Here is a 55,694-nt window from a genome sequence, read left to right as displayed (position 1 = left end):
GTCGAACACACTGCCCCGCTCGGAGTGGACGGCGCCGGGCCGGGCCTCGGCGTACGCCGTGAGGCGCCCCCTGCGCTCCTCCTTGATCTCCTTCAGCAGGTCCAGGTCGAGGCCGTTCTCGTCGACGATGTAGCCGGAGGAGTCCGAGCACGCGACGGCCTTGCCGCCCAGCGCGTGGATCTTCTCGATCGCGTACAGCGCGACATTGCCCGACCCGGAGACGACGACACCGCGCCCCTCCAGGGACAGCCCGCGCGTGGCCAGCATCTCCTGGAGGAAGTGGACGACGCCGTAGCCGGTCGCCTCCGTGCGGGCGTGCGAGCCTCCCCAGCCGACGCCCTTGCCCGTCAGCACCCCCGCTTCGAAGCGGTTGGTGAGCCGCTTGTACTGCCCGAAGAGATAGCCGATCTCCCGGCCGCCGACGCCGATGTCCCCGGCCGGAACGTCGGTCTTCTCACCGAGGTGGCGGTGGAGCTCGGTCATGAAGGACTGGCAGAAGCGCATCACCTCGGCGTCGGACCGGCCCTTGGGGTCGAAGTCACTGCCGCCCTTGCCGCCGCCCAGGCCCAGCCCTGTCAGCGCGTTCTTGAATATCTGCTCGAAGCCGAGGAACTTCACGACGCCGGAGGTGACGCTCGGGTGGAAGCGCAGCCCGCCCTTGTACGGCCCGAGCGCGCTGCTGAACTCCACCCGGAACCCGCGATTGACCTGCACCGTTCCCGTGTCGTCGACCCATGGCACGCGGAAGATGACCTGCCGTTCGGGCTCGCAGAGCCGCTCGACGATGCGCGCCTCCAGCAGATCGGGGCGCGTGGCCAGGACCGGCTTGAGCGCGTGCAGCACCTCCTGGGTCGCTTGGTGGAACTCCGGCTCGCCGGGATTGCGGCGTACGAGGTCGGCCTGGAGCGCGTCGAGATGGGCGGCGACGTTCACGCGTGCTTCTTCCGTTCAGGATCATGTCTTATCTAGCAGCACCCTAGACGTGACCCCGCCGCCGAGGTGTGGCCCCCGTCTCACGTCCGCTCACGTCCGCTCCGTCCGTCTCACGCGGGCTGCCACACCTGGGCCAGCGTCTCCGTGGTGAGAACCCGCTCGGGCGGGCCCTGGCCCACCAGTTTTCCGTCGCGCAGCAGGAGACAGGAGTCCGCCGAGCGGGCGGCCTTGAGGTCGTGCGTGGCCTGGACGACGGTCACACCGTCGGCGACCAGCTCGGTCAGCAGCACCGCTATCCGCTCCCTGGCCTCCGGGTCGAGCCCCGTGGTGGGCTCGTCCAGCAGCAGGAGGTCCGACTCCTGGGCCAGCCCCTGCGCGATCAGCGCGCGCTGGCGCTGCCCGCCGGACAGCTCTCCGAGCTGGCGTCCGGCGAGGTCGGTGATGTGCAGCCGCTCCATCGCCGCCTCCACCGTCGCGCGGTCCCGCCGCGTCAGCCGGTGCCACAGGCCGCGCTCGCCCCAGCGCCCCATCTCGACGGTCTGCCGGACCGTCAACGGCAGCGCGTCGCCGACGGCCCCGCGCTGCGGCACGAAGGCGGGCGCCCTGCGACCGCCGAACCGCAGCTCTCCCGATGTCACGCCGATCACACGGGCCATGACCGCGAGCAGTGTCGACTTCCCGCTCCCGTTCGGGCCGACGAGCGCCGTCATGGTCAACGGTGCGATGTCCGCGGTGAGTTGGTGCAGTACGGGACGCCCTGGATAGCCCGCGCACAGCCCGGTGAAGCGGACGCGTGCCTCCCCGTCCTCGGCGATCTTCGACAGGGGCCCCGGTGTAGTGAACATGGTTTTCATTATAGTGTGTTTGCATGGAGTGGTTGACGGGCCCCTTTGAGGTCACCTTTGTGCAGCGGGCCCTATGGGGCGGAATGCTGGTGTCGGCGATCTGCGCGCTGGCCGGAACCTGGGTGGTGCTCAGGGGGATGGCCTTCCTCGGCGACGCCATGTCCCACGGCCTGCTGCCCGGGGTCGCGCTCGCCGCGCTGCTCGGCGGCAACCTGCTCGTGGGCGCCGTGGCGAGCGCGGCCGTCATGACGGCCGGTGTCACCGCGCTCGGGCGCACACCGAGGCTGTCCCAGGACACCGGGATCGGTCTGCTCTTCGTGGGCATGCTCTCGCTCGGCGTCATCATCGTGTCGCGTTCGCAGTCCTTCGCCGTGGACCTGACCGGCTTCCTCTTCGGCGACGTGCTCGCCGTCAGGGAACAGGACCTGGTGCTGCTGGGAGTGGCGCTGCTGCTGGCGCTCGCCGTCTCGGCACTCGGCCACCGGGCCTTCCTGGCCCTCGCGTTCGACCCGCGCAAGGCACGGACGCTCGGCCTGCGCCCGCGCCTGGCGCATGGCGTGCTGCTCGGACTGCTGGCCCTGGCCATCGTGGCCTCGTTCCACATCGTGGGAACGCTTCTGGTCCTCGGCCTGCTCATCGCTCCGCCCGCTGCGGCCCTGCCGTGGGCGCGCAGCGTGCGAGGGGTCATGGTGCTGGCCGCGCTCCTCGGGGCCGCCGCCACATTCGGCGGTCTGCTCCTGTCCTGGCATCTGAGCACCGCAGCCGGTGCGACAGTCTCGGCTCTCGCGGTGAGCCTGTTCTTCCTCTCCCATGTGGCATCCGGCCTCCGTCACTGCGGTCCGCGACGTGTGGCAGTGCCTTCCCCCACCCCCGACAGTTCGCTGAAGAGGACCTGATGAGGCGATCCCCCCGACCGACCGTCCGAAGAAGAATTTCCCCCACGAAACCGGCCGTACCGGCCGTACTCGTGCTCGCCGCGCTGCTGGTCACGAGCTGTGCGGGCGGGGAGGACAAGGAGTCCGCCCCGGCCGCGAACCCCTCGTCGTCCGCTCCCCACGGGTATGTCGAGGGCGCGAAGGAGGCGGCCGAGCAGCAGTCGCGACTGCTGCTCAGTGACCCCGAGACCGGCGACACCCGGGTGCTCGACCTGATCACGGGGAAGGAGCACAAGGTCCCGAGGGTCGCGGGCGGCGCCGAGCTGACCACGGACGGCCGGTTCGGCTACTTTCACACCTCTCGTAGTACCCAGGTCCTCGACAGCGGCGCCTGGATGGTCGACCACGGCGATCACGTGCACTACTACCGCGCGGCGATACGCGAGGTCGGAAAGCTCCCCGGAGGCACGGGCTCGCAGGTCCGCAGCGACATCGCCGTGACCGCGCTGACCGGCGAGGATGGCCGGGTCCGGCTCTACCGCAGGGCCGGACTGGAGGACGGGAAGATCCCGTCGCCCCGCACGCTGCCGGGAACGTACGCCGGTGCGGTCGTGCCGCACGAGGAGCATCTGCTCGCCTTCTCCGAGGAGGACGGGAAGACGAAGCCCGTGGTGCTCGACCGCAAGGGCAAGCGTGTCGCGTCGCTCGACGAGAAGTGCGAGGAGCCGCGAGGCGACGCCGTCACCCGGCGCGGAGTGGTGCTCGGATGCGCCGACGGCGCACTGCTCGTCGACGAGTCCGATGGCACGTTCACGGCCGAGCGCATTCCGTACGACGAGGACGTGCCCGAGAAGGAGCGGGCCACGGAGTTCCGGCACCGCTCCGGCAGCGACACCCTCACGGCGCTGGCCGGGGACAGCGCGGTCTGGGTCCTGGACGTGAAGAAGCGCGAGTGGACACGGGTGGAGACCGGGCCCGTCGTCGCGGCCAACACCGCGGGCGAGGGCTCCCCGTTGCTGGCTCTCCGCGACGACGGGACGCTGCGGGGCTACGACATCGGCACCGGGAAGGAAGTGGCGAAGACCAAGCCTCTCCTGACAGGTAGTCAGAAAAAGGGTGCCGACGGTGACGGAGACGGTGGCCCGGTCATCGAGGTGGACCGCAGCCGGGCGTACGTCAACGACCCGGCGGGCAAGCGCGTCCACGAGATCGACTACAACGACGACCTGCGCATCGCGCGCTCCTTCGACGTCGGCATCGCGCCCGGCCTCATGGTGGAGACCGGCCGATGAGCCCCGCGACGGCACCGTCCGCACTCTCGGCACCGTCCGCGCCGTCAGCGCCCCCGGCACGGCCACGCTGGCAACGCGCCCTGCTGCTGGCCCTGCTCACCCTGCTCCCCGCCGGTGCGGTGACCGCCTGCACGAGTGGTGACGAGCGGCCCAAGGTGGTCGTGACGACCAACATCCTGGGCGACATCACCCGGCAGGTCGTCGGCGACGAGGCCGAGGTCACCGTCCTGATGAAGCCGAACGCGGACCCCCACTCCTTCGGCCTCTCGGCCGTGCAGGCCGCCGAACTGGAGCGGGCCGATCTGGTGGTCTACAACGGGCTCGGCCTGGAGGAGAACGTGCTGCGGCACGTCGACAACGCCCGGCAGTCCGGGGTCGCCACCTTCGAGGCCGGGAAGGCGGTGGACCCGCTCACCTTCCAGGGGAAGGGGGACGGAGGGCCCGAGGAGGAGGCCGGGCAGCCCGACCCGCACTTCTGGACCGACCCCGATCGTGTACGCAAGGCCGCCGACCTGATCGCCCGGCAGGTGACCGAGCACGTGGCGGGCGTGGACGACGCCGCGGTCCGCGCCCGGGCAGCCCGCTACGACAAGCGCCTGGCCGGTCTCACCACCTGGATGGAGAAGTCCTTCGACCGCATACCCGAGGAGCGGCGCGCGCTGGTGACCAACCACCACGTCTTCGGCTACCTCGCCGAGCGCTTCGGCTTCCGGGTGGTCGGCGCGGTGATCCCGAGCGGTACGACCCTGGCCTCGCCCAGCTCCTCCGACCTGCGCTCCCTCACCGAGGCCATGCGGAAGGCGGGGGTGCGGACCGTCTTCGCCGACGCCTCCCGGCCCAAGCGCCTGGCCGAGGTGCTGCGCAAGGAGATGGGCGGCGGGGTGCGGGTCGTCGAGCTGTACTCCGAGTCGCTGACCGCGCGGGGAAAGGGCGCGGGCACCTACCTCCAGATGATGCGCGCCAACACCACCGCCATGACGGAGGGACTGGCCGAGGACTCGTCGGGCGACTGACGCCGCCCGCCACTCGGCCTTACCTCACACCTCACCTCGAAACCTCACACCTCACCTCGAAACCTCACACCTCACCTCGAACGCCGCGCTCGCGCGGCCCAGAAAGGAACACACCGGTGAACAAGCCGATACGCAGCAGAGCCCTCACGGGGACCGCGCTCGTCCTGGCGGTCTCCGCCGTCCTGACCGCCTGCGGGGGAGGGGACACCTCCTCGTCCGACACCAAGGCCAAGGACGAACAGGGAGCCAAGGCGGCCGACCTCAAGGACCCGCTGGTCGCCACGTACGACGGCGGCCTCTACGTGCTGGACGGCAAGAGCCTCGAGCTCGCCGAGACGATCAAGCTGCCGGGCTTCAACCGCGTCAGCCCCGTCGGCGACGACTCCCACGTCATGATCTCCACCGACAGCGGCTTCCGCCTCATGAACGCCGCCACCCAGAGCCTCACCGACATCGAGTACAAGGGCGCCAAGCCCGGACACGTCGTACGGCACGCCGGCAAGACGGTGCTCTTCACCGACGGTACCGGCCAGGTCAACGTCTTCGACCCGGACGACCTCAGCAGCGGCAAGAAGCCGGAGGGGCGCACCTACGACTCCGCGAAGCCGCACCACGGTGTCGCCGTCGAACTGCGCAACGGCGAACTGCTCAGCACCCTGGGCGACGAGGAGAAGCGCACCGGCGTCCTGGTCCTGGACAAGGACAACAAGGAGATCAAGCGCAACGAGAAATGCCCCGGCGTGCACGGCGAAGCGGCGGCGCAGGACGAGGCCATCGCCGTCGGCTGCGAGGACGGCGTCCTCATCTACAAGGACGGCGACTTCACCAAGGTGAAGGCCCCCGACGACTACGGCCGCATCGGCAACCAGGCGGGCAGTGACGAGTCGCCGGTCGTCCTGGGCGACTACAAGACCGATCCGGAAGCCGAACTGGAGCGTCCGGAGCGCGTCTCGCTGATCAACACCGAGACCGGGAAGCTGCGCCTGGTCGACCTGGGCACCAGCTACTCGTTCCGCTCCCTCGCGCGCGGACCGCACGGTGAGGCGTTCGTCCTCGGGACCGACGGCGCCATCCACGTCATCGACCCGGAGAAGGGCACCGTGGAGAAGAAGATCCCCGCGGTGGGGAAGTGGCAGGAGCCGCTGGACTGGCAGCAGCCCAGGCCCACGCTCTTCGTCCGGGACCACACCGCGTACGTCTCCGACCCCAGCGAGCGCAAGCTGGTCGCCATCGACATCGACTCGGGCGAGAAGCTCACCTCCGTGACCCTCCCGAAGGGCACGAACGAGCTGTCGGGCGTCGTCGCGGGCCACTGACCCGGCAGCCCCTCGGCAGCACCCCGGCAGCGCCACCGACCCGGCGACGCGGGCCCGTCGACTCGTCGACGGGCCCGGCCTCCGATGTCCGTTGACAAAGCGGAACGCCGCTCCGTATCGTAAGCGGAGCGGCGTTCCGCTTGTTGTGCGGACGGAGCCGGACGCTTCCGGCTGCCGCGCCGCCGTCGGCCCGGACGGCCCGGCGGCAGGGGTCTTCGAAAGGGAAATACGCAGCATGAGCGCATCGACGTACGCGGCCGGAGCCCTCGGCCCGGCCACGCCGGTCCTGTCGGTCAGCCCGGTGGTGCTGTCGGCTCCCGGCCGGGCGGTGGATCTGGAGGTGCGGGTCTCCGCGCCCGTGACCGGGGGCGATCTGCCGGTCATCCTCCTCTCGCACGGTCAGGGCTACTCGAACCACCTCTCCTCGCTGAACGGCTACGCGCCCCTCGTCAACTTCTGGGCGGCGCACGGCTTCGCCGTGATCCAGCCCACCCATCTGAGCTCGCTGTCGCTGAACCTGGACCCCGGAACCCCCGGGGCGCCGATGTTCTGGCGGTCGCGGGCCGAGGACATGAAGCGCGTTCTCGACCAGCTCGACGTGATCGAGGCCGCCGTGCCGACGCTCGCCGGGCGCCTCGACCACGGCAGGGTCGCCGTGGCGGGGCACTCGATGGGCGGGCACACCGCGGGTCTGCTGCTCGGCGCCCGGCTCACCGATCCGGAGGACGGAACGGAGGTGGACCTGACCGAACCCCGGATCACGGCGGGAGTTCTGCTCGCCGCGCCGGGCAGGGGCGACACCCTGAACGAGTTCGCGGCCGAGAACTTCTCCTTCATGCGGACGGCGGACTTCTCCAGGATGGCGACGCCCACGCTGGTGGTCGCGGGCGACAAGGACGTCTCCGGCCATCTGACGGTCGCGGGCCCGGACTGGCACGCCGACCCGTACCACCTCGCCCCCGGCCCCAAGTCCCTGCTCACCCTGTTCGAAGCGGAGCACGGGCTCGGCGGTATCTCCGGTTACGACGTCGCCGAGACCACGGACGAGAACCTGGAGCGCGTGTCCGCCGTCCAGCACCTCACCTCGGTCTATCTCCACAGTGCGCTGCGCCCCGGTGACGGCGGCTGGCAGGCGGCGTGCGACGCCCTGGCGGCCGACCCCGGCGCGCTCGGACGCGTCGAGTCCAAGTCCGAACCCGAGCCCAAGTCTGGGTCCGAGTCCGAGTCCGAGTCCGAGTAGCCCCGAAGAGCCGCTCTCTTCCGCCCGGTACGCGATACGGGGCGGGGGAGAGCGGCTATTGGGGCCGTGCCGCGGCCGTGAGATAGCGGGTGAGCATGGCGACGAGTTCGTTCTCCAGCCGGACGGCGTCCACGGGATCGGGCTCGGCGATGAGCAGATGGACGGCGGGCCCGACCGCGGAGATGACGAGCTGGGCGGCCACCTGTGTGTCCGCCACGTGGACCTCCGGGTGGTTCTTGAGCAACTCCTCCACGTCGGCGACGAGTTCCCGCTGGTGCTGGGAGACCTTCTCCGCCAGCTCGGGGGACCGGGGTGACTGCTCGAACATGACGCGTAGCAGATGCGGATCGTGGCGGTGGTTCTCGACCGCGGTGCGTACATGGCCGCGCAGGAAGTCCTCGAGGGAGCCGGAGATCCCCTCGCTCCAGCGGCGCTTGGTGGCTGCCGTCCCGGCGTCGAGGTGCCGGGTCACCAGCTCGACGAGGATCGCGTCCTTGTTCGGGTAGTACTGGTACAGCGAGCCGATCGAGATCCGCGCCTGTTCGGCGATCCGGTTGGTGGTCCCGGCGGCATAGCCGTGCTCGGCGAAAACGTGAGCAGCGGCGGTGAGGATGCGCTGCCGGGTCAGCTCGGCGCGGACCTGACGTGGCTGTTTACGTGGCTGAAGCCGGCGGTGTTCCGACGTCATGGCACCTCCTGGGCAGGGCCTCGAAAGCGAGTAGCGCGCGGCTGAATAATTGCTCACAATAGTGCAATGACCTGCGACGGAGCGGTGATAGCCGCCGTCGATGCCGTCGACGCAGGGCGCTGGCGGGTGAGCGACGGTCTCCCCGTCGCGCATCGCACCACGCCGCGTCCCGTCGCTTCCCGCCCCCCGCCGTCTCCCGAAGGAGCCTTCGTGACGCATGCCAGCACGCGCCCCCGGCCGGTGCCGCCGGACGAGGTCATCGCCCGCCTCGGGAAACCGGACGCCATGACCGAGGCGAAGGTGTTTGACCACATCGACGAGCAGTTCCGCCGCTTCATCGCGCATTCCCCCTTCCTGACGATGGCGACGGCGGACTCGGCGGGACGCGCCGACTGCTCACCCCGTGGTGACTACCCGGGCTTCGTGAAGGTCCTCGACGCACACACACTCGCGATCCCCGACCGGCCCGGCAACAAGATCGCCGACTCCTTCCGCAACCTCGCCGAGAACGACGGGATCGGGCTGCTCTTCCTCGTCCCCGGCATGCGCGAGACGCTGCGGATCAACGGCCGCGCGTATCCCACCGACGAACCCGATGTCCTCGCCCGGATGCGGACCGAGGCCAAGGCACCGGAGCTGGCGCTCGTCGTCGAGGTGGCGGAGGCGTACTTCCACTGTGGCCGCGCGCTCATCCGCTCCCGGCTGTGGGACCCCGCGAGCCAGGCACTCGCCGACGAACTCCCGTCGGCCGGTGAGATCTTCACCGCGCAGTTCGGGCTCGACGTCGACCCGGACGCGATCAACCGTGATCTCGAAGACGGCTACCGGAAGCTCTACTGACCAGGCCACAGGTGAAGCACCGATGCAACAGACCCTCATCGACCACATCGGCCAGGTTGCCGAGGACGTCGTCTCCCTCGTCCTGCGCGGCGCCGGAGGGCCGCTGGCCCCCTGGGAGCCGGGAGCCCATATCGACCTGGCGCTGCCGAACTGGCTGACCCGGCAGTACTCGCTGTGCGGAGACCCGGCGGACCGCGAGTCCTACCGCGTCGCCGTACGGTACGACCCGCTCAGCCGGGGCGGTTCGGAGTACGTGCACCGCTTCCTGCGCCAGGGCCGCACACTCGATGTGTCGCTGCCCCGCAACCACTTCCCGCTCCTGCCCGCGCCGGAGTACCTCTTCCTCGCCGGCGGAATCGGCATCACCCCCCTCCTCCCGATGCTGCGCGCTGCGGCCGGTGCCGGCGTCCCGTCGACGCTCGTCTACGCGGGGCAGTCGCTCGCGACCATGCCGTTCGTCGACGAGCTGCGCTCCACCTACGGCGAGCGGGTGCGGATCGTCGCCACACGTCAGCAGGGCAGACCGGACCTCGCCGCGCTCGCCTCCGCACTGGCGCCCGGTGCCCGGGTCTACTGCTGCGGCCCGGCGCCGATGCTCGCCGCCGCCGAGGAGGTGTTCCCCGCCGACCGGTTCCACGCGGAGCGGTTCCACCCGAAGGACAGGGTGTTCGCCCCCAACGCGCCGTTCGAAGCGGTGTGCGCCCGGTCCGGGCAGACGGTCCAGGTGGCCCCGGACGAGTCGCTGCTCGACGCGCTGTCCCACGCGGGGCACCCCGTGGCTTCCGGCTGCCGCGAAGGCGTCTGCGGTAGCTGCGAGGTCACCGTCCTCGACGGCGAGCCCGAGCACCGCGACGACATCGGCGCGCCCACGGGCCGCATGTACCCCTGTGTGTCCCGCGCACTGTCCCCGAGGCTCGTCGTGGACCTCTGAGCCGGCCGGCCTCGCCGCGTCGGCACAGGTAAAACTGCCAGGCTCGCGCCGCAGGGCCGGGTGCCACTCGACCGGCTGTCACCCAGGGTGCTCGACGGGTGCTCGATCGGGCGTATGTGGGGGGCGCGGTGGCGCCACGGTGTGTCGGGGCGAGGTGCGGGAGCAGTATGGGTGCAGAGGGACGGCGACGCGGTCACAGCCGGTTGCCGAAGGACCACCGGAGACGAGCGAGCCATGAGCACTGCACACACCACCCACCCGAACCACGTCCACCAGCACGGCGAGGGCTGCGGACATGTCGCCGTGCCGCACCAGGACCACGTGGACTACGCCCACGACGGCCACCTCCACCGTGTCCACGGCGACCACGTGGACGAGTGCGAGCCCGCCGGACACACGGCCCACGACGACCACGGGCACCGGCACGGCGAGGGCTGCGGACACGTCGCCGTGCCGCACGGTGACCACGTCGACTACGTGCACGACGGCCACCGCCACGCCAGTCACGACGGACACTGGGACGATCACTGATACACGGCGCCTCGCTCCGGGGCGTCGACGGGTGTGACGGGCGACGGGTGCCCCTCCGGGTGAGGGGCACCCGTTCCGCTGTCTGAGGACATGTCACCTCCGGTCGTCGGATAAGTGAACGCCGCGTTCAACCAGCGTCCCCTTCACGGAAGTTCGCACGGGCCCGTAGCCGTGTCAAGAGGTGGATTCCGCCTCGGCGAGCGCTCTACGTGCATCTCTTGACACGAAGCGCAGCCGCTCTGAATATGAACGTGACGTTCGCATGATGAACGTCAGTGCCTCGCGGTCTCCGTCGCCGCGAGAAGGCTCCCGGCTCCCGCTTCTGCTCTGGAGGGCAGCATGAGCAACCGGCCACTGAAGTTCTTCGCCTTCGACATCTGCGCCCCCGCCCACCTGACCGCCGGTTCCTGGCGCGACCCACTCGACGAGGGGTGGCGCTACACGGACCTGTCCTACTGGACCGACACCGCCCGCATGCTGGAAGAAGCCTGCTTCGACGGCATCTTCTTCGCCGACACCGTCGGCTATCACGATGTCTACGGCGGTTCCCCCGACGCCGCGATGCGCGACGCCGCCCAGTTCCCGGTCAACGAACCCGCCCTGGTCGTCCCGGCGATGGCCGCCGTGACCCGGCACCTCGGCTTCGGGGTCACCGCGTCCCTGACGTACGAACAGCCCTACGCGCTGGCACGGAAGTTCAGCACTCTGGACCATCTGACGGCCGGTCGCGTCGGCTGGAACATCGTCACGTCCTACAACGAGTCGGCAGCGCGCAACCTCGGACTCGGCACACAGATACCGCACGACGCGCGCTACGATATGGCGGACGAGTACCTGGAGGTCTGCTACAAGCTGTGGGAGAGCTCGTGGCAGGAGGACGCCGTCCTCCGCGACCGCGGCACCGGCGCCTACCTCGACCCGCGCCGGATCCGCCCCGTCCAGCATCAGGGCGCCCACTTCGACGTCCCCGGCATCCACCTGTGCGAGCCGTCGCCCCAGCGCACCCCCGTGCTCTTCCAGGCCGGTGCCTCCTCGCGAGGCAGGACCTTCGCCGCGAGGAACGCCGAGGCGGTCTTCGTGAACACGATGACCCCCGAACTCACCCGGCGGGACGTCGACAGGATCCGCACCGCGGTCGGCGGAACGGGCCGGGACCCGAGGAGCGTGCGCGTCCTCGCCCTCATCACCGTCATCGTCGCGCCCACCGACGCCGAGGCATGGGAGAAGTACGAGCGGCACCTGCGCCACGCCGGATACGAGGGCGCGCTCGCACGCTTCGCGGGCTGGACGGGGATCGACCTGAGCACCGTCGATCCCGAGACACCGCTGGAGCACACCGAGGTGGAGGGCTCGCGCTCGGTGGCGGAGATGTTCTCGAAGGCCGACCCGTCCCGCACCTGGACCGCCCGGCAGATCGCCGAGTTCATCGGCATCGGTGGCACGGGCGCGGTCATCGTCGGCTCACCGCGAACGGTGGCGGCCGAACTGCGCACATGGCGGGAGGTGGCCGACGTCGACGGCTTCAACCTCAGCTACGCCACCAAGCCCGGCGGCTGGCGGGACTTCATCGAACTCGCGCTCCCCGAGCTGCGCCGTCAGGGGCTGGCACGCGAGCGCTACGACGAGGGTGCGGCCACACTCCGCGAGAGTTTCTACGGTGCCGGGCAACGCCACACACTGCCCGACCACCCCGCCTCCATGGCCCGCAGTGCCCACACCCCGCACCTGGGCGCGGACACGTTCCCCGCGGGCGGCCAGGTGCCCGTCACCGTGTCCCGCTGACCGGAGAGCGGGAGAGCGGGAGAGCCGGAGCAGGAGAGGGAGCAGGGGAGAGGGAGGAGCGCAATGACGGAGCACGCTGACGTCGTCATCGTCGGTGGCGGTGTGGCCGGGCTGATCGCCGCGCGCGAGCTGGGGAACACCGGCCGCGAGGTCGTGGTGCTGGAAGCCCGCGACCGGCTCGGCGGCCGGGTGTGGACCGACCACCGCCTCGGCCGTGACCTGGAGATGGGCGGAACCTGGGTGCACTGGACCCAGCCGCACATCTGGTCCGAGATCACGCGGTACGGACTGAAGGTGACACGTGGCCCCCGTCCCGAAGAGGCGTACTGGCTGGCCGGACAGGAGGTGCGGTCGGGTTCGCTCCAGGACTTCATGGATCTCGTCGACCCGGGCATGCGCCGACTGCTCGCGGGCACGATGGACTGGATCCCGCGCCCTGACGACCCCACCGGCAACCCGGACCTCGTGGCAGCCGACACCTGGAGCGTGCAGGACAAGCTGGACGAACTGCGGCTGCCGGCCGAGGAATACCACGCCAACGAGGCGGCGTGGGTGGGGCACTTCAACGCACCGCCGCACGAGGGCGCGTTCACCAGCGCGCTGCGCTGGACCGCCGCTGCCGCCGGACACTGGCACCTCATGCACGAGGCGTCGGCGGTCTTCCGGCTCAGCGCGGGAACGCGCGCCCTGGTCGCGGCGATCGCGGCCGGGGCCCGCGCCGACATCCGTACGAACGCGCCCGTACGCGCCATCGAGCACGACGCGCACCGCGCACGGATACGGCTCGCCGACGGCAGGGAGCTCACCGCCGACTCCGTGGTGATCACCCTCCCGCAGAACCTCCTCGGCACCCTCGACGTCTCGCCGCCGCTGTGCGACGAGAAGCGGGCCGCGGCGCGGGAGAAGACGGCGTCGCGGGGCGTGAAGCTCTGGATCCGGGTGCGCGGGCCGGTCCGCCCGTTCTTCGCCTACTCCACGGCACACCACCCGCTGTCGGTGGTGCGCACGGAATACACGGGTACGCACGACGCCGTCCTCGTCGCCTTCGGCGCGGACGCCACGCGCATCGGTCCGCACGACACCGAGGCCGTGCGGAAGGCACTGACGGTGTGGCGGGACGACCTGGAGGTGCTGGAGGCCACCGGACACGACTGGATGGCCGACCCGCACTCGGCTGAGACCTGGATGATCCACCGTCCGGGACAGCTCACCTCCTACCTGCGCGGGATGCAGCGCTCCGAGGGCGTCCTGCACTTCGCCAGCAGCGACAACGCCGACCTGTGGGCGGGCTTCATCGACGGAGCCGTCGAACGCGGCCTGCGTGTCGCACGGGACATCGCCGTCAAGCACTGACCACGTGGCACCGGCCACGCGAGATACGCACCGTTCTCCCCCGAAGCTACGCACCGTTCTCACCCGAGCACCCGAGCCGTACACAGGAACCGGAGGGACCGCCACCATGAGCACGCACGTCACCGGGCACCAGATCGACCAGACGGACTTCCGCCACGTCATGTCCCAGCTTCCCACCGGGGTGGTGGCGGTGACGGGCGTCGAAGCGTCCACCGGCGCACCCGCGGGCCTGATCGTGGGGACCTTCCAGTCCCTCTCCCTCGCCCCGCCCCTGGTCGCCTTCAGCGTCGCCCGCACCTCCGGCAGCTGGCCCAGGGTCCGCACCGGCGGCCGGTTCAGCGCCAGCGTCCTGGCCGAGGGCCAGCATCACGTGTGCCGGGCCCTGTCCCGTAGGACGGGCGACAAGTTCGCCGGAGTGGAGTGGCACCCCTCCCCGGACGGCGCTCCCCGCATCGGCGGCGCCGTCGCCTGGATCGACTGCGGTCCGGAGCAGGAACTCGACGGCGGTGACCACGTCATCGTCGTCGCCCGGGTCCTGCGCATGGCCACGAACCCCGGCGAGCCCCTGGTCTTCCACCGGGGCAGGCTCGGCGGCTACCGTGCCCCGGCCGTGGCCTGAGCTCCCGGCCCCGCCCCCGCCCCCGGCCTGAGCCCTCGGCCGGGAATGTCACCCCTCGGCCTGCTGCCCTTCCCACCCCGGCCACATGAGCCGCACGAGCTTTTCCGTCGTGGCGTGCATCTGCTGCAATGTCCCGGGAATCCTGTCCCTCCCGAACCGGTACCGTGGCGCGTCGACGGTGAGGATGGCCACCAGGCTCCCCGCGGAATCACGGATCGGACGGGACAGCGACAGCAGCCCCTCCTCCAGTTCATTGTCCAGGATCGCGTAACCCTGTTCTCTGACCTCTTGCAGTTCCTTGAGGAGCGTTTTCCGGTCGCTGATCGTGTCGGCGGTGAATTTCTCCAGCTTCTCCGGAAGGCTCTCCCGCAGCTTCGCGGAACTCATATCGGCCAGCAGGATCTTCCCGGTGGAGCTGGCGTGCAAGGGCCACTGCTGACCGATCAGCGAACTCACCGAGACGCCCACGACATGAGAACCGGCGGCCGCCGCGATCAGGTCCAGCTCCCCGCCCGGGGTGGGAACGGCGAGGGTCACCGTCTCCTTCGCGGATTCCGCGAGTTCTTCGAGAATCGGCTGAATACGGCCCACAAGGCTCCGGTACGGATCGGCGCGCCGTGCGAGGCGGGAAAACTCCCAGCCGAGCGTGTATTTCGCATCATTCCGGTCGACGAACCCCGTCTGTTCAAGGCTGTTCAGGATGCGAAAGGCCGTCGGCCGGGAGAGGCCGACGGCAGCAGCGAGTTCCGTCACGGTCGCACCGGACTCATGCCGAGCGAGTTCCCGCAGGAGCATCGCGCCCTTGAGGACCGATTTATTGGCAAGTTCCTGCGATTCGGACATCGAGCCCATCACGCCTTTCCGGTTGACCATGAAGCCGGTGCACGATCCTACGTCCCGTCGCATCGGCGCCGAGTGGTAGCCGGGCACGCCGGGGGAGCGGGGCAACTGCCCGAAAGTGCAACGGAACGTGTGCGATGCCTTGACGTGTTCCTGTCGCAGTGCGTTCATGGGAGCGCTCCCATGTCTGTTCCTTCCGATGCTCAGCTTTCTTGGCGCTCACTCCTTGGAGTCCCAGTGAGAACAGCGAGAAGCACGACACGTAAGAGAACCGTCACCGCCCTGCTGGCCCCCTTGGTCGCACTCCTCGTCCTCGTCGGACTCGGCTCCCTCGGCCCGGCCGCCGCGCAGGCACCGCCGCCCGGTGCCCAGGCCGCCGGCCTTCACATCAGCGACGGCCGCCTGGTCGAGAGCAACGGCAACGACTTCGTCATGCGCGGCGTCAACCACGCCCACACCTGGTACCCGAGCGAGACGCAGTCGCTCGCCGACGTGAAGGCGCTGGGCTCCAACACCGTCCGCGTCGTTCTCTCCAACGGCCACCGCTGGTCGGAGAACAGCGCCGCTGACGTGGCCAACGTCGTCGACCAGTGCAAGGCCAACCGGCTCATCTGCGTGCTGGAGGTGCACGACACCACCGGCTACGGCGAGGAGGCCGCAGCGGCCACCCTCGACCAGGCGGCCGACTACTGGATCGGCCTGAAGGAGGTGCTCGCCGGTGAGGAGGACTACGTCATCATCAACATCGGCAACGAGCCCTGGGGCAACACCGACCCCGCCGGATGGACCGCACCCACCATCGCCGCCGTGCAGAAGCTGCGCAACGCCGGGTACGAGCACACCATCATGGTGGACGCACCCAACTGGGGCCAGGACTGGCAGGGCGTCATGCGCGCCAACGCCCAGTCCGTCTACGACGCCGACCCCACAGGCAACCTGATCTTCTCGATCCACATGTACAGCGTCTACAACACCGCGGAGAAGGTCACCGACTATCTCAACGCCTTCGTCGACGCCGGACTGCCCCTGCTCATCGGGGAGTTCGGGGGCCCGCCAGACCAGTACGGCGACCCGGACGAGGACACCATGATGGCCGCCGCGCAGCAGCTCAGGCTCGGCTATCTGGCCTGGTCCTGGAGCGGCAACACCGACCCGATCCTCGACCTGGCGATCGACTTCGACCCCGGCCGGCTCAGTTCGTGGGGCCAGCGCATCTTCCACGGTGTCGACGGCATCGCGCAGACGTCGAAGGAAGCCACCGTCTTCGGCGGTGGCACCGGCGACACCCAGGCACCGACAGCGCCCGGCACCCCGACCGCCTCCGTCGTGACAGCCACCTCCGCCACTCTCTCCTGGCCGTCCGCCACGGACAACGTGGGTGTCACCGGCTACGACGTCGTCCGCGTCGGCGGAGACTCCGAGACGACGGTGGCCTCGTCCGCCACCACCACGGTCACCGTGACCGGTCTCGCCGCCGAGACGCGGTACACCTTCGCCGTCTACGCGCGCGACGCGGCCGGGAACCGCTCGCCACGCTCTGCCACGGTGAGTGTCACCACCGACGAGGACGGCGGCACACCCGGTGTCTCCTGCTCCGTCGGATACCGCGTCGTCCACGAGTGGCCCGGCGGCTTCCAGGGCGAACTCTCCGTCCGCAACACCGGCACCACCGCGCTGAACGGCTGGACGCTGGGCTTCTCCTTCGCCGACGGGCAGACCGTCAGCAACATGTGGGGCGGCACCGCCACCCAGGAGGGCGCCGCGGTGAGTGTCGCCTCCGCGCCCTACACCGCCTCCCTCCCGGCCGGTGGTTCGGTGACCATCGGCTTCACGGCGACCAAGAGCAGCGCCAACTCCACCCCGTCGAATTTCCGCCTCAACGGCACCGCCTGCGCCACCGCCTGACACGTACGGCCGCGCTGACCGGTGGGGGAGCCCGTCCCCGCCGGTCAGCGCATTCGTGCCTGGAGAGGGCTCCCGCAGCGGCACGCTTTTTATGCCGTCATAAACGATCAGGTGGCGTGAATGCGTTGATCTCCATAATCGGAACACAACTCGCGGGTTGACGTAAAAGTTGAGGCCCTTCTAGGGTTCGCGATGGAGCACGACCAGAGCCAAAACGCGCCCAGGTTCGCATTAATGATCGACTGCGCATTAAAGATCGACGCGCGGCTGCGCGGTGTGAATGTTCACCGAACGACACCGTCGAGCGAAGGGTACGGAAATGCGGAAGGTGCTCCTCACCACGGCCCCCAAAGAGGCGCTGGTCGAGCCGAACGGGATCGGCGGAAACTGGTACGACCGGACCGATACGTACATGGCGTGGACGTGTGCCGTGGACATCGAGGACCGGCTGTCCGTGACCTGCCCGCCGACCGGTCTCCGCTTCCTCAAGTACAACGTCCCTGACGTCGAGATCCTCGAATATCCGACGTGGCAGGAATACCACGCCGCGCTGAATTCCGAGAAGTGGGACATGGTGGGCGTCAGCTTCTACACCTGGTCCACGCCCGTCGCGATCGAGATGGCCGAGGCCGCGCGCGAGGCCGGAGTGCCCGAGATCTGGGGTGGCAACTACGGCGTCCTCTCACCCGGTATCGACCGCTACTTCACCAGACTGGTGAAGGGTGCGGGGGAGTTCCCGCTCCATCAGTACGTCTACGGCGAGCCGCTTCCCCGGGTGCGGCACCCGGCGATGCTGGGCGAGAGCGGATTCCGCGGGCTCAGCTCCCCCGTCGGATATCTCTACTCCAAGCGTGGCTGCAACATCGGCTGCACCTTCTGCTCGACGCCGATCTTCAACCCCAAAGAAGAAGCCATCTTCATGGAGGACATGTACGCGGCGCTCGACGCGTACAGGGAGGCACAAGTCGCCCACGTCATCATCTACGACGAGAGCTTCTTCCTCACCAACCACCTGGCCGAACAGGTCGTGGACGCCCTGGCCGAGCGCGAACTGCCATGGATCTGTCTGACGCGCGCCGATCTGATACGAGGCCGCATTCCCGAGCTGACCGACCGCTACATGGACGGCGCGATCGTCGGCATCGAGTCCTACCGCGACAAGAACGTCGCCGACGTGAAAAAGCGCGACGACGTCTACAACGTCCGCCAGACCGTGCGTGAACTGCTCAGCAACGGGCGCCGGGCGCTCGGCACGTTCATGGTCGGATTCGCCGAGGACAGCATCGAGGACATGCAGTTCGACATCGAGCAGCTCAACGAGGAGGGGCTGTTCGCCTGCCAGCTCACACTGCTGACGCCGTTCCACGGCACCCGTCTCTACCGGCAGATGGAGCACATGATCGACGAGCCGGATCTGAGCAAGCACGACCTCTACAACCTGGTGTGGAAACACCCGAAGATGAACCGCAGCGAGGCACGTGACCTGCTCGCATGGGCCCAGCGCAGGGTCAACGACCCCACCCGCATCGCCGCCAGGCTCAAGCAGGAGATGAAGGAGAAGGTGCGCAAGCAGCTCGCGCACCGGCACATCGCATAGGAGAGCCGGCCGGGAGGAGGAGTACGCTCATGAAGAGCCTCAACATTCTCTGCGTCCAGCTCGGGTTCCACGATGCCTACCCCGATGCGTCGACGCTTGCGACCACCTACAACGACGGCATCTACTACGTCGCCTCGTTCATCCAGCAGGAGTATCCGGACGCGCGCGTCGAGATGTGCCAGATGTTCTGGGGCGAGAAGCCCGAGGACTTCCCTCTCGCCGAATACGACTACATCCTGATCTCGGCGCTCGCCACCCACTTCTGGTCCAACATCTCGGCACTGGAACTCATCCAGCGCGCCAAGCGGCCGGGCTGCGTCGTCATCATGGGCGGGCCCCACGCCGCGTTCGCGCCCTACGAGGCGCTGCGCTACGCCGACTACGCGGTGATAGCCGAGGGAGAGATCCCCTCCGTCCAGCTCATCAGGGCACTGGAGTCCGGCGAACCCGTCACCGAGGTCGACAACCTGGCCTATATCGACGCCGACGGCGAACTGAAGCTGAACCAGATCGCCCGCTACGGCAACATCCTCAACGCGATCAATCCGAAATTCCTCGCGCGGGCCCCGAAACTCCACTGGGCGACGGTCTCCATGTCGCGCGGCTGCCCGTTCGCCTGCTCCTTCTGCTACGCCATCCGGCTGCTCGGACGACGGTTCCGCACCAAGACGGCGGAAGACGTACGCGGCGAACTGGACGCCCTCTACGAGCAGACCGGATGCAACCGGTTCTACGTCACGGATCTCAACTTCACGACGCGCAAGGACTACTGCCGTGAGATCGCCGCGACCTTCCGCGACCGCGACTACAAGTTCATCGCGATGAGCCGCGTAAGCCACGCCGACGACATGGACCTGGTGCTCGATCTCAAGCGCTCGGGATTCGAGGAATACTGCCTCGGAGTCGAGTCGGAGGACCCGAGCGTCCTCCAGGCGTTCAACAAGCGCGTCGATCCCTCGGAACAGACCCGGCGGCTGCTGCGCTTCGCCGAGAACGACATCGCCATTCACTCCGCCATTATCTTCGGACTCGACGTCCAGGACCGCCCGGCCATCGAGGCGACGGCCCGGTGGTGCGCCGAAGCACGCATCATGCACCCGGTCTTCGTATGCCTCGCGGAATACCCCTTCCAGGACCTTCTCTACGGCGCCCGACAGGACGTCGAGGACCACCGGATCATCATGGAAGTGCCCACCTACCAGCACTATTCGTTCGTGGGCATCTTCCCGCGCGAAATGCGCCCCAGCGAACTACAGCGCGGAATCCTCGACAGCTACACCATCTTCTTCCAGCGGGCCTTCGAGATCGAACGGCGGCCACAGCGCCGGGCCCGGCTCAAGTCGTACGCGCGCAGCGTCGAACGCGGACGGGCCGGTATGGAGCAGCACATCCGTTTCCTGGAGGAACTGGAAAAGCCTTACTACACCGCTTCCGGAACCCTCAAGGAGCCGCTGCTGAAGGCCGACTTCGACGCACGCCACGGCGCGTTGCGCGACTGGCTGGCCCGGTCCTCCAAGCGCTCCGACCTGGAGTTCGTGAAGGGGTACGCCCGATGACCCAGGCGCCTCGCGCTGAGACCGTCATCGACGCTCTGCTCGACAGCGCGCGGCACACGCCCGACCGGCCGGCCTTTCGCGTGATCGAGAGGTCCGAGGAGGAGTTCGCCCTCAGTTACGCGGACGTGCAACGCCTCGTCGGACAGGCCGTCGCCGGTCTCGCGGCACACCGTATCGGTGCCGCGGACCGTGTCATCCTCGTCCTGCCCACCTCACGCGACTTCCTCGCCGTCTACCTCGGCTGCCTCTACGCCGGGGTGGTGCCCGTCGTCGTACCGGAGCCGATGGACGGCCGTACCGCGCACTACGCGGCCCACCTCCGAGGGCTCGCTGAACACGCGCGCGCGGGCCACGTCATCACCTCCCCGGAGTGGGAGAAGGAACTCCAGCCGCTCCTGACGACCCCGGTGCTCACCCCGGACACATTGCGCGCGGCATTCCCCGCGCCCGACCCGCCGCTCGCCTCGCTGGACTCACCGCGTGCGACGGCCGCGTCGCCCGCCCATCTCCAGGCGACCTCCGGTTCGACGGGCACACCGAAACTCGCCATGATCCGGCACGGCAACATCACCGCCAACGTCCGCTCCATCGCCGAGGCGATCCGGGGGAGACCCGAGGACACCCTGGTGAGCTGGCTCCCCCTGTTCCACGACATGGGCCTCATCGGGATCTCGTACGCGCTCCGCGCCCGCATCCCGATGGTGCTCTCGGACCCCGTGAACTTCCTGCGGAACCCGCTGTCGTGGCTGCGCTGGATCAGCTACTACGGCGGCACACTGTCGCCCGCTCCCAGCTCCGCGTTCCACATGTGTGTGCGTGTCGCGAAGCGGCGCCCGCCGGACGACCTCGACCTGTCGGCCTGGCGCGTCGCCCTCTGCGGCGCGGAACCCGTGCCCGAGAGCACGATGCGCGACTTCCAGGAGACGTTCGCGCCCTTCGGCCTGTCCGGGACGACACTGTGCCCCGTGTACGGGCTGGCCGAGTCGACACTCGCCGTTACCATCTCCGACGTCGGGCGGCCGTACTCCGTCGACCGGGTCGACGCGGAGGCGCTCGCCGCGAGGGGACGCGCCGTGCCGCGCCCGGCGGACGACCCGCGCACCACGGGCGCCATGTGTGTGGGCCGGGTGCTGCCGGACCACACCCTGCGGGTGGTCGACGCGGACGGCGCGCCGCTGCCCGACCGTACGATCGGGGAGATAGAGGTGGCGGGGCCCAGTGTGATCGACGGCTACCTCCCGGAGCCGGACGCGTCGGACCTCGCGTCGGACCTCGCGTCGGGCGTCACGGTGGACGCCGCGGAGGAGTCCGGGGACCCGCTCAAGCGCGAGGACGGCTTTCTGCGCACGGGCGACCTCGGCTATCAGGTCGGGGGAGAGCTGTACGTCACCGGCCGCCGCAAGGACCTCGTCATCATCGCCGGGCGCAACTACGTCCCCAACCAGATCGAGACGTTCGTCGAGGCCGTCACCCGGAGCCCGCGCACCCCGGCCGTCGTGGCCGTGGGCCTGCCCGATCCGATGCTGCGCACCGAGCAGCTCCACCTCCTGCTCGACGAACGGCTCGCCGACGGACGCGACCGGCGGGACATCACCGCGCGGGTGAGCGACGCGCTCGCGGAGGTCTTCGGGATCGGCGGAGTCGCCTACCACTGGGTCAGGCGCGCCGACCTCCCCCGTACCACCAGCGGCAAGATCCAGCGGCATCTGTGCCGGAAGCTGATCGAAGACGACCGAGCGACCGAGGACCACCGAGCGAGAGGGGCACACGATGCCGGACCAGAACCGGGACCAGGAGCTGTTCGAGAGGCTCGTCAAACACATCGGTGAGTTCGTCGAGGCCGACGTCTCCCACCTCACTCCGCACTCGCACCTCGCCACCTCCATCGAGGGGATGAGCAGCCTCAAGATGGTCGAGCTGCTGCTCTATCTGGAGGACTGCTTCGAGCTGGAATTCGAGGAGTCGGCGGTTGGCCGGATGGAGACGATGCAGGACCTCGTGGACTACGTACGAGATCTCCAGGACACGGAGCAGCAGCCGGTCTGAAGCGGCCCCGGTCATGCGGAGACGCAGTGTGGTGGTGACCGGAATGGGGGTGGTCTGCCCCCTCGGCGCGACGGCCGACGAACTGTGGCACGGCCTCGTCACCGGGCGCTCGGGAATCGTGCCGCTGACGCGCTTCGACCCCGGCCGCTTCCGCAGCCGGTACGCGGGACAGATCGACGACGCGGTGGTCACGTTCGGGCCCGGTCCGCTCCAGTTCGAGATCAAGCGGATGAGCGCGTTCGTGCGCTACGCGCTGTTCGCCGCGGGCCGGGCGCTGGAGGACAGCGGGCTTGTCGCGTCGCCGGAGAACAGCGCGGGCGAGGACGGGGCCCCGGCGTCTGTTCCGTCCGTTCCATCCGTTCCTTCAGCTCCGTCGCCACCGCCGCCGGGCTGCCCGCCGGGCGGGGCCGTCTTCCTCGGGGTGGCGATGGGCGGCCTGCCCAGCATCGAGGCCGGAGTGCTGCGGCAGGAACAGCGGGGCGTGCGGCGGACCAGCCCGTTCCTGATCCCCTCCCTCCTCCCGAACATGGCGGCGAGCGCGATCGCGCTGCGCCACGGCATCGAGGACGAGCAGACGACGATCGCCGGCGCCTGCGCGAGCGGCTGCCAGGCGCTGGGGCACGCGATGCGCGCGATCCGGTCGGGCGACCGCGCCTGGGCGCTGGCCGGGGGAGCCGAGGCCGTGACGACCCCGATCACCTACTCCGGTTTTGAGGCCATGAAGGTGCTCAGCCGCCGCGACGACCCGGCGGACACACCCCGCCCGTTCGACCGCGAGCGGGACGGCATGGTCGTCGGCGAGGCCGCCGCCGTCTTCGTACTGGAGGACAGGGACCACGCCGAGGCACGCGGCGCCGTGGTGCACGGTGAGCTGACGGGCTTCGCCACGAACAGCGGATCCGACGGCATCGCGGGCATCTCGGCCCACCACGCCGCGCGGTGCATGCGCGGTGCCCTCGCCGACGCCGCGGTGGCACCGGACGCGATCGACTGCGTCTTCGCGCAGGCATCGGGCATGGTCCAGGGCGACGCCGCCGAGATCGAGGCGGTGCGCACGGTGGCGTCGGACGCACGCCGCAAGCCACCCGTCACCTCGATCAAGGGACACGTGGGCCACGCCTTCGCCGCGAACGGCCCGCTGAACCTCGCCGGGGCACTCATGGCGATCCGCCACCACACCGTGCCGCCCACCCTGAAACTCGGGCACACCGATCCGTCGTTCACCGGCGTCGATATCGTCCGCGAAGCTAGAGTGACCGAGGTGCGCCGATGCCTGGTCAACGCGTGCGGCTTCGGCGGGATCAACGCCAGCCTGGTCGTGTCGCGCTGATAGCCGTGCCACCCACCGCACACAGCCGTGCCACCGCACCGAGAAGCACTGAGAAGGAGCACTGTCATGGGCTCTTCGTCGACGCACTTCGAGAAGCTGACGCGCTGCTGCATGAACTGCAAGATCTCCCGGTTCCTGGACAAGGAGATCACGATCGAGAAGGCCGGGGTCGCACGGGTGGGCATCCCCTTCCATCCCGACCTCACCCAGAACGCGGACTTCACCCACGCGGCCATGCTGTTCGAGGTCGGCGACACCGCCGGATTCATGGCGGCCAACTCGATGGAGGAGACGTACAGCGTCCTCACCGTCGACTATCACATCAACCTCATCCGGCCGGTGCGGAAAGAGGGGATTCACGCCATCGGCGAGGTGGTGACCGCGGGGAAGACGCTCTACGTCACGCGCAGCAACGTCTACTCCGAGAGCGGCAAACTCGTGGCCGCGGGACAGGGCACGTACACGGTCTCGAAGATCCTGCTCACCGACCTCGACGGCTACGAGGACTGACCGGCCGCCACCTCCGCCACCTCCGCCGCGTGGCTGGTGTGCCCGGCCCGTCGCGGTGACCTGAAACCTCCCTGGCGTGCCGCCCTCGCACGCGCCAGCATGACCGTGTGATGGAGACATCCGAGCGCGACGGCGTCGCCGTCCTGACGATGCGTCACGGACCGGTGAACGCGCTGGACCTGGAGCTGCTTCTCGCCCTCCCCGACGCACTGTCGGCCGTGGCCGAAGCCCGCGCCGTCGTGCTGACAGGCAGCGGGCACTCCTTCTCCGCGGGCGTGGACCTCAAGCGGATCGTCGCCGGAGGACCCCGGTACGTCGAGGAGTTCCTCCCGGCCCTGAGCCACGCGATGCTCACCCTGTTCGGGCACCCCAGGCCGGTCGTCGCCGCCGTCAACGGCCACGCCCTGGCCGGCGGGTGCGTGCTGGCAGCGGCGTGCGACACCCGGCTGATGTCGGACGGCACCATCGGGCTCTCCGAGCTGGCCGCGGGCGTGCCGTTCCCCACGGTGCCCCTGGAGATCATGCGCCACGCCGTCGGCCCGGCACTGGACACGATGGTGCTCGGCGCCGGCCGGCTGGCGCCCCGCCCGGCCGCCGCGATCGGCCTGGTCCACGAGGTCGTCGGGCCCGGCGAACTGCTCGCGACGGCACTGCGCCGCGCCGACGGACTGTGCGCCGTCCCGCCCGAGGTGTACGCCTTCTCCAAGCGGCAGCTCCACCGGCCGGCGCGCGAACGCATCGACGCCGCCCGGCCGTCGGAAGACCCCCGCGTGCTGGAGATCTGGAGTTCCGAACAAACCCACCGCGCCCTTCGCGACTACCTGACATCCTTGCGCTGAGGGAAAGGGTGGTGCCATGCCGGAGGTCGAACTCTCCGCAGGACCGATCAGCTATCAGGACACCGGTGGTGACGGGCCGGTGCTGGTGTTCGGCCACGGTATGCCGATGAACGAGACGCAGTGGCGCAAGGTGGTCCCCCTGCTGGACGGGTACCGCTGCGTGCTGCCCACATTGCCCCTGGGCGGCCACCGTCGGCCGATGCACCCGGACGCCGACCTCTCCCAGCGCGGTGTCGCGCTGCTCCTGGGCGAGTTCATCGAGCACCTGGGCCTGCGGGACGTGACCCTCGTCCTCAACGACTGGGGCGGCGGCCAGTTCCTGGTGTCGGAAGGGAAGGCCCAGCGGGTCGCCCGGCTGGTGCTGGTGGCCTGCGAGGCGTTCGACAACTTCCCTCCGGGACCGGCGAAGGCGATGGCTCTGATATGCAGGGTTCCCGGCGCCGTCCGGCTGCTGACGGGGCTCATGCGTGTCCCGTGGTTCCGGAACAACCGCAACGGATACGGCGGGATGAGCCTGCGCGGGATCCCCGACGAGATCATGGACGACTGGTTCGCTCCCGCGAGCCGCAGCAAGGCCATTCGCCGGGACTTCGCCAAGTTCGCCGTCTCCGCGCCCGACCGCCGCACCCTGCTGGCCTGGAGCGAGCGGCTGCGCGAGTTCGACCGTCCGGTGCTGGTCGTCTGGGCCACCGAGGACAGGCTGATGCCCCGGGAGCATGGGCCCCGGCTGGCCGAGCTGTACCCACGGGGCCGGCTGGTCGAGATCAGCGACTCGTCCACCCTCGTCCCCGAGGACCAGCCCGAACGCCTCGCGGAAGCGCTCACCGACTTTCTGACCCGGACCGGAGCGGAGCCGGTCCGGCGCGTCGGCTGACGGGCAGGGGCCAGGCTCGGCCGTAGGGACCGCAGGGGCCGGAGTCGGCCGGGCTCTCAGCCGGAGGCCGACTGCTCGTCGAGGGCCGCGAGGTGTGCCGTGAGGTCGTCGGCGAAGCGGCCGAGGAGGCGGCCGAAGTCCCGGCGGTCCTGCTGGGGCCAGTCCGCGAGGGCGTCGGTGAACCATCCGATGACGGTGCTCATATAGCGGTCGGCCGCTGCCGCGCCCTCCGGGGTCGCCTCGATGAGACGGGCCCGCTGGTCGTGCGGATCGGTGACCCGTACGACCAGTCCACGCCGCTCAAGCTCGTTGACCTGACGGGTGATGTGCGGGCCCACGACATTCATCCGCTCGGCGATCTCGCCGACCCGCAGCGGCCCGTTTGCCATGTGCAGCGAGAGGAGCACCGACATCGCCGGACGGTCCACGTGGATCGCGGCGGTCTCCATGGCGCGTTCGAGCAGCCGGCCGCGGTTGAGCACGTTGCTGACCTGCGTCAGCCGGGGGAGCACGGCCAGGACATCCGCCTTGCCCCCTCCCTCGTCCCCACCCTCGCGCTCTTCGCGCGCGGCGTCCCGTGCGGGGTCCTGCGCGGCGGCGGCCGTGTCGTCCGGCTGCTGCGAATCCATCTCGCTCCTCGTTGGATACCTAAGTTAGGTATATAGTTGTTCTCGTCGGGTGCGGACGTCCATGCTCCATCACGCCTGGGCTCGTCACGCCTGCAACAAAGATACCTAAATTACGTATCTGGTTGGGGTCGCCGCCCTGACCAGGGAAGGAGCGGTCATGAGCACCAAGCGAGGACGCACCGTCCTGATCTCCGGCGCCAGCATCGCCGGGCCCGCGCTCGCCTACTGGCTCCACCGGTACGGCTTCGAGGTCACCGTCGTGGAGAAGGCCGACGCGGTACGCGCGGGCGGCTATCCCATCGACGTCCGCGGCACCGCGCTGGACGTGGTCACGCGCATGGGCCTGCTGCCCCGGCTCCAGGACGCGCATGTCGACAGCCGCAAGATCACCTTCCTCGGGCCTGACGGCGGCCCGGTGGCCTCCGTCAAGCCCGAGGACATCACCGGTGGCGTCGAGGGGCGGGACATCGAAGTGCGCCGGGGGGATCTCGCCGACGCGCTCTACGGAGCCGTACGCCATGACGTCGAGTTCCTCTTCGGCGATTCCATCGACACCCTCCAGGACCACGAGGCCGGTGTGGACGTGACGTTCCAGGGCGGTGAGCGGCGCACCTTCGACCTGGTCATCGGTGCCGACGGGCTCCACTCCCGCACCAGGGGCCTGGTCTTCGGCCCCGAGGAGCGGTACCACCGCTACCTCGGAAGCTGCTTCGCCGGGTTCACGATGCCCAACCACTTCGGGCTCGCGCACGAGGCCCTGGTGTGGAACGTCCCCGGCAGGGCCGCGATCCTCTACGCCGTCGGCGAGAGCGACGAGGTGCACGCCTTCCTCGACTTCGCCCGCGCCGAGCCGCCCCTCGACGCCTTCCGCGAGCCTGCGGCGCAGCGGGACCTCGTCGCGTCGGTCTTCGCCGAGGACGCGTGGGAGATCCCGCGCATGGTGGCCGCCATGCGTGCTGCCGATGACCTGTTCTTCGACGTCGTCAGCCAGATACGCATGCCCGGCTGGTCCGCTGGGCGCGTCGCGCTCGTCGGTGACGCGGCGCACGCCCCGTCGTTCCTCTCGGGGCAGGGGTCGAGCCTCGCGCTGGTCGGCGCCTATGTCCTCGCCGGTGAACTGGCCTCCCATGACGGTCACTCGGCGGCCTTCGCGGCCTACGAGGAGCGGACGCGGGGGTTCGTGGAGCTGAACCAGGCGCTCGCCACCGACGGGGGCGCCCACCTCCTGCCCTCCACCGCCGAGGAACTGGCTCTGCGTGACGAGGCCCTGCGGAATCCCTCCGGTGTGTTGGACGACCACCGGCAGGCGGCCACCACGGCGCTCGGCCTCCCCGAATACGCGGGCGCCCGCTAATCCGGCGGTACGGGGGCGTGGGGGGACGGCCGCCTGTTCGCGCTCCGGACGTCGCGTGCGGCTATTCGCGCTCCGGGCGTGGCGTGGCCGTGTCGCCCGAGGCCGGTTCGGGCCGCGTGGAGAAGATCTCGCGGGCCTCCTCGGCGGCGGGGGCGATGCTCTCGCCTATGAAGTCGACGAAGCGGGCGATGTTCTCCAGGCGGACGCCGGCAGGAGTGTCGGGGCCGAGGATGACGACACCCTGCCGGGCGGTCTCGGAGATCTTGGCGTTGTCCCGGACGGTGGCGATCATCGACTGGTACCAGATGTCGTCGTCCACGAGATAGCGCTCGCGGCGGCGTTCGTCGCGTTCCCTCCGGAGGAGGCCCTGGCTTTTTCGGAAACAGCAAGTTCGGAAACACCGAGCGCGGACATGAGGAGGGCACGCACAAGAGCATCTCTTTCTTGATCGTACGTTCCAGATAGTCTACGGTGAGCGCATGGCGAGGACGCGTGAGTTTGACACCGAGGCGGCGGTGAGCCGCGCCATGGAGCTGTTCTGGACGCGCGGCTACGAGGCGACCTCGGTGCGCGATCTGACCCAGCATCTGGGGATCGGGCAGGGCTCCCTGTATGCCGCGTTCGGCGGCAAGGACGGCCTGTACCGGGCCGCGCTGGAGCACTACCGCACCACCCTCGCGGCATCAGCGCTGCGCGGCCTGGAGGAGGGGGCGGACGCCCGCTCGGCGATCCGTACGCTGCTGACGGAGCGGATCCGCATCGCCGTCGAGCGCGGCGGTCAGGGCTGCCTGGCGGTCAACGCCGTCTGCGAGCGGCTGCCCGAGGATGCGGCGACCCTGCGCACCGTGCGCGATATGCAGGACGCCACCAGGGAGGCGTTGACCGAGGTGCTGCGGGCCGCGATGGACCGGGGCGAGATCGCGGCGCGGCACGACCCGCACACGGTCGCCGCGTTCCTGGTCACCTTCCTCAACGGGCTGCTCGTCTCCTCCAAGGTCACGCCGGACCTGCCCGCCCTCGAACCCCTCGTGGGGGTCGCGTTGACCGCTCTCGACTGAGGGGTCCTCGCGGTCCTGGGTCGACGGCGTTTCTCATGCCCCGAATCTGTAACGTTCGATAAAGAAATGGAGTGCCCCGTCATGATGTACGACCACACCGAAATGCCCCTGCGTACAGGCCGTGCCGCTGTCAACGGAACGAGCCTGCACTACCGGACGGGCGGGTCCGGCCCCGCGGTGGTGCTGCTGCACGGCGTGCCCAAGACCGGCTACCACTGGCGCCACCTCGTCCCGAAGCTGACGCCCCACTACACCGTCGTCGTGCCGGACCTGCGCGGTCTCGGCGACTCGGCGCGGCCGGCGGACGGCTACGACTCCGCGACGATGAGCGACGACATCGCCGAGCTGATGACACGCCTCGGGCACGAGACCTACGCCGTGATCGGCGAGGACTGGGGTGCGGTGATCGGCTACCAGCTCGCCGCCCGCCACCGCGACCACGCCACCTCCCTGGTCTTCACCGAAGCCCTGTTCCCCGGCTTCGGCTTCGAGGACCACACCGCCCTCACCTCCGAGAACGTCTCCACCGGCATGCATCTGTGGCACCTGGGCTTCTACTTCCAGCCCGACGTCCCGGAGATGCTGATCGCCGGGCACGAACGCGAACTGATCACCTACATGATCAAGAACGAGCGCAGCCGCCCCGACACCGCCACCCCCGACGCCATTGAGGAGTACGTGCGCTGCTACTCCATGCCCGGCGGCATCCGCGCGATGCTCGCCGTCTACCGGGCGATGCTCACCGACGCCGAACAGAACCGGCAGGCCGCCCGCAAGAAGCTGGACATCCCCGTCCTGGCGCTCGGGGGCTCCGCCTTCATCGGCGAACGCAACGCGGAGCAGGCGCGGCTCGTGGCCCACGACGTCACCGGACACGTCTTCGACGCGGGCCACGACCTCGCGGAGGAGGTGCCCGACGAGATGGCCGACGCGGTCCTGCCGTTCCTGGCCGCGCACCGGTAGCCGACGTTCCGCCTGCCCGAAGCGCCCTCGCGGCAGGCGGACGCGAGCAAGATTGATCTCAGCGGCGCTTTCTGTGCCTTGACCACTCGGGCCCGGTCATGACCAGGGGAGCACCAGCGCGCCCCAGGCCACGACCGGGCCGAGGGTGACGATGCCGCCCGTATAGCTGATGACCTGCCGGTAGAAGCGGCGGCTGTCGACACCGCGGGCGTTGCTCAGGACGAGGGCACCGTTGGTGGAGAACGGGGAGGTGTCCACGATCGTCGCGCACACCGCCAGCGCGGCGACGAGCCCCGCCGCGCTGAGGTTGCTGGAGATGAGCAGGGGCACCGCGATCGGGATGATGGCGGTGAGGATCGCGGTGGACGAGGCGAACGCCGAGGTGACCGCGACGGTGAAGCAGAGCAGCAGGGCCACCACCACGGGAACCCCGATCCTGGCCGCGTGCTCCGAGATCTCCTCGATCACCCCGGCCTTCTCCAGCATCGCGATGTACGTCATCATGCCCGCGACCAGCAGCATCGTGGACCAGCTGATGCCCTCGACCGCCTTCTCCTGGCGCTTCATGTCGACGAGGGCGAGCAGCGCACCGGCGCCGAGCGCGAGGAACCCGATCTCCAACTGGAAGGCGAGCGCGCCGACGACGAGGGCCACGAGGCAGGCGAGGGTGAGCCACTGGCGCCAGTCGGGGGCGCCGGTGGATTCGGGGGCGCTCGCTTCGGACTGCTCGGCGGACGCCTCGGCCAGGGGCGCGGGCCGGTTGCGCAGCAGCAGGAACGTCAGCAGCGACAGCGCGAAGTTGATCGCGAAGCTGGCGGCGAACAGGGTCACGGGTGCCACGTGGAGCTGGGAGTCGTCGACCATGCCGAGGACGAGCGCGCCCGAGACGGCGATGGGCGAGAACGCGCCCGCGTGGGCCCCGCTGATCACCATCATCCCGGTCACGAGCGGGTTGATGCCGTAGCGGTGGGCGAAGTTCATGCCGATCGGCACGAGGATGGCCACGGCGGCGGGGGTGAAGGTGCCGAAGGCCGTCAGCAGGGCCGCGACGAGGAACAGCACCCAGGGCAGCAGGGCGATCCTGCCACCCACCAGCCGGACCCCCGCCGCGACGAGCAGATCGATGGTGCCGTTGCGCCGCGCGATGGAGAACAGATAGGTGACGCCGACGATGGTGACGAAGAGGTCGGCGGGGAAACCCTCGAAGATCTCGTCCTCGGTGAGGCCCAGGGAGGCGGTACCGACGGCGAAGGTGGCGACGAACGCGAGAATGCCGAGGTTGATCGGCAACACGGTGCCGACGACGAACATCACGAGCAGTGCGCCTATGGAGATCACTTCAGCAGACATCATTGTCCTCGGAGCGGAAGGGAGCGGGCGGGGGTGCCTCGTCGGCACAGAGGCGGGACGGGGCCGGGACGGGGTCAGGCGGCGGTGACCGCTCCGTGTTCGGGTACGTAGATGCGGGCGTCGGCGAGGATGCGTGCCGCGCGCTGGACGGTGACCCGCTCGGGGTGGTGCGGGGTGCCGCCCGTGCAGCGGACCGCGACGACACCCGCGGGGGTGCCGATGCGCAGCCACTCTTCACCGTGCTCGTCGTCGTGCTCGCCGCCGTGCGCGGTGGCGGTGGCGGCGTCGGCGACCACGGAACCGTCGATACGGGCCGCGGCGGACACGGCGACGGCGGAGGTGAGACCGATGACAGGATGCGGGGAGTTCATCGAGAGCATGCGCACCGAGAGGTCGTAGTCCCGCGCGCGGACGTGTTCCCCGAGCGTGGTGACGTAGGGCGCTGGACGGCCCACCAGGCCGACCTTCGGGACCGCGTCACCCGGCTCCCCGCCCGGCGTGACGAGACCCATCAGGGGTGCGGCGGTGTGCCGCACGGCGCGCAGCCACGGCACGTCATCGCGCACCTGCTCAAGGGTCTCGGCCCCGGTGCGTCCGGCCCGTTCGGCGTCGACGAGGACGACGGGTGCGCCCGCGTCGACCATGCTGACCCGTGGGGCGGGGGTGGCGCCCATGGTGGCGCCCGCGATGCCGTCCACCGTCAGGTACTGGGCCGCCGAGCCGGTGGGCAGGAGGGCACCCGTCGAGCGTCCGGCAGGCCGCAGGAAGGTGAGGCCGACCGCGACGCCACCGGCCCGGGTGCCGGGCACCGTCTGTTCGCCGAACTCCCTGACCCGGCCGCCGGTGGTGTCCACGATGCCTTCGAGCACGGCGCCGGTGTTGGTGTTGCGCATGACGACACGTGTCCGGTCGCCGGAGAGGGGCACCAGCCCCTTGGCGACCGCGTACAGGGCGACACCCGTCGCGCAGTTGCCGCAGTTGCTGCCCCACTCCACGGTGCCGGTGCCGATGCCGACCTGCGCGAAGAGGTAGTCGACGTCGATCCCGTCAGCGGGGGACACGGAGACGACCGCCGCCTTGGAGGTGGTCGGGGTGGCTCCGCCCACACCGTCCAGTTCGACCGGGTCGGCGGAACCGTAGGCGCCCACCAGGATCTGTTCCAGGGCGGTGCGGTCGGTGGGGACGTGAACCTGGCTGAACAGCCAGCACTTGCTGGTGCCGCCACGTACCAGAGTCGCGGGAGTGTGCACGTGTGCAGAGTTCTTCCTGTGCTGCGCGGTGAGCGCGGGTTACGCGGGTGTGTCGTCCGGGTGAAGTGCCGGACGGTGCGACGACCTTCGCAGAGGCACGGGTTGGGCACAATGGCTGCTTTCTTCAGGTGGGTTTAGACCGGCTAAACTCGCGGTGTGCTGAACGTGCGTCGACTGCTGCTGCTGACGGAGGCCGCCGAGCGCGGCTCGCTGACCGCTGCCGCCGAGGCGATGGGCATGACGACGTCCGCCGCTTCGCAGCAGATGTCCCTCTTCGAGCGCGAGTCGGGGCAGCCGCTGATCGAACGGTTGCCGCGCGGTGTGCGCACGACGGCGGCGGGGGAGGCGCTGGCCGAGCGCGGCCGGGTCATCCGGCGCGAACTGCGCGCCGCCGAGGGTGACTTGGACGCCTTCGCGCACGTCGAACGGGGCACACTGCGGCTGGGTTCCTTCCCCACGGCGAGTGCTTCGCTGCTGCCTCCGGCGCTGACCCGGTTCCGGCGGCGCCACCCCGGTGTGCGGACCGTCGTACGGGCCGGGGTCCTGGCCAGGTTGCAGGAGATGCTGCACACGGGCGAGGTGGAGACGGCCCTGCTGTGGCAGTACGAGTGGAATCGGATCGACGACGACGCGCTCGTCCTCACCCACCTTCTTGACGATCCCACCGTGCTCGTCGTGCCCGCAGACTCACCCCTGCTCGGACACCCGCGTGTCGCCCTCGAAGAGCTGGCCGAAGCGGAGTGGATCATCAGGGCCGACAACCACCCCGTCGCCGACGTCCTGCGCCGCAGTTGCCACCAGGCCGGGTTCGAACCGCGCATCGCCTACGAGTCGCACGACTACCAGGAGGCACAGGCCATGGTCGCCGCCGGGCTCGGCATCGCCCTGGCCCCGCGCCTCGCGCTCACCAGCCGCCGCAGCGACGTGCGGCTGCTGCCACTGGGCGGCGACACACCGGCTCCCGTGCGCCGCGTGCTGCTGGCCCGCGCCAGGTCACGTGCCGTGACTCCCACGGCGCAGGCCATGGGGGGTGTCCTGCGCGCCGTGGCCCGGAAGTTCGCGGACAGCGGGCTCGACGGACCACGCATCGGGTCGGTACGCCGCGCCGGGGGCCACCGGTCCTGAGCGCCGTGTCACGGCAGGGCCGCGTCACCCGTGCCCGGCCGTGACACGCGTACGGCCGTACCGCGTGCCGCGTACCGGGACAGGAGTGGAAGAGGGGGACGGGGGAATGCTCGCCACCGGACAGTGCACGGACCGAGGCATACCGGACCCGGGGAGCAGCATGGCCGCGACGACATCGGCACGCGGAGTGTGTGAGACGCGCGGAGCGCGTACGCGTCGGCTGGGAGCAGGCGCGGTGCTGGTGGTGCTGACCGCCGTGACGGCGGTCGGCTGCGGTGGCTCCGGGCAGTCCGACGGGGCACCCGCGGACGAGGGGCGCGGATCGGACTCCGGTTCGGCCCGCTCCTCGGAGAGCCCGTCGGCGGAGCACACCACCTCACCGAAGCCCTCGGTCTCGGCGGCGGACGGACGGGACACCGGCGCCTGTGCTGACGGCGACTGCGAGGTGGCGGTGTCCGATCCGGTGAAGATCCCCTTCAAGGGGCCTGACGGCCCGGCGACGCTGAACGTGACCGAGGTCGGCCCGAACAAGGTCGAGTACAGGGTGAAGTCGGGCAGCGGCAGTTCCGAGGGCGGGGCCAGCGGCACGGGCCAGGGCTGCATCACCGTCCTCCGCGAGAACGGCTCCGGCAACTCGTGCGGCGGAGTGGGGGACGACCCGCCGAGCGCGCAGCCCGACGCCGTGGTGATCCAGATGGCGGGCGGCGAGGACGGCACGGCGCTCCTCCACATGGTGTCGGACTGAGCGGCGCCGGGCTGGGCGCGTCGATCCGGGGTGTGTCGATCCGAGGCGCGTCGGCCTGGCGCCGTCGCGTCCCCTCAGTGCGCGACGAAGCCGGACGCGCTGCGGTCAGGTGAAGGCGATGTGGCCCGCCTGGGTGGCGGCGGTGACTCCTCCGTCGACGAGGAGATCGGTGCCGGAGATGAACCCGGCGGCGGGGCCGAGGAGGAAGTCGACGGCGTGGGCGATGTCCTCGGGAGTGCCGAGGCGGCCCGCGTTGGACCCTTCCAGCGCTGCCCGCATGTACCGGCCCGAGCTGCTGTTGTCGAGTTCCGCCTGGCCCATGGGGGTCGCGATGATGCCCGGGCTGACGGAGTTGATACGTGCGCCCCTGGCACCCCAGGTGACGCTGGCGTGCCGCATGCGCAGCTGGTTGGCGCGCTTGGCGAAGGAGTAGGCGGCGCCGCTGTGCGCGAAGGCGTCCTCGGCGGCGAAGGGCAGCCCCAGCAGCTCGTCGGCCGGGGTGGTGGCGAGTGCGGCCTCCTGCTCGGGGGAGAGCGCGGCGGTGTAGTTGTACCCGGCCATGCTGGCGATCACGACACCGGCCCCGCCGGGCTGGACGACCTCCGTGAACTCCTCCACCACCAGGGCCACCCCGAGCAGATCGACGGCGAGCACGGCCCTGATGTCGGCCTGGACGGGGGAGAGTCCCGCGGTGTGCACGAGTCGGGTGACGGGGCCCAGCGCGGCGGCCCGCTCGGCGAGGGCGTGTACCGCCTCGCGCGAGGAGACGTCGACGGGCTGGGTGGCCACCTCGTGCCCCTCGGCGCGCAGCCGCTCGGCCGCGGCGTCGAGCGCGACGGTGTCGTGGTCGGCCAGCAGGAGCCGGTGCCCCGAGCCGATGCGCCGCGCCACCGCCTGTCCCATGCCTCCGGTACCGATGACGACGAGGGTGCTCCGTGACATTGCGGGGCCTTTCACTGACGGGTGCGGAGTAAGGGGGGGCTGGACGTGGCCGTACGCCTACGTGTGCCGGAGGATCAGCTACGTGTGCCGGAGTGCTCAGCGTGGCCAGGGGCGGCCGGTGAGGCGTTCGATGTCGGTGTTGAACTGCTGGAGGTCGGCGATGAAGTTGGCCAGGCGCTCGGGCGGCCACTCGCTGATCACCTTGGTCATCCCGGTCACGATCTCGTCGCGCTCCGAGGCGAGGCGCTCCATGCCCTTGCGTGTGACGCGGAACTTGCGGGCCACCCCGCCCTCCGGGTCGAGCATCCGCTCCACGAGCCCGGCGCGCAGCAGCGCGTTGGTCTGCCGGGTGAAGGTGGAGGCGGCCAGGCCGAAGGCGTCGACGAAGTCCGCGATCGACATGGGTCCTTGGACCTCCAGCCTGCTGAGCAGCACATAGGCGCTGCGGTCCAGGGCGTCGCCCCCGCGGGTGCGGCGCGGTGAGGTCATCTCGCGATGCCGCATCAGGATCAGCATCTCCCGCTCGATGTGCTCGCTCGCCTGCTTCGCATCCATGCCGATCGCCTCCGGTCACGCGGCTGTACCCCTGCACAGTACGTCAAAGTGCAGGATGCTCAAGGAGAGCATCCTGCACTCTTTGTGCATGGTGCACTTTCTCTGTAGCGTGCACTTCATGACAGCTTCCGCGCCCCCGGCGCGTTCCGGAGCGACAGTGGCCGTGCTGGCCGGAGCCGGCATCGTGGCCTCCCTGATGCAGACCCTCGTGGTCCCGCTGATCGGCGAACTGCCCCGACTGCTGCACACGTCGAGCGCCAACGCCTCCTGGGTGATCACCGCGACCCTGCTCACCGGAGCCGTCGCCACCCCCGTCATCGGACGCTTAGGCGATCTGCACGGCAAACGGCGCCTGCTGCTGATCTGCGTCGGCCTGCTCGTCGCCGGCTCCCTGGTCTGCGCCGTGTCCGACACGCTCGTCCCGATGGTGATCGGCCGGGCCCTCCAGGGCATCGGCATGGGCATCGTCCCGCTCGGCATCAGCACCATGCGCGACGTCGTCGCGCCCGAACGCATGGGCACGTCCGTTGCGTTGATGAGTTCGTCGCTGGGGATCGGCGGCGCCCTCGGGCTGCCGCTCTCGGCCGCCATCGCGCAGAACACCGACTGGCACGTGCTCTTCTGGGGCTCGGCCGGTGTCAGCGCGCTGGTCGGCCTCGCCGTCGCCCTCCGCGTCCCGCACGTGCCCCCGGTCGCACGGGGCCGCTTCGACGTGCCGGGCGCCGTGGGCCTCGCCGCCGGTCTGGTCTGCCTGCTGCTGGCGGTCTCCAAGGGGGCCGAATGGGGCTGGGGCAGCGGCACCACCCTCGGCCTCTTCGCCGCCTCGGCCGTCGTGCTCCTCTGCTGGGGCTGGTTCGAGTTGCGCACCACCGACCCGCTGGTCGACCTGCGCACCACAGCGCGCCGTCCGGTTCTGCTCACCAACACCGCGTCCGTCGTCGTCGGATTCGCGATGTACGCGCAGTCCCTGATCGCCCCTCAGCTCCTCCAGCTTCCCGAGGCACTCGGTTATGGCCTGGGCCAGTCCATGCTCGCGGCGGGACTGTGGATGGCGCCCGCCGGACTCGTGATGATGGCCTTCTCGCCGCTCGGCGCGAAGCTCTCGGCACACTCCGGGCCCCGTGCCTCGCTGCTGACCGGAGCCCTGATCATCGCCCTCGGGTACGCGCTGGCGCTGCCCCTGATGGGCAGCGCCCCCGGCATCCTGGTCTTCTGCTGCGTCATCAGCGTCGGTGTCGCCTTCGCCTACGGAGCGATGCCCGCGATCATCATGGCGGCCGTGCCACGCTCCGAGACCGCGGCGGCCAACGGCTTCAACTCCCTGACGCGGTCCGTGGGGATCTCGGCCTCCAGCGCCATCGTCGGTGTCGTCCTCGCCCAGCTGAGCACGACCGTCGGCGGCTACACCGTCCCCACTCAGGACGGCTTCCGGGTCGCCTTCGTCATCAGCGCGGCCGTCGCCGTGCTGGCGGCCCTCCTCACGCTGGCGATCCCGCGCCGCACAGCGCTTCTCCCGGCCGCGCCGAGCGACGCCGGCACCGACACCGGCACCGGCACCGCGGCCGAGACCGCCCCCTCACCGGCCGGATGAGGGGCACCCGGCGGCAACGGACCGCGCCCACGCCCACATGCCGCACCTTGGCCGACGGGCCGGGGCCGCCGCATACGCACCAGCCAGGCGTCTACGGGGGGCGCCTTCCGTCCAGCGAAAACACCACCCCAGGGAGATGTCACATGAGTCAGAACCAGCAGACCGTGCGCTACCCGCTGCCCTACGAAGGCCCGTTGGACCCCCCGGCCGAATGGGAACGGCTGCGGCAGCAGTGCCCCGTGGCCACCGTCGAACTGCCCAGCGGTGACCATGCCACGCTGCTGACCCGGCACGAGCACGTCAGGAGCATGCTGGCCGACCCCCGCTTCTCCCGCCCCGCCGTCAACGACGACGCGGCACGTGTCGCCCCCGAGGGCGCCGGTTCCGTCGCCGCCAACGGCTCGGCGCTGACCGTGCCCGACAAGGGCGAGCCCCATCAGCGGTGGCGCCGCGCGGTGGGGAAGTGGTTCACCGCCAAGCGCATGGCCGCGCTGCGCCCCTCGATGACCGCGATCGCCGAACAGCTCATCGACGACATGGTCGAGCAGGGCGCGCCCGGAGACCTCAAGGCCAGTGTGGGCTTCCCGCTGCCCGTGTACGTCATCTGCGACATGCTGGGTGTGCCCGCCGCCGACCGTGACCGCTTCTCGCACTGGTCCGACGCGTTCCTCAACCTCACCCGCTTCACCAAGGAGGAGACGGACGCGGCGCAGATCGAGTTCATCCAGTACATGTCCGGGCACATCGCCGACAAGCGAGCCGAGCCCGCCGACGACCTCCTCAGCACCCTGATCAAGGAGAGCGAGGGCGAGGGCCAGGGACTGTCCGACGAGGAACTGCTGGCCACCGGGATGGCGCTGCTCGTCGCCGGGCACGAGACCACCGCCAACATGATCGGCAAGATGGTCTCCATGCTGCTGGCCGACCGCACCCGGTGGGAGCGGCTGCTGGCCGACCCGTCGCTGGTGCGCAACGCGGTGGAGGAGTCCCTGCGGTTTGACGCCAACCTCGGGTTCGGGCTGCGGCGCTATCTGACGGAGGACGTCGAGGTGGGTGGGGAGGTGCTGCCGCAGGGCACCACCGTGATCTGTAGCATGCCCGCCGCGAACCGCGACGAGGACGTGTTCGACGGTGCCGACGAGATGGACCTGGGCCGCACCCCCAACCCCCACCTCACCTTCGGGGCCGGACCGCACTCGTGTCTGGGCCAGGCGCTCGCCCGCACCGAACTCCAGGTCGTCCTGGAGACGCTGCTGCGCAGGCTCCCCACGCTCGAACTGGCCGTGCCCATCGAGGAGTTGGAGCGCGTGGAGGGGCTGCTCGTCGGCGGTCTGCGCAAGGTGCCCGTGCGCTGGTGACGGTGTGGTGACCGGTGCCCGTGCGGTGGTCGTCTCCCCGTCGCGGAGCCGGTTGCGCGCCGGACGTCTTCTCTCCCACCTCCATCCCCACTCCCACCCCGAGACCCCGAGACCCCGAGAAAGGAGACCGTATGAAGGTCACCGTGGACGAGGGCAAGTGCTGCGGCGCTGGCCAGTGTGTGCTGATCGCCCCGGAGGTGTTCGACCAGCGCGACGACGACGGCATCGTCGTCCTGCTGGAGCCCGAACCCGCCTCGGACCAGCACGACACGGTCCGTGAGGCCGCGGCCGTCTGCCCCGCGGCCGCCATCGAGGTCAGCGACGAGACGTGAGCCGGGTGTGCCCGTCCCCCTTCGCCGAGTGGCAGGGGGCGGGCACACCGCCCGCAGCGGATCCTGATCCCGAGTGTCGGCCCAGCGTGCTTCACGCTACGAGAGCGAGTCGGTGACCACGGTCGCCGCTTCCGCGATGAGCTTGTTGTCGAACTCGTCGCTCTCCTTGTCGCGGTTCGACATCACTGCCATGACGATCGGCGCCGAGTCCTCGGGCCACACCACGGCGATGTCGTTGCGGGCCCCGTAGCCGCTGCCGCTGCCGGTCTTGTCGCCGACCACCCAGCCCTTCGGCACCCCGGCCCTGATGAGTTCGTCCCCGGTGGTGTTGGTGCGCAGCCACTTCGTGAGCTGTGCGCGGTCGCCCTTGTTCAGGACGTCGCCGAGGACGAACGTGCGCAGGCTCTCGGCCATCGCGCGCGGCGTGCTCGTGTCCTTCGTCGAGCCCGGGGTCCAGCGGCTCAGGTCGGGCTCGGGGCGCTCCATGCGCGTGACATCGTCGCCGAGTTCTTCGAGGACGGCGTCCAGGCCCTTGGGCCCGCCGAGCGCGTCGAAGAGCAGATTGGCGGCGGCGTTGTCGCTGTAGCGGACGGCGGCGTCGCACAGCTCGCGCAGGGTCATTCCGCTCTCGACATGCTTCTCGGTGATGGGGGAGTTGGCGATCAGGTCGTCCTTGGAGTACGTGACGACCTTCTCCATCTCCTCGTCCGAGTGCTCGCGCAGCACGGCGCCCGCGGCCAGCGCCTTGAACGTGGAGGCGAAGGGGAACCGCTCGCCGTCGTTGTAGGCCACCTCGCGTCCGGTGCCCGTGTCGACGGCGTAGACGCCGAGCCGCGCGTCGAAGGTGCCCTCCAGCTTCTTGAACTTGCCTCTGAACGGCTTCACGGCCGAGTCCGACCCCGTCGACGCGGAGTCGGATGCGGAAGCGGTCGAGGACGAGGACGGCGAGGCGGATTCCGAGCCCGCACCCGATCCCGAGGTGTCGCCCTGGCCGCAGGCCACGAGCGGGACGAGGGCGAGCGTGGCCAGCGCGCCGAGGACGGAGCGCCGGAAACGGGCGTGCCGCACGGTCCTGTACTGCATGGTCCAAACCTCCAGGGCGGTCCCGCACACGGGCAGGACGCATCGGGGACGGAGCGGCACCGCCCCGTCCCGGGCGGGTGGTCGAGAGTGCCGGGATCACTCTCGCCCCCGCCCGTCATGCGGTCCAATACGCTCATGCGCGGTTCCATGCGGATTCGTCATAGGCTTCCCGCATGGACCTGGTAGGAGCGAGTCGCGCGTTCGTCAGCGTGAGTGAACGGGGCAGTTTCACCGTCGGCGCCGCCGCCGTGCGGATGTCGCAGCCGGTGGCCAGCCGTCGCGTCGCCGCGCTGGAGGAGCACTTCGGTGAGCAGCTGTTCGAGCGCACCTCGCGACGGGCCGTCCTCACCCCCTTCGGCCGGGACATGCTGCCCGCCGCGAGGCAGCTCGTGCAGGCGGCCGATGTGCTGCTGCACGAGGCGGAGGCAGCCAAGCGCAAACCGTGGCGGCTCGCGGTCCCCGGCATCTGCTCGACGGCCGGCCGCGCCCGCCTCGTCGCCGAGGCGCGGGGCCACGGGGTCACGCTCGACCTCCGCGTCGCGTCTCCGGCGCAGCGCATGGAGCTGGTCCACACGCAGCAGGTGCGCGCCGCGCTGCTCGCGGTGCCCGCGGACGACGCGACGTGGTCCGTGCCGCTGGGGCTCGCCGGTTCTCGAGAGCCGGGCGTGCGGCGGGTCTATCTGGAGACGCTGCGGGTGAGCCGCGCGTCCAGCGGTCCCGCCCGCCGCATCTGGATCCAGCCGGAGGACGATGTGCCGCACATCCGGGACCCGTTGACGCGGCTGCGCGACGCGTTGGGCCTGCGGCCCGCGCAACTGGGTGCCGCGGCCGATCTGACGACCGCGGCGGCCGAGGTCCTGTGCGGCGGCGACCTGCTGCTGTGCTCGCCCGCGCAGGCCGGTGAACTGGGCCTGCACTGGCGGCCCGTCGGCGAACTCGCGCTCAGCCGCGGATTCGCCCTCGCCACCGCGGCTGAGGGCAACCCGCAGCACATCGAAGGGCGCCTGGGCGACGCCATCGCGCGCTGCCTCGGCGCGGACGACGACACGACGGCAGCCGCGGGCACCGGCTCCGGCACCGGGGGAGGGGCCGCGGTATGAACACCGAGACACTGCTGCACGACATACGCGGACAACTGCGCGACGGCGGTCTGCGCGGCTGCCTGCTCGTGCGGGACCTGCACACGGGTGAGGAGCTGGGCATCGACCCGGACACCCAGCTTCCGTCCGCCTCCCTGGTCAAGGTCCCGCTCGCGCTGGCGACGGTGGAGCGCATCCGACGGGGCGAGCTGGACGGAGCCACCGCGCTCGACGTGCGGCCCGGCCGGATCACCACACCGGGGCCCACCGGGCTGAGCAGGTTCCGCCACCCCGCCCGGATCGCGATCGACGACCTGCTCTACCTGAGCACCTGCGTGAGCGACGGAACGGCCTCCGACGCGCTCTTCGGCCTCACCCCGCCGTCGCAGGTCGCCGGCATCATGGCCGAGCTGGGGCTGCGCGGCATCACCGTACGGCACAGCATGCGCGAGCTGTCCGACACACCCGTGGAACGCTTCGACGCGGGACAGGCACATCTCGCCCACTCGCTCGCCATCGACGCGGGCACCAGCGGGCGCGGTCACCGTGTGCCACAGCTCGACACCACCCGGGCCAACACCGGCAGCGCGCGTGCCTTCGTCGAGCTGCTTCAGGCGCTGTGGACACCGTCGAAGATCCCCGCGGAGGTGGCCGAGCGCGTACGCGACCTCATGCGCAACAACATGGTGCGGCACCGGCTCGCCCCGGACTTCAGCTCCGACGCCACCACCTGGTCGTCCAAGACCGGCACCCTTCTGAACCTGCGCCACGAGATCGGCACCGTCGAGCACTCCGACGGCCAGACCTTCGCCATCGCCGTGCTCACCGAGTCACTGGTCCCGGCCGGCGTCCAGCCCGGCGCGGACGCCCTCATGTCACACGTGGCCCGCACGCTGCGGGACCATCTGCGCCAGCGGTAGCGCTGCGCTGGGCTGTTCGGCGTTTCGGGGTGGCCCCTTCACGGGGGTGTTGCGCGCGGGACGGTTGGCCGGTGTGGTGGGTGCCGTAGGGTCCCGCGCTGATTTCTGTGCCCCTGTTTGGCGGGGTGCCGTCGTGTGGCTTGGCGTCGTGTTCGGGTGCGGGTCGGTGGCTGCGGCGCGGCGTGTGGTGACGGTGCGTCGCGGCTGGCGCCGCGTGGTTCTTGGCTCGGGCCGTGGTTGTGGGGTTGCTGTGTGGTGGGGGTCGGCGCCGCGCTGGGGTGTCTCCTCGGGCGTAAAGGTGTGCTTTTCGGCTTTCTGCCGGTGACTTGCTCGCCCTGCGGGGACCCCCCGCCACACCACCTCCCACCCGGTGGCCAACCTCCGGCCCGCTCCAACCGTTGTGGGCAGGCGTTCCGCACCACGCGAACGAACCCCCAGGAGGCACAGGCAAGGCGCGCGGGCAACCGGGGCCGGGGTCACATTGCCAGGGCGGTGCACACGCCTCACCCGTTCAACTGGCGGTCACCGGCCCGCCGGTTGCCGGGCTCGTCGGCGTGCAGCAGGATGCGGAGATGCGCTACTCCGTCAACATTCCGAACTTCGGCGACTTCGCCGACCCCAGGACCGTGGCGAAGGTGGCCTTCGCGGCGGAGCAAGCGGGGTGGGACGGGCTGTTCGTCTGGGACCACGTGCTGCACCGCAAGTACGCGGGCAAGCCGTTCGGCGACCCCTGGATGCTGCTGACCGCCGCCGCGCTGGCCACCTCCCGGATCAGGCTGGGCACCCTGGTCACCCCGGTCGCCCGGCGCCGCCCGCAGCAGCTCGCCCGCCAGGTGGCGACACTCGACGTCCTGAGCGGCGGCCGGGTCACCTTCGGTGCCGGGCTGGGCGGGCCCGTCGAGGACGAGTACGCGAGTTTTGGCGACACGACCGACCCGAAGGCGCTGGCCGGGCGGCTGGACGAGGGCCTGGACCTGCTGGCGCGCTACTGGTCGGGCGAGCCGGTGAACCATGAGGGACCGCACTACCAGGCGCGCGACGTGACACTGCTCCCCGCCACGGCGCAGCGCCCCCGGCCGCCGGTCTGGGTCGCGGGCTTCTGGCCGAACCGTCCGCCGATGCGCCGGGCCGCCCGCTGGGACGGCGCTGTCCCCCTCTTCGCCGACGCCGAGCACGGCCATGTGCCGCCCGTCGGGCAGGTCCGCGAGCTGGTCGCCTATGTGCGGGAGCAGGGCGAGCGGCGCGCGGACCGGCCCGGCACCTCCTTCGACATCGTCCTCGGCGGCGCCACGCCCGGCGACGACCCCGCCAGGACCCGCGATCTCGTCGGACCGCTGGCGGAAGCCGGAGCCACCTGGTGGGACGAGCGGCAGTTCCAGACCGGGGAAGCACTCGACCGGCTCACCCCCGTGCTGCGCCGCGTCGAGCAGGGCCCGCCGAACCTGTAGCGCGCAGGGGCAGCGTCCGCGTCGGGGCAGCGTCCGCGTCGGGACAGCGTCCGCGTCAGGACAGCGCGCGCCATGTGCGATGCAGCGTTTCGCGGAACCGGGTGACCTCCTCGGGGCTGAGGTCCCGGACCATGTCCTCTTCGAGCTGCCGGGCGGGTCCGGCGTACTCGGCCAGCAGCCGCCGGCCGGTGTCGGTGAGCAGGATGAGCCGCTCCCGGCGGTTGCGGGGGTTGGGTTCGCGGCGGATCAGCTCGCGGTTCTCCAGCGTGTGCACCATGTCGCCCATGGACTGGGCCGTGACGAACGAGTCCCGGGCGAGTTGCGCTGCCGACACCCCGTCGTGGCGTTCCAGCACGGTGAGCGCCGTGTACTGGAGCGCCGTGATGCCCGCGGGCTTGAGCAACTCCTCCAGGCGTGCGCGTACCACCAGTTCGGTCCGCTTGACCAGATACAGCAGTGAGGTGCTCACACCCGCCCCCTCGTCGTCCTCGCCGCCGCCACGGACCGCGCGGATGCCGCCATGGCACGCCTCCATTCCCTGGGATGCCGACCGGAAGCCGACGGTGCTCAGCCTAGGGCATTGACAGGATTCCTTAGCGTTGGCCACACTCGCCATTATCAGGATTCCTGTTAATCGTCGTGTGGTGCCCGCCTGCCCTCCGGCAATCTGGGCGGCATCACGGGCCCAACGGAACACGAGAGGCGCGGACATGGATCTGCACGGGAAAGCCGCCGTCGTCACCGGCAGCGGGCGCGGTCTCGGCCTGGGATACGCCCGGGCGCTCGCCGCCGCCGGAGCCGCGGTGGTGGTGAACGACGTCGACCAGGAGGCGGTCGACGCGGCGGTCGCGGCTGTCACCTCCGCCGGTGGCAAGGCCACCGGTGTGGTGGCCGCCGTCGGTGACAGCGAGGCGGCGGAGCGGCTGGTCGGCACGGCGGTCCGGGAGTTCGGACGCCTGGACGTGCTCGTCACCAACGCGGGCATCCTGCGCGACCGCGTGCTGTGGAAGATGACCGACGAGGACTTCGACGACGTCGTCCGCGTCCACCTGCGCGGCACCTTCACCTGCGCCCGCGCCGCCGCCGTACGGATGCGGCAGCAGGGGACGGGCGGACGGCTCGTGCTGATCTCCTCACCGGCCGGGCAGCGGGGCAACTTCGGGCAGACCAACTACGCCGCGGCGAAGGCGGGCATCGTCGCCATGGCCCGCACCTGGGCCCTGGAGCTGGCCAGGGCGGGCATCACCGTCAACGCCGTCGTGCCCGTCGCGGCCACCGAGATGACCCGCACCATCCCGGCCTTCGCACCCCTCATCGAGGAGTCCGAGCGCACGGGCGAGCCCCTGCCGGACTGGCTGCGCAGGGACGAGGGCCTGGGCGCGGTCGAGGACGTCGCCGGGCTGATCACCTTCCTCGCCTCCGACGCGGCCCAGGACATCACCGGGCAGGCCATCGGCGTCGGCGGCGACCGGCTCGCCCTGTGGGCACACCCCCAGGAGAAGGCGGTCGCCTTCGCCGACGGCGGCTGGAGCGCCGACGCGCTCGCCGCGCGGTGGCACAGCGGCGTGGGCGCCGAACCCGAGCCCTACGGCATTCCGGCACCCACGGCACCGGAGGCATGAGATGAGCGACCCCGCGAAGCGGGAGCGGAGCGCCCCCGCACCCGTACCCGAACCCGAACCCGCACCCACCCCCGCACCCGCCTTCGATGTCGACGCGCTGACCGCCATCGACGTCCACACCCACGCGGAGATCTCCAAGGACGGCCACGGCGCCCTCAGCCCCGAACTGTTCGGCGCCTCCGCCGCGTACTTCAAGACCCAGGGCCACCGGCAGCCGACCATCGAGGAGATGGCCCGCTACTACCGCGAACGCCGCATGGCGGCCGTGGTGTTCACCGTGGACGCGGAGCACGCCACCGGCCACCCGCGCATCGCCAACGAGGAGATCGCCGAGAGCTGCGCCGCCCACCCCGACGTGCTCGTCCCGTTCGCCAGCGTCGACCCCCACAAGGGCCTGGCCGGGGTGCGCGAGGTCCGTCGGCTGGTGAGGGAACACGGGGTGCGCGGCTTCAAGTTCCACCCCAGCATCCAGGCTTTCGCACCCAATGACACCCTCGCCTACCCCCTCTACGAGGCCATCGAGGAACTCGGCGTACCCGCGCTGTTCCACACCGGGCAGACCGGCATCGGCGCGGGTGTGCCCGGGGGCGGCGGCATCCGGCTGAAGTATTCGAATCCGATGCTGGTCGACGATGTCGCCGTCGACTTCCCGCACCTGCGCATCATCCTGGCCCACCCGTCGTTCCCCTGGCAGGACGAGGCACTGGCCGTGGCCACCCACAAGCCCTACGTCCACATCGATCTGTCCGGCTGGTCCCCGAAGTACTTCCCGCCACAACTGGTGCGCTACGCCAACAGCCTGCTCCAGGACAAGGTCCTCTTCGGCTCCGACTACCCCGTCATCACCCCCGACAGGTGGCTCGCCGACTTCGAGCGGCTCGACATCAAACCGGAGGTCCGTCCCAAGATCCTCAAGGAGAACGCCGCCCGTCTGCTGGGCCTGCTCAAGGACTGAAGGAGGCACGGTGTTGAACCAGGGCATCGGCTCCTGGCCGAAGCGCAGGGCACGCAGGACCCCGGACCGCATCGCCGTCGTCCACGAGGAACGGACCTGGACCTACCAGGAACTCCACGAGCGCGTGCTGCGCCTGGCCCACGCCCTGCGCGCGCTGGGCACGGGACACGGCGACCGCGTCGCGTATCTGGGCTCCAACCATCCCGCCTTCCTCGAAACCCTCTTCGCCACGGGTGCCATCGGCGCCGTCTTCGTCCCGCTCAACACCCGGCTCGCGGCGCCCGAACTGGCCTACAACCTCTCCGACTCCGGCAGTACGGTCCTCGTCCACGCGCCGGAGCAGGCCGAGGCCGCCCGCGTCGCGGCGGAGCGGTCGGGAGTACGGGAGCGCGTCGTCCTCGCAGGCGACGGGCCACCGGATGCCGTGGGGCAGGCACGGGACGGGGCTCTCCGCTACGGGGCTCTCCGCTACGAGGACCTGCTCGCCCGCGGCGGCACCGGGCCGCTGGACGAGGCCGTGGGCCCTGACGACCCGTGCATGATCATGTATACCTCCGGGACCACGGGCCGCCCCAAGGGTGCCGTCCTCTCCCACGCCAACATCATCTGGAACAGCGTCAACGTCCTCGTCGACACGGACCTCTCCGGCGACGAGGTCACACTCGTCAGCGCCCCGCTGTTCCACACCGCCGGTCTCAACATGACCTGCCTGCCCACCCTCCTCAAGGGCGGACGTGTGGTGCTGCTCGGCGCCTTCGACCCGGACCACGTGCTCCGGGTCATCGAGAGCCGACGCGTGACCTACATGTTCGCGGTGCCCACCATGTACGACGCCATGGCCGCCGCGCCACGCTGGGCGGACACCGACCTGTCCAGCCTGCGGTCACTCGTCTGCGGCGGCGCCCCGGTGCCCGCACGCACCATCGACACCTACCTCGCCCGCGGCCTGGCCTTCAGCCAGGGCTACGGCATGACCGAGGCATCACCCGGTGTGCTCTACCTGGACCGCGAACAGGCCGCGGCCAAGGCCGGTTCCGCCGGGGTGCCGCACTTCTTCACCGACGCACGCGTGGTGCTGCCCGACGGCGCTGACGCGACACCGGGCCAGAGCGGCGAGGTCCTCGTCCACGGCCCGAACGTGATGACGGGCTACTGGGGACGGCCACGGGACACCGAGGCGGCCTTCACCGGGGACAACTGGCTGCGCACGGGCGATGTGGCCCGGACGGACTCCGACGGGTTCGCCTACATCGTCGACCGCGTGAAGGACATGTTCGTCTCGGGCGGGGAGAACGTCTACCCGGCCGAGGTGGAGAACGCGCTCCTCGGCCATCCCGCCGTCGCCGAGTGCGCGGTCGTCGGTGTGGCCGACGAGGTGTGGGGCGAGGTCGGCCACGCGGTCGTCGTCCTGAAACCCGGTGCCGCGGCCGACGAGGCGGGGATCCTCGCCCATGTGCGGGGCGCGCTCGCCAAGTACAAGGTCCCCAAGTCGGTCGCCTTCGCGGAGTCCCTTCCCCGTACGGCGTCCGGCAAGGTCGCCAAACCGTCGCTGCGCGCCGACTGCGCCCACTCCGACGCCCACTCAGGCGCCCGCCCCGCCACCCACCCGTGACCGCGCCCCTCGGGGGCACCCCTCATCGAAAGGTACGCGCATGCCCACCACCGCCCACGGTCTCGACGCGCTCACAGCCCTCAGCGGAGCTGACCTCGGCCGCACGGACTGGCTCGAGATCACCCAGGAACGGGTGAACACCTTCGCCGACGCCACCGACGACCACCAGTGGATCCACACCGACCCGGAACGGGCGGCACAGGGCCCCTTCGGCGGACCCATCGCGCACGGATATCTGACCCTTTCCCTGGTCATCCCGCTCTTCACCGAGCTGCTGGAGATCACGGGCACCTCCCTGAGCGTCAACTACGGCCTGGACAAGGTCCGTTTCCCCCGCCCCGTGCCCGTCGGCGCGAAGATCCGCCTGCACGGCGCCGTCGGCCCGGTGGAAGAGGTGAAGGGCGACGGAGTGCAGATGCGGATGACGTTCACGGTGGAGGTCGAGGGCAGCGACAAGCCCGCATGTGTGGCCGAGGCGCTCTACCGCCACTACGCCTGACCCGGCGGCACATGTGCTGAACCGTGCCGGACCGGGCGCTGTCGGTGTGTTGTCGGTGAGGTGTCGGCGGGCGCGGGGACATTGGGGGAGTGGAGGCGGGGCGGGAGTACGGTGACCGGCCAAGGTGCGAGCGCCGTGCGCCGTCGCCGCCCTCCCGCCCCGTCGCCGTCACCGTCCCCCTCCCGACGTCAAGGAGTCCCTGTGTCTTCCGCACCCCCGGCCCGGCCCGTGTCCCGGCACCAGCGGTGGAACGTCCACCGGCTGCCGCGCGCCGATGGCAGAACCTTCCTGGTCACCGGCGGCAACGCGGGCATCGGCTACTTCGTCGCCGAGCAGCTCGCGGGAACGGGGGCCACGGTCGTCCTGGGCAGCCGGGACCCCGCGAAGGCCGAGGCGGCCATGGACACCCTCCGCTCCCGGGTGCCCGGCGCGCGGGTGCGGCACCTCCGACTGGACCTGGCCGACCTGACGTCGCTGAAGACGGCCGTGGGCACCGCCGTGGACACACTGGGGCTGGACCGCCTCGACGCGGTGGTCCACAACGCGGGTGTCGCACTCGACGACCCGCCCCGGCGAGAGACGGCGGACGGCAACGAGGTCATGTTCGGCACCAACCACCTGGGCCACTTCGCGCTGACCGGATGGCTCGCGCCACTGCTTCGCGGCGCGGAGGCGGGCAGGATCGTGACGGTCGGCAGCTTCGCCGCGAAGTCCGAGCGGCTGGACCTGAACGACCTCCAGTCCCGCCACGACTACCGGCCCAAGCGCACCTACGGGAGGTCGAAGCTGGCGCAGATGTACTTCGCCGCCGAACTCGACCGCCGCCTGCGTGCCGCCGACAGCACGGTGCGCAGTGTGATGGCACACCCCGGTGGCGCACTGGACTCGCTCACCCCCTCGCGTCCGCCCGTCCATGTGCGGAGCCTCGGCGCACGGCTGCGCGGCCTGCCCGCGGGGCTCGTCGTCCAGGGCAAGGACGCGGGCGCGTGGCCTGTGGTGCGGGCCGTCCTGGACCCGGAGGCGGCGGGCGGGCAACTGTGGGGACCACGGGTCTTCGGCCTGCGCGGCCGGCCACGGCCCGAGCCGGTCGCGCCCTATCTGACGGATCCGGAAGCGGACGCCGACACCGTCGCCGCGCACCTGTGGGACGCGAGCTGCGAACTGACCGGAGCCGATCCGGGCCTCGGGCTCACCTGAGACCGGCCCGGCGTGCGCGCGGACCGCCGGACCGGCCAACGTGGTTGCCCGAAGCAATAGTTACCGCAACGTAACTTACCGACGAGTTACCTTCGGTAAGCCCCCGCTGCTAGCTTGCGCTCACCTGCACCGGAGCAGAGCGAGGAGTGAGCCGTGAGCCGCACGAGTACCCGTTCGCGTTCCAGCTTCAGCGAGCCCGACGAGCAGTCGGCGTCGCCGGGATCCGTGCCGGGGGCCACGCCCGGCCGTCGGCGCAGACCGCGTGCCATGCGGGCGCTGGCCACCACCGTGGCCGCCGCGGCCTGCGTCGGCGTGGCCGTCGCACCGGCCTCCGCCACCGCACCCGCGTCCGCGCCCACCGCGCCCTCGGCCGCCGACGGACCGGAGTCGGTGGTCTCGCGCGGGGTGCCCATCCCCGCCTTCTACAACCCGCCCGCCGAACTGCCCTCCGACGACGGCACCCTGATCCGCAAGGAACCGCTGCCCCTCGGGCTGAGCCTGCCCGGCCTGGACGGACGCCCGATGCCGGGCACCGCGACCCGGCTGATGTACAAGTCCACCGACGCAGGCGGCGAGCCCGTCGCCGTCACGGGCGCCTACATAGAACCTTCGGCCGAGTGGAAGGGCGACGGGCCCCGCCCGCTCGTGGCGGTGGCCTCCGGCACCATGGGCCAGGGGGACCAGTGCGCGCCCTCGCTGGCGCTCCAGAACCCGCTGACCCTGGGCCGCGGGACCGTCTCCGTCGCCTACGAGGACCTGGCGATCTACCGTCTGCTGTCGACCGGAGCGGCCGTGGTCGTCACCGACTACGTCGGCCTCGGCGCCACCGACCGGCTGCACACCTACGTCAACCGTCTCGACCAGGGCCACGCCCTGCTGGACGCGGCACGCGCGGCGCGCTCCGTCCCGGGTGCCTCCGTCACCGCCGACTCCCGGGTGGGTCTGTACGGCTACAGCCAGGGTGGCGGCGCCAGCGCCTCGGCCGCCGAGCTGCAACCCTCCTACGCGCCCGACGTCAAGCTCGCCGGTGCCTACTCGGGCGCGCCTCCCGCCGATCTGACGGAGGTCATGAAGGGCATCGACGGGAGCGCGCTGGCCGGTGCGCTGGGCTGGTCCATCAACGGCTTCGCACAGTCCGACCCCGACCTGAAGGCGATCGTCGACGCACATGTCAACGAGACGGGCAGGAAGGCGCTGAAGGACACGTCCACCATGTGTGTCGGCGACGCCATCTTCGGCTACGGCTTCACCAAGAGCACCAAGTGGACCAACAGCGGTGACTCCCTCGGCGACATCATCGCCGCCGACCCCCGCGCCCAGGCCGCGCTCGACAAGCAGCGTATCGGCACCCTCAAGCCCGCGGTGCCGGTACGTGTGGCCACCGGCGTCGAGGACGACATCGTGCCCCACGAGCAGGCACGTCAACTGGCCGTCGACTGGTGCGGCAAGGGCGGCAACGTCACCTACGAGGGCCTCAAGGTGCCCAACCTCGGAGACAAGAGCCTCACCAACCACCTCGTCCCCCTCATCACCGACCAGGGCGACGCGATCTCCTGGATGACCGACCGCCTCTCGGGCAAGACCGCCACGTCCAACTGCGGGACGCTCCCCCTCAAGCGCTGATCCGCCGACCCCTGATCCGCCGACCCCTGTTCCGAGGGCCCGCTGATTCGAGGGCCCGCTGATTCGACGGCCCGCTGATCCGACGGCCCGTCGCGCCACCGCACCGGTGGGGCGACGGGCCGCTGTGGTGCTCCGCGCGGTTTCGAGGCCGCGCGCGAGAACCGTCGCAGGGCAGTGGAGTTTGTGCGTGATTGTGGTCTGCTGCTCTTCAGTTGGTGATGCCACAATCGGCTGTGTAGCAGATTGGGGGATGCCGCATGGTGGTGCCGTTGAAGGGGAGTGCGGCGGTGCAGCGCCTGCGGCTGCGCACCGAACTCCGTGAGGCGAGGCTGACCGCCGGGCTCACACAGAAGAGTGTCGCCCAGCACATGGAGTGGTCGCCGAGCAAACTGTTGCGCATCGAGGCGGGTGAGGTGGGCGTTTCCACCAACGACCTGCGGCAGTTGCTCGCTCTGTACCGGATAACGGAGAGCGAGCGGGTGGAGCAGCTCCTGGAAATGGCGCGGGCGAGCCGGAAGATGCCTTTCACCGAGTACCGCGACATTTTCGACAAGGAATTCCTCGAGTTCCTGGCCATGGAATCCTCTGCCACGGTGTCCCGGAGCTTCCAGCCGCTCGCGGTACCCGGTCTGCTGCAAACGGAGGAGTACGCCGCGTCCATCATGCGCACGTACACGCCGCAGCGCCTGGCCTCCGACATGCAGCGCATGGTCGAGGCCCGCATGATCCGCCAGGAAGTGCTCGAACAGGAGGACGCGGAGTTTTTCTTCATCCTGGACGAGTCCGTCGTCAGACGGCGTGTGGGCGGCGACGGCGTGATGCGTGCCCAACTGCGCCGCCTCGCCGAACTGGCGGCGAGACCGCAGATCAGCGTGATGGTCTACCCGTTCAGAGAGGGCGCCCACCCGGCGTCGGCACACTCCTTCACCCTCTTCGAGTTCACCGAGGAGATGCCCTCGCTGGTCTACATCGAGAATCTGAGCGAGGCCGCCATCAGCACGACTCCCGGGGACGCCGCGCGCTATCTCGATTACTTCTGGGACCTTGAGGCGAGATCCGTCAAGGACGAGGCGGCGCTGGACATGTTCCTGCGCCTCGCCGACGAGATGGGGCACGACGAGCCGCCGGGCCCGCCGGGCGAACCGACGTCATGATCCGTTCGCCGGGGGTTCCGCCGCGCGCCGCCGGGCCGTACGGCGGCTCACCGGGGAGCGCACGGAAGCACAGGCAGGGCGCAGGGTCAGCGCTGGAAGGTGCACAGGACTGTGGCTCCGCGCGAGCGAAGCCACAGAGGGCGCACTCGCTGCAACGAGTTCGCCCTGATGCCGAACCGCCCGGGCCACCGGAGGTCGGCGTCCAAGGAGAGGGCCTCCGTCTGCCGGGCGGCGGAAAATCCTCCCTGTTCAGGGCGGCCTTTCCGGGGCAGACTCCGTTGCCGTCTCGTGCACTGTTCTTTTCCCCGCGCGAGGATGTTAAACGCCAATCTGCTAGGTAGCGTGTCGCCGGATCGCAAATGGGCGATCTCCTTAATGAGAGTGCCGACACTGCGACCTGCTCCCGTCGGAGAGCGGAAGACGCGCATGATCACGTATCAGGGCGTGTTTCATTCCCCAAGACTGACGGGTGATCACATAGGTGCTTGGGCACGTCCTTGTTGGGGTCGGTCGTCTGCAAGCGACCGGTCCCTGAATGGCACCACAAAAGTCCCGGGCCATCAGGAGTACGCATGTCCTCATTCAGTGAAGAACCAGTGCCGCAAACAGGAGTGCCACAAGAACCGGTGCCGCACGGAAAGCCGCGCCAGATTCCCCGCCTTCCGCGGGTCAACGCGCTCACCGCCATCACCATCGCCGTCGCCTCGCTCGCGGCGGCGGTCGCCGTCCTCGTTCTCGTACCGGACGACATCGGCCGGGCGGCTGCGGGAGCCGTCGCCACGGCGGGACTGACGCTGGCGGGGCGGATGGGAACCCCGCGATAAGCCGGTCGCGCCAGACCGGTCGCGCACAGGCCGGTCGCAGTGACGGTGCGGTCCGCGCTCACCCGAGGCGGACCGCATCACCCCCTATACGGAGAAGGTGTCGTCCTGTTGCGAGGGGGCGGCGAGAAAACGCTGCCAGGAGGCGGGGGTGAAGCTGAGCGGAGCGCGATCGGGCTCCTTGGAATCGCGTACGAGTACGGCTCGCCCCGTCCACGCCACTTCTACGCACTGATTGCCGGAGGTGTCACTGGCAGACGCCTTCCGCCACGTCCAGGAGCCGTTCACGCCGATCCTTCCAAGCACGGAAGCCCCATCGCCGACCGGTCACGGACAAGGCTCCCGCGATCCGATTCGGAGCCGAGAATGGCTGCACCTTAGCAGCGTCCGCGCAGCCCGAAGGACCGCACTGCCACCCCGTCGGGTGACGCTGCTTTCCTGGCACCTCACCCGGCGCGGGGCCCCTCCGTGACCGTCGTTCCGACGGTCCCCGCAAGGGCGCGCGGCTCGGCTAGTGTGCGCGTATGTGCGCACTGTTCACCGGCTGGCCGGAACGGGCCGTGGAGGTGCTGCTCCACCTGGAGGGCGAGCCGTCGCACGCGGTGCGCGAGCGGTACCGGGCCGAGCGGGAGCAGCTCGTCAGGCAGCCCATGATCGCGCTGCTGAGCGATGTGGCGGACGCCGATCCCCGCTACGAGGACTTCTCCGTCTGGCACTACCGCACCAACTCCTGGTGGTGGCAGCACCAGGTCGGGGTGATCAGGCTCGGCCGCAAGGTCGAGATCGGCCTGCGCTTCGATCTCGACGGGCTGCGGGTCCAGGGCGCCTGGTGGTATCCCGATCCGGGTCAGGTCGACAGCTTCCGGGCGGCCGTCGCCGCCGAGGGGAGTGGCCGTGAGCTGGCCGCCGTCGTCGGAGAGCTGGCGGCGAGGGGGTACGAGATCTCCGGGGACGTGATGAAGCGGGCCCCGCGCGGCTATGTGTGCGACCCGTCACGTGCGGCGCTGCTGCGCCACCGGTCGCTGATCGCGGCGCGTCACCTCGGGGGCGACGGCTCGCTGCACACCTCCGGGGCCGTAGACGAGGTCCTCGCGGCGGCGCACGGACTCGACGCGCTGATGGCGTGGCTGGTCCGCCATGTGAACGGTTCCGCGTCCGGCCGTCCGGGGCGGTAAGCTCCCCGAATCTCGGCATAAGCTCGCCTTATGGGGTCATAAAGAGGACCCGGCTACCGACTTAGGTTTGCCTAAGTTTAGGATTTGATCAAGCCTGTCCTCGCTCGAAGGGAACCTGACCATGCCCCGCCCCCTGCGGGTAGCCATCGTCGGATCCGGCCCCGCCGGGATCTACGCCGCCGACGCGTTGCTCAAGTCCGACGTGGCCACCGAGCCCGGTGTGTCCATCGACATCTTCGAGCGCATGCCCGCACCGTTCGGCCTGATCCGCTACGGGGTCGCCCCCGACCACCCCCGGATCAAGGGCATCGTCAAGGCCCTCCACCAGGTGCTCGACAAGCCGCAGATCCGGCTCTTCGGCAACGTCGACTACCCGACCGACATCAGCGTCGACGACCTGCGCGCCTTCTACGACGCCGTGATCTTCGCCACCGGCGCGACGGCCGACCGCGAGCTGCCCCTCCCCGGCATCGAGCTGGACGGCTCCTACGGCGCCGCCGACTTCGTCTCCTGGTACGACGGGCACCCGGACGTGCCCAGGACCTGGCCGCTCACGGCGGAGAAGGTCGCCGTCCTCGGCGTCGGCAACGTCGCCCTGGACGTGGCCCGCGTGCTGGCCAAGACCGCCGACGAGCTGCTGCCGACCGAGATACCGCCGAACGTCCACGCGGGCCTCCAGGCGAACAGGGCCAAGGAGATCCACGTCTTCGGCCGCCGCGGCCCGGCTCAGGCCAAGTTCAGCCCGATGGAGCTGCGGGAGCTGGACCACTCCCCGAACATCGAGGTCATCGTCGACCCCGAGGACATCGACTACGACGAGGGCTCGATCGCGACCCGGCGCGCCAACAAGCAGGCCGACATGGTCGCCAAGACGCTGGAGAACTGGGCGATCCGCGACGTCGGTGACCGGCCGCACAAGCTGTTCCTGCACTTCTTCGAGTCACCGGCCGAGATCCTCGGCGAGGACGGCAAGGTCGTCGGCCTGCGCACCGAGCGCACGGCGCTCGACGGCACCGGCAACGTCAAGGGCACCGGCTCCTTCAAGGAGTGGGACGTCACCGGCGTCTACCGCGCCGTGGGCTACCTCTCCGACAAGCTGCCGAAGCTGCCCTGGGACATCGAGTCGGGCACGGTGCCGGACGAGGGCGGCCGGGTCATCCAGGAGACCGGCGAGCACCTTCAGTCCACGTACGTCACCGGCTGGATCCGGCGTGGCCCCGTGGGGCTGATCGGCCACACCAAGGGCGACGCCAACGAAACGGTCGCCAACCTGCTGGACGACCACGCCAACGGCCGCCTCCACACGCCCGCCTCGCCGGCGCCCGAGGCGGTGGAGGCGTTCCTCGCCGAGCGGAACGTCCGCTTCACCACGTGGGACGGCTGGTACCGCCTGGACGCGGCGGAGCGGGCCCTGGGCGAACCGCAGGGCCGCGAGCGCGTGAAGATCGTCGAGCGCGCTGACATGATCGAGGCGAGCGCCGAGTAGGACGGTTCCGCTC

The 55,694-nt window shown here is 70.3% G+C and carries 53 protein-coding genes and 1 pseudogene (1 of these 54 running past the window's edge); 41 read left to right on the top strand and 13 right to left on the bottom strand.

Going from position 1 to position 55,694, the window contains the following annotated elements; translation table 11 throughout:
* Both gdhA and aztA read right to left on the bottom strand, forming a co-directional pair.
* A protein-coding gene (gdhA, locus tag ACWGJ2_RS23050; protein WP_453348060.1) for an NADP-specific glutamate dehydrogenase crosses the window boundary here: on the bottom strand, positions 1 to 933 show its 5' portion. 411 nt of this gene lie to the left of the window's left edge; only the first 933 of its 1,344 coding nucleotides appear in the window; it begins with the start codon at positions 931 to 933; the stop codon falls past the left edge of the window.
* Between the two features lie 110 nt (positions 934 to 1,043).
* Entirely contained in the window at positions 1,044 to 1,787 is a 744-nt protein-coding gene (gene aztA, locus ACWGJ2_RS23045; protein ID WP_453348059.1) for a zinc ABC transporter ATP-binding protein AztA, read from the bottom strand.
* Positions 1,788 to 1,801: 14 nt separating this feature from the next.
* Between aztA and aztB the strand changes: the two genes are divergently transcribed.
* The 5 genes from aztB to ACWGJ2_RS23020 all read left to right on the top strand — a co-directional run bounded on the left by aztB (position 1,802) and on the right by ACWGJ2_RS23020 (position 7,514).
* Complete coding sequence (aztB, locus tag ACWGJ2_RS23040; protein ID WP_453348058.1) at positions 1,802 to 2,674, top strand: zinc ABC transporter permease AztB; 873 nt, start codon at positions 1,802 to 1,804, stop codon at positions 2,672 to 2,674.
* Positions 2,674 to 3,945, top strand: coding sequence for a hypothetical protein (locus tag ACWGJ2_RS23035; RefSeq protein ID WP_453348057.1), 1,272 nt, complete (start codon positions 2,674 to 2,676; stop codon positions 3,943 to 3,945). Before aztB ends, ACWGJ2_RS23035 begins: the two co-directional genes overlap by 1 nt.
* Positions 3,942 to 4,958 carry a zinc ABC transporter substrate-binding protein AztC gene (gene aztC / locus ACWGJ2_RS23030; RefSeq protein WP_453348056.1) on the top strand — a complete coding sequence of 339 codons (1,017 nt, stop codon included), beginning with the start codon at positions 3,942 to 3,944 and terminating at the stop codon, positions 4,956 to 4,958. The genes ACWGJ2_RS23035 and aztC overlap by 4 nt, the downstream gene beginning before the upstream one ends.
* 116 nt (positions 4,959 to 5,074) lie before the next feature.
* Positions 5,075 to 6,274: a zinc metallochaperone AztD gene (aztD, locus tag ACWGJ2_RS23025; RefSeq protein ID WP_453348055.1), complete on the top strand. Its 1,200-nt coding sequence runs from the start codon at positions 5,075 to 5,077 to the stop codon at positions 6,272 to 6,274.
* A 235-nt stretch (positions 6,275 to 6,509) separates the two neighbouring features.
* Positions 6,510 to 7,514: an alpha/beta hydrolase family protein gene (locus ACWGJ2_RS23020; RefSeq protein ID WP_453348054.1), complete on the top strand. Its 1,005-nt coding sequence runs from the start codon at positions 6,510 to 6,512 to the stop codon at positions 7,512 to 7,514.
* Between the two features lie 55 nt (positions 7,515 to 7,569).
* Here ACWGJ2_RS23020 and ACWGJ2_RS23015 read toward each other — a convergent pair whose 3' ends face one another.
* The gene (locus ACWGJ2_RS23015; protein WP_453348053.1) at positions 7,570 to 8,202 is read right to left on the bottom strand and encodes a TetR/AcrR family transcriptional regulator; all 633 of its coding nucleotides are present in this window, start codon (positions 8,200 to 8,202) and stop codon (positions 7,570 to 7,572) included.
* A gap of 210 nt (positions 8,203 to 8,412) precedes the next feature.
* On the opposite strand from ACWGJ2_RS23015, the gene ACWGJ2_RS23010 reads away from it, so the two are divergent.
* The 6 genes from ACWGJ2_RS23010 (at position 8,413) to ACWGJ2_RS22985 (ending at position 14,258) form a co-directional block, all read left to right on the top strand.
* A complete protein-coding gene (locus ACWGJ2_RS23010; protein ID WP_453348052.1) occupies positions 8,413 to 9,042 on the top strand; it encodes an MSMEG_1061 family FMN-dependent PPOX-type flavoprotein in 630 nt (209 codons plus the stop codon).
* A 22-nt stretch (positions 9,043 to 9,064) separates the two neighbouring features.
* Positions 9,065 to 9,973, top strand: a complete 909-nt coding sequence (locus ACWGJ2_RS23005) for a PDR/VanB family oxidoreductase (protein WP_453348051.1) — start codon at positions 9,065 to 9,067, stop codon at positions 9,971 to 9,973.
* 234 nt (positions 9,974 to 10,207) lie between these two features.
* Positions 10,208 to 10,504, top strand: a complete 297-nt coding sequence (locus tag ACWGJ2_RS23000) for a hypothetical protein (RefSeq protein WP_453348050.1) — start codon at positions 10,208 to 10,210, stop codon at positions 10,502 to 10,504.
* A 339-nt stretch (positions 10,505 to 10,843) separates the two neighbouring features.
* A complete protein-coding gene (locus ACWGJ2_RS22995; protein ID WP_453348049.1) occupies positions 10,844 to 12,286 on the top strand; it encodes an LLM class flavin-dependent oxidoreductase in 1,443 nt (480 codons plus the stop codon).
* 63 nt (positions 12,287 to 12,349) lie between these two features.
* On the top strand, positions 12,350 to 13,639 hold the full coding sequence (locus ACWGJ2_RS22990; protein WP_453348048.1) for a flavin monoamine oxidase family protein: 1,290 nt from the start codon (positions 12,350 to 12,352) through the stop codon (positions 13,637 to 13,639).
* A 106-nt stretch (positions 13,640 to 13,745) separates the two neighbouring features.
* On the top strand, positions 13,746 to 14,258 hold the full coding sequence (locus tag ACWGJ2_RS22985; RefSeq protein WP_453348047.1) for a flavin reductase family protein: 513 nt from the start codon (positions 13,746 to 13,748) through the stop codon (positions 14,256 to 14,258).
* 48 nt (positions 14,259 to 14,306) lie between these two features.
* On the opposite strand, the gene ACWGJ2_RS22980 is transcribed toward ACWGJ2_RS22985, so the two are convergent.
* Positions 14,307 to 15,269 carry an IclR family transcriptional regulator gene (locus ACWGJ2_RS22980; RefSeq protein ID WP_453348046.1) on the bottom strand — a complete coding sequence of 321 codons (963 nt, stop codon included), beginning with the start codon at positions 15,267 to 15,269 and terminating at the stop codon, positions 14,307 to 14,309.
* A 66-nt stretch (positions 15,270 to 15,335) separates the two neighbouring features.
* Here ACWGJ2_RS22980 and ACWGJ2_RS22975 point away from each other — a divergent pair, with 66 nt between their 5' ends.
* The 9 genes from ACWGJ2_RS22975 to ACWGJ2_RS22935 all read left to right on the top strand — a co-directional run bounded on the left by ACWGJ2_RS22975 (position 15,336) and on the right by ACWGJ2_RS22935 (position 25,755).
* Positions 15,336 to 17,003, top strand: coding sequence for a cellulase family glycosylhydrolase (locus tag ACWGJ2_RS22975; protein ID WP_453348045.1), 1,668 nt, complete (start codon positions 15,336 to 15,338; stop codon positions 17,001 to 17,003).
* Positions 17,004 to 17,322: 319 nt separating this feature from the next.
* Positions 17,323 to 18,600, top strand: coding sequence for a B12-binding domain-containing radical SAM protein (locus ACWGJ2_RS22970; RefSeq protein WP_453348044.1), 1,278 nt, complete (start codon positions 17,323 to 17,325; stop codon positions 18,598 to 18,600).
* A 29-nt stretch (positions 18,601 to 18,629) separates the two neighbouring features.
* Entirely contained in the window at positions 18,630 to 20,156 is a 1,527-nt protein-coding gene (locus ACWGJ2_RS22965; protein ID WP_453348043.1) for a B12-binding domain-containing radical SAM protein, read from the top strand.
* Entirely contained in the window at positions 20,153 to 21,985 is a 1,833-nt protein-coding gene (locus ACWGJ2_RS22960) for an AMP-binding protein (protein ID WP_453348042.1), read from the top strand. Before ACWGJ2_RS22965 ends, ACWGJ2_RS22960 begins: the two co-directional genes overlap by 4 nt.
* The gene (locus ACWGJ2_RS22955; RefSeq protein WP_453348041.1) at positions 21,927 to 22,202 is read left to right on the top strand and encodes an acyl carrier protein; all 276 of its coding nucleotides are present in this window, start codon (positions 21,927 to 21,929) and stop codon (positions 22,200 to 22,202) included. The genes ACWGJ2_RS22960 and ACWGJ2_RS22955 overlap by 59 nt, the downstream gene beginning before the upstream one ends.
* A gap of 13 nt (positions 22,203 to 22,215) precedes the next feature.
* Positions 22,216 to 23,532, top strand: coding sequence for a beta-ketoacyl-[acyl-carrier-protein] synthase family protein (locus ACWGJ2_RS22950; protein ID WP_453348040.1), 1,317 nt, complete (start codon positions 22,216 to 22,218; stop codon positions 23,530 to 23,532).
* A gap of 66 nt (positions 23,533 to 23,598) precedes the next feature.
* Positions 23,599 to 24,042, top strand: coding sequence for a PaaI family thioesterase (locus tag ACWGJ2_RS22945; protein WP_453348039.1), 444 nt, complete (start codon positions 23,599 to 23,601; stop codon positions 24,040 to 24,042).
* A 110-nt stretch (positions 24,043 to 24,152) separates the two neighbouring features.
* Complete coding sequence (locus ACWGJ2_RS22940) at positions 24,153 to 24,881, top strand: enoyl-CoA hydratase/isomerase family protein (RefSeq protein WP_453348114.1); 729 nt, start codon at positions 24,153 to 24,155, stop codon at positions 24,879 to 24,881.
* Positions 24,882 to 24,897: 16 nt separating this feature from the next.
* The gene (locus tag ACWGJ2_RS22935; protein WP_453348038.1) at positions 24,898 to 25,755 is read left to right on the top strand and encodes an alpha/beta fold hydrolase; all 858 of its coding nucleotides are present in this window, start codon (positions 24,898 to 24,900) and stop codon (positions 25,753 to 25,755) included.
* Positions 25,756 to 25,811: 56 nt separating this feature from the next.
* On the opposite strand, the gene ACWGJ2_RS22930 is transcribed toward ACWGJ2_RS22935, so the two are convergent.
* Positions 25,812 to 26,384 carry a MarR family winged helix-turn-helix transcriptional regulator gene (locus tag ACWGJ2_RS22930; RefSeq protein ID WP_453348037.1) on the bottom strand — a complete coding sequence of 191 codons (573 nt, stop codon included), beginning with the start codon at positions 26,382 to 26,384 and terminating at the stop codon, positions 25,812 to 25,814.
* 157 nt (positions 26,385 to 26,541) lie between these two features.
* On the opposite strand from ACWGJ2_RS22930, the gene ACWGJ2_RS22925 reads away from it, so the two are divergent.
* Positions 26,542 to 27,738: an FAD-dependent monooxygenase gene (locus tag ACWGJ2_RS22925; RefSeq protein ID WP_453348036.1), complete on the top strand. Its 1,197-nt coding sequence runs from the start codon at positions 26,542 to 26,544 to the stop codon at positions 27,736 to 27,738.
* A 61-nt stretch (positions 27,739 to 27,799) separates the two neighbouring features.
* Here ACWGJ2_RS22925 and ACWGJ2_RS22920 read toward each other — a convergent pair.
* Positions 27,800 to 28,132, bottom strand: a pseudogene (locus ACWGJ2_RS22920) (MarR family transcriptional regulator); the annotation flags it as partial.
* 85 nt (positions 28,133 to 28,217) lie between these two features.
* Between ACWGJ2_RS22920 and ACWGJ2_RS22915 the strand changes: the two are divergent.
* Both ACWGJ2_RS22915 and ACWGJ2_RS22910 read left to right on the top strand, forming a co-directional pair.
* A complete protein-coding gene (locus tag ACWGJ2_RS22915) occupies positions 28,218 to 28,796 on the top strand; it encodes a TetR/AcrR family transcriptional regulator (protein WP_453348035.1) in 579 nt (192 codons plus the stop codon).
* An 81-nt stretch (positions 28,797 to 28,877) separates the two neighbouring features.
* Entirely contained in the window at positions 28,878 to 29,759 is an 882-nt protein-coding gene (locus tag ACWGJ2_RS22910) for an alpha/beta fold hydrolase (RefSeq protein ID WP_453348034.1), read from the top strand.
* A gap of 96 nt (positions 29,760 to 29,855) precedes the next feature.
* Here the strand turns inward: ACWGJ2_RS22910 and ACWGJ2_RS22905 are convergent, their stop codons facing one another.
* Positions 29,856 to 31,109 carry an SLC13 family permease gene (locus tag ACWGJ2_RS22905; protein WP_453348033.1) on the bottom strand — a complete coding sequence of 418 codons (1,254 nt, stop codon included), beginning with the start codon at positions 31,107 to 31,109 and terminating at the stop codon, positions 29,856 to 29,858.
* Between the two features lie 74 nt (positions 31,110 to 31,183).
* Positions 31,184 to 32,359, bottom strand: a complete 1,176-nt coding sequence (locus tag ACWGJ2_RS22900) for a PrpF domain-containing protein (RefSeq protein WP_453348032.1) — start codon at positions 32,357 to 32,359, stop codon at positions 31,184 to 31,186.
* Positions 32,360 to 32,515: 156 nt separating this feature from the next.
* Here ACWGJ2_RS22900 and ACWGJ2_RS22895 point away from each other — a divergent pair, with 156 nt between their 5' ends.
* The gene (locus tag ACWGJ2_RS22895; protein WP_453348031.1) at positions 32,516 to 33,484 is read left to right on the top strand and encodes a LysR family transcriptional regulator; all 969 of its coding nucleotides are present in this window, start codon (positions 32,516 to 32,518) and stop codon (positions 33,482 to 33,484) included.
* Positions 33,485 to 33,644: 160 nt separating this feature from the next.
* Positions 33,645 to 34,229 (top strand): hypothetical protein, encoded by a 585-nt coding sequence (locus tag ACWGJ2_RS22890; RefSeq protein WP_453348030.1) that lies wholly within the window; start codon positions 33,645 to 33,647, stop codon positions 34,227 to 34,229.
* A 105-nt stretch (positions 34,230 to 34,334) separates the two neighbouring features.
* Here ACWGJ2_RS22890 and ACWGJ2_RS22885 read toward each other — a convergent pair whose 3' ends face one another.
* Together ACWGJ2_RS22885 and ACWGJ2_RS22880 are read right to left on the bottom strand one after the other, a co-directional pair.
* On the bottom strand, positions 34,335 to 35,171 hold the full coding sequence (locus ACWGJ2_RS22885; protein WP_453348029.1) for an SDR family oxidoreductase: 837 nt from the start codon (positions 35,169 to 35,171) through the stop codon (positions 34,335 to 34,337).
* A gap of 96 nt (positions 35,172 to 35,267) precedes the next feature.
* On the bottom strand, positions 35,268 to 35,726 hold the full coding sequence (locus tag ACWGJ2_RS22880) for a MarR family winged helix-turn-helix transcriptional regulator (protein WP_453348028.1): 459 nt from the start codon (positions 35,724 to 35,726) through the stop codon (positions 35,268 to 35,270).
* A gap of 118 nt (positions 35,727 to 35,844) precedes the next feature.
* Here ACWGJ2_RS22880 and ACWGJ2_RS22875 point away from each other — a divergent pair, with 118 nt between their 5' ends.
* From ACWGJ2_RS22875 to ACWGJ2_RS22865, 3 genes are all read left to right on the top strand, one after another.
* On the top strand, positions 35,845 to 37,317 hold the full coding sequence (locus ACWGJ2_RS22875) for an MFS transporter (RefSeq protein ID WP_453348027.1): 1,473 nt from the start codon (positions 35,845 to 35,847) through the stop codon (positions 37,315 to 37,317).
* A gap of 143 nt (positions 37,318 to 37,460) precedes the next feature.
* Positions 37,461 to 38,675 carry a cytochrome P450 gene (locus ACWGJ2_RS22870; RefSeq protein ID WP_453348026.1) on the top strand — a complete coding sequence of 405 codons (1,215 nt, stop codon included), beginning with the start codon at positions 37,461 to 37,463 and terminating at the stop codon, positions 38,673 to 38,675.
* A gap of 131 nt (positions 38,676 to 38,806) precedes the next feature.
* On the top strand, positions 38,807 to 39,007 hold the full coding sequence (locus ACWGJ2_RS22865; protein WP_453348025.1) for a ferredoxin: 201 nt from the start codon (positions 38,807 to 38,809) through the stop codon (positions 39,005 to 39,007).
* 96 nt (positions 39,008 to 39,103) lie between these two features.
* Here ACWGJ2_RS22865 and bla read toward each other — a convergent pair whose 3' ends face one another.
* Positions 39,104 to 40,075, bottom strand: a complete 972-nt coding sequence (gene bla / locus ACWGJ2_RS22860) for a class A beta-lactamase (RefSeq protein WP_453348113.1) — start codon at positions 40,073 to 40,075, stop codon at positions 39,104 to 39,106.
* Positions 40,076 to 40,263: 188 nt separating this feature from the next.
* Between bla and ACWGJ2_RS22855 the strand changes: the two genes are divergently transcribed.
* The 3 genes from ACWGJ2_RS22855 (at position 40,264) to ACWGJ2_RS22845 (ending at position 43,537) form a co-directional block, all read left to right on the top strand.
* Positions 40,264 to 41,190: a LysR family transcriptional regulator gene (locus tag ACWGJ2_RS22855; RefSeq protein WP_453348024.1), complete on the top strand. Its 927-nt coding sequence runs from the start codon at positions 40,264 to 40,266 to the stop codon at positions 41,188 to 41,190.
* Positions 41,187 to 42,089, top strand: a complete 903-nt coding sequence (locus ACWGJ2_RS22850) for a serine hydrolase (RefSeq protein ID WP_453348023.1) — start codon at positions 41,187 to 41,189, stop codon at positions 42,087 to 42,089. Before ACWGJ2_RS22855 ends, ACWGJ2_RS22850 begins: the two co-directional genes overlap by 4 nt.
* Before the next feature lie 572 nt (positions 42,090 to 42,661).
* Positions 42,662 to 43,537 carry an LLM class flavin-dependent oxidoreductase gene (locus ACWGJ2_RS22845; RefSeq protein WP_453348112.1) on the top strand — a complete coding sequence of 292 codons (876 nt, stop codon included), beginning with the start codon at positions 42,662 to 42,664 and terminating at the stop codon, positions 43,535 to 43,537.
* A 55-nt stretch (positions 43,538 to 43,592) separates the two neighbouring features.
* Here the strand turns inward: ACWGJ2_RS22845 and ACWGJ2_RS22840 are convergent, their stop codons facing one another.
* Positions 43,593 to 44,072 (bottom strand): MarR family winged helix-turn-helix transcriptional regulator, encoded by a 480-nt coding sequence (locus ACWGJ2_RS22840; RefSeq protein WP_453348022.1) that lies wholly within the window; start codon positions 44,070 to 44,072, stop codon positions 43,593 to 43,595.
* Between the two features lie 175 nt (positions 44,073 to 44,247).
* Here ACWGJ2_RS22840 and ACWGJ2_RS22835 point away from each other — a divergent pair, with 175 nt between their 5' ends.
* The 8 genes from ACWGJ2_RS22835 to ACWGJ2_RS22800 all read left to right on the top strand — a co-directional run bounded on the left by ACWGJ2_RS22835 (position 44,248) and on the right by ACWGJ2_RS22800 (position 53,023).
* On the top strand, positions 44,248 to 45,159 hold the full coding sequence (locus ACWGJ2_RS22835; RefSeq protein ID WP_453348021.1) for an SDR family oxidoreductase: 912 nt from the start codon (positions 44,248 to 44,250) through the stop codon (positions 45,157 to 45,159).
* A gap of 1 nt (position 45,160) precedes the next feature.
* On the top strand, positions 45,161 to 46,114 hold the full coding sequence (locus ACWGJ2_RS22830) for an amidohydrolase family protein (protein WP_453348020.1): 954 nt from the start codon (positions 45,161 to 45,163) through the stop codon (positions 46,112 to 46,114).
* A 10-nt stretch (positions 46,115 to 46,124) separates the two neighbouring features.
* Entirely contained in the window at positions 46,125 to 47,726 is a 1,602-nt protein-coding gene (locus ACWGJ2_RS22825) for an acyl-CoA synthetase (protein WP_453348019.1), read from the top strand.
* Positions 47,727 to 47,766: 40 nt separating this feature from the next.
* Entirely contained in the window at positions 47,767 to 48,225 is a 459-nt protein-coding gene (locus tag ACWGJ2_RS22820; protein ID WP_453348018.1) for a MaoC family dehydratase, read from the top strand.
* A gap of 201 nt (positions 48,226 to 48,426) precedes the next feature.
* Positions 48,427 to 49,422 (top strand): SDR family NAD(P)-dependent oxidoreductase, encoded by a 996-nt coding sequence (locus tag ACWGJ2_RS22815; protein WP_453348017.1) that lies wholly within the window; start codon positions 48,427 to 48,429, stop codon positions 49,420 to 49,422.
* 153 nt (positions 49,423 to 49,575) lie between these two features.
* A complete protein-coding gene (locus ACWGJ2_RS22810; RefSeq protein ID WP_453348016.1) occupies positions 49,576 to 51,045 on the top strand; it encodes a lipase family protein in 1,470 nt (489 codons plus the stop codon).
* A 257-nt stretch (positions 51,046 to 51,302) separates the two neighbouring features.
* Complete coding sequence (locus tag ACWGJ2_RS22805; RefSeq protein ID WP_453348015.1) at positions 51,303 to 52,199, top strand: helix-turn-helix domain-containing protein; 897 nt, start codon at positions 51,303 to 51,305, stop codon at positions 52,197 to 52,199.
* Positions 52,200 to 52,825: 626 nt separating this feature from the next.
* The gene (locus tag ACWGJ2_RS22800; RefSeq protein ID WP_453348014.1) at positions 52,826 to 53,023 is read left to right on the top strand and encodes a hypothetical protein; all 198 of its coding nucleotides are present in this window, start codon (positions 52,826 to 52,828) and stop codon (positions 53,021 to 53,023) included.
* A gap of 84 nt (positions 53,024 to 53,107) precedes the next feature.
* Here the strand turns inward: ACWGJ2_RS22800 and ACWGJ2_RS22795 are convergent, their stop codons facing one another.
* Complete coding sequence (locus tag ACWGJ2_RS22795) at positions 53,108 to 53,308, bottom strand: DUF397 domain-containing protein (RefSeq protein ID WP_453348111.1); 201 nt, start codon at positions 53,306 to 53,308, stop codon at positions 53,108 to 53,110.
* A 236-nt stretch (positions 53,309 to 53,544) separates the two neighbouring features.
* On the opposite strand from ACWGJ2_RS22795, the gene ACWGJ2_RS22790 reads away from it, so the two are divergent.
* Positions 53,545 to 54,195, top strand: coding sequence for a DUF2461 family protein (locus tag ACWGJ2_RS22790; protein ID WP_453348013.1), 651 nt, complete (start codon positions 53,545 to 53,547; stop codon positions 54,193 to 54,195).
* A gap of 121 nt (positions 54,196 to 54,316) precedes the next feature.
* The gene (locus ACWGJ2_RS22785; protein ID WP_453348012.1) at positions 54,317 to 55,681 is read left to right on the top strand and encodes an FAD-dependent oxidoreductase; all 1,365 of its coding nucleotides are present in this window, start codon (positions 54,317 to 54,319) and stop codon (positions 55,679 to 55,681) included.
* Positions 55,682 to 55,694 lie beyond the last annotated feature (13 nt).

This window comes from Streptomyces sp. NPDC054796 (genome assembly GCF_053611545.1).
Note: the sequence above shows the minus strand (reverse complement) of the source record. Positions and strands in the feature narration are given on the sequence as shown.

What these genes read in the sequence shown, in the direction of transcription:
- aztA (WP_453348059.1), bottom strand. Translation starts at nt 1,787, where the DNA reads ATGAAAACCATGTTCACTACACCGGGGCCCCTGTCGAAGATCGCCGAG.
- aztB (WP_453348058.1), top strand. Translation starts at nt 1,802, where the DNA reads ATGGAGTGGTTGACGGGCCCCTTTGAGGTCACCTTTGTGCAGCGGGCC.
- ACWGJ2_RS23035 (WP_453348057.1), top strand. Translation starts at nt 2,674, where the DNA reads ATGAGGCGATCCCCCCGACCGACCGTCCGAAGAAGAATTTCCCCCACG.
- aztC (WP_453348056.1), top strand. Translation starts at nt 3,942, where the DNA reads ATGAGCCCCGCGACGGCACCGTCCGCACTCTCGGCACCGTCCGCGCCG.
- ACWGJ2_RS23020 (WP_453348054.1), top strand. Translation starts at nt 6,510, where the DNA reads ATGAGCGCATCGACGTACGCGGCCGGAGCCCTCGGCCCGGCCACGCCG.
- ACWGJ2_RS23015 (WP_453348053.1), bottom strand. Translation starts at nt 8,202, where the DNA reads ATGACGTCGGAACACCGCCGGCTTCAGCCACGTAAACAGCCACGTCAG.
- ACWGJ2_RS23005 (WP_453348051.1), top strand. Translation starts at nt 9,065, where the DNA reads ATGCAACAGACCCTCATCGACCACATCGGCCAGGTTGCCGAGGACGTC.
- ACWGJ2_RS23000 (WP_453348050.1), top strand. Translation starts at nt 10,208, where the DNA reads ATGAGCACTGCACACACCACCCACCCGAACCACGTCCACCAGCACGGC.
- ACWGJ2_RS22995 (WP_453348049.1), top strand. Translation starts at nt 10,844, where the DNA reads ATGAGCAACCGGCCACTGAAGTTCTTCGCCTTCGACATCTGCGCCCCC.
- ACWGJ2_RS22990 (WP_453348048.1), top strand. Translation starts at nt 12,350, where the DNA reads ATGACGGAGCACGCTGACGTCGTCATCGTCGGTGGCGGTGTGGCCGGG.
- ACWGJ2_RS22985 (WP_453348047.1), top strand. Translation starts at nt 13,746, where the DNA reads ATGAGCACGCACGTCACCGGGCACCAGATCGACCAGACGGACTTCCGC.
- ACWGJ2_RS22980 (WP_453348046.1), bottom strand. Translation starts at nt 15,269, where the DNA reads ATGAACGCACTGCGACAGGAACACGTCAAGGCATCGCACACGTTCCGT.
- ACWGJ2_RS22970 (WP_453348044.1), top strand. Translation starts at nt 17,323, where the DNA reads ATGCGGAAGGTGCTCCTCACCACGGCCCCCAAAGAGGCGCTGGTCGAG.
- ACWGJ2_RS22965 (WP_453348043.1), top strand. Translation starts at nt 18,630, where the DNA reads ATGAAGAGCCTCAACATTCTCTGCGTCCAGCTCGGGTTCCACGATGCC.
- ACWGJ2_RS22960 (WP_453348042.1), top strand. Translation starts at nt 20,153, where the DNA reads ATGACCCAGGCGCCTCGCGCTGAGACCGTCATCGACGCTCTGCTCGAC.
- ACWGJ2_RS22955 (WP_453348041.1), top strand. Translation starts at nt 21,927, where the DNA reads ATGCCGGACCAGAACCGGGACCAGGAGCTGTTCGAGAGGCTCGTCAAA.
- ACWGJ2_RS22950 (WP_453348040.1), top strand. Translation starts at nt 22,216, where the DNA reads ATGCGGAGACGCAGTGTGGTGGTGACCGGAATGGGGGTGGTCTGCCCC.
- ACWGJ2_RS22945 (WP_453348039.1), top strand. Translation starts at nt 23,599, where the DNA reads ATGGGCTCTTCGTCGACGCACTTCGAGAAGCTGACGCGCTGCTGCATG.
- ACWGJ2_RS22940 (WP_453348114.1), top strand. Translation starts at nt 24,153, where the DNA reads ATGGAGACATCCGAGCGCGACGGCGTCGCCGTCCTGACGATGCGTCAC.
- ACWGJ2_RS22935 (WP_453348038.1), top strand. Translation starts at nt 24,898, where the DNA reads ATGCCGGAGGTCGAACTCTCCGCAGGACCGATCAGCTATCAGGACACC.
- ACWGJ2_RS22930 (WP_453348037.1), bottom strand. Translation starts at nt 26,384, where the DNA reads ATGGATTCGCAGCAGCCGGACGACACGGCCGCCGCCGCGCAGGACCCC.
- ACWGJ2_RS22925 (WP_453348036.1), top strand. Translation starts at nt 26,542, where the DNA reads ATGAGCACCAAGCGAGGACGCACCGTCCTGATCTCCGGCGCCAGCATC.
- ACWGJ2_RS22915 (WP_453348035.1), top strand. Translation starts at nt 28,218, where the DNA reads ATGGCGAGGACGCGTGAGTTTGACACCGAGGCGGCGGTGAGCCGCGCC.
- ACWGJ2_RS22910 (WP_453348034.1), top strand. Translation starts at nt 28,878, where the DNA reads ATGATGTACGACCACACCGAAATGCCCCTGCGTACAGGCCGTGCCGCT.
- ACWGJ2_RS22905 (WP_453348033.1), bottom strand. Translation starts at nt 31,109, where the DNA reads ATGTCTGCTGAAGTGATCTCCATAGGCGCACTGCTCGTGATGTTCGTC.
- ACWGJ2_RS22890 (WP_453348030.1), top strand. Translation starts at nt 33,645, where the DNA reads ATGGCCGCGACGACATCGGCACGCGGAGTGTGTGAGACGCGCGGAGCG.
- ACWGJ2_RS22885 (WP_453348029.1), bottom strand. Translation starts at nt 35,171, where the DNA reads ATGTCACGGAGCACCCTCGTCGTCATCGGTACCGGAGGCATGGGACAG.
- ACWGJ2_RS22880 (WP_453348028.1), bottom strand. Translation starts at nt 35,726, where the DNA reads ATGGATGCGAAGCAGGCGAGCGAGCACATCGAGCGGGAGATGCTGATC.
- ACWGJ2_RS22875 (WP_453348027.1), top strand. Translation starts at nt 35,845, where the DNA reads ATGACAGCTTCCGCGCCCCCGGCGCGTTCCGGAGCGACAGTGGCCGTG.
- ACWGJ2_RS22870 (WP_453348026.1), top strand. Translation starts at nt 37,461, where the DNA reads ATGAGTCAGAACCAGCAGACCGTGCGCTACCCGCTGCCCTACGAAGGC.
- ACWGJ2_RS22865 (WP_453348025.1), top strand. Translation starts at nt 38,807, where the DNA reads ATGAAGGTCACCGTGGACGAGGGCAAGTGCTGCGGCGCTGGCCAGTGT.
- ACWGJ2_RS22855 (WP_453348024.1), top strand. Translation starts at nt 40,264, where the DNA reads ATGGACCTGGTAGGAGCGAGTCGCGCGTTCGTCAGCGTGAGTGAACGG.
- ACWGJ2_RS22850 (WP_453348023.1), top strand. Translation starts at nt 41,187, where the DNA reads ATGAACACCGAGACACTGCTGCACGACATACGCGGACAACTGCGCGAC.
- ACWGJ2_RS22845 (WP_453348112.1), top strand. Translation starts at nt 42,662, where the DNA reads ATGCGCTACTCCGTCAACATTCCGAACTTCGGCGACTTCGCCGACCCC.
- ACWGJ2_RS22840 (WP_453348022.1), bottom strand. Translation starts at nt 44,072, where the DNA reads ATGGAGGCGTGCCATGGCGGCATCCGCGCGGTCCGTGGCGGCGGCGAG.
- ACWGJ2_RS22835 (WP_453348021.1), top strand. Translation starts at nt 44,248, where the DNA reads ATGGATCTGCACGGGAAAGCCGCCGTCGTCACCGGCAGCGGGCGCGGT.
- ACWGJ2_RS22830 (WP_453348020.1), top strand. Translation starts at nt 45,161, where the DNA reads ATGAGCGACCCCGCGAAGCGGGAGCGGAGCGCCCCCGCACCCGTACCC.
- ACWGJ2_RS22820 (WP_453348018.1), top strand. Translation starts at nt 47,767, where the DNA reads ATGCCCACCACCGCCCACGGTCTCGACGCGCTCACAGCCCTCAGCGGA.
- ACWGJ2_RS22805 (WP_453348015.1), top strand. Translation starts at nt 51,303, where the DNA reads ATGGTGGTGCCGTTGAAGGGGAGTGCGGCGGTGCAGCGCCTGCGGCTG.
- ACWGJ2_RS22790 (WP_453348013.1), top strand. Translation starts at nt 53,545, where the DNA reads ATGTGCGCACTGTTCACCGGCTGGCCGGAACGGGCCGTGGAGGTGCTG.
- ACWGJ2_RS22785 (WP_453348012.1), top strand. Translation starts at nt 54,317, where the DNA reads ATGCCCCGCCCCCTGCGGGTAGCCATCGTCGGATCCGGCCCCGCCGGG.